This is a genomic window from Vagococcus fluvialis bH819 (assembly GCF_900163795.1).
GTDB classification, from domain to species: Bacteria; Bacillota; Bacilli; order Lactobacillales; family Vagococcaceae; genus Vagococcus; species Vagococcus fluvialis_A.
The window spans coordinates 1-57,671 of record NZ_FWFD01000003.1 but is presented as its reverse complement, the minus strand read 5'-3'; the positions used below and the strand labels follow the sequence as shown (position 1 = coordinate 57,671).

Here is a 57,671-nt window from a genome sequence, read left to right as displayed (position 1 = left end):
GATGACGCGGTGAATCGTATTCAAATGATTATGGAAGAGATGGAACTAAAGAAAGAAGATCGACGTCCAGTTATTCCAGCAAGAGAGTATGCCTCACTTGTTAAAAAGAAAGAGACAACTGATGAATTAACGATTGCTCCAGTTTCAGTGGTGGCTTTTGAATTACCAGATGGCAAAATTATTACAGGGCGTTCAACCGATTTGATGGACTCTACAGCTGCAGCGATTCTTAATTCAATAAAATACTTGGCAAATATTTCAGATGAAATTTTATTACTATCACCAGTTATTTTGGAAACGATTCGTAAAATGAAGGACGTAGACTTACATAGTAAGATTACTTCTTTAAATGCAAATGAAGTCTTAATTGCTTTGTCGATTAGTGCTGTAACTAATCCAACTGCTCAAATCGCTTATGAAAAATTGTCATCTTTAGAAGGAACACAAGCTCACTCAACTGTGATGCTAAATAAAGATGATGAACAAATCTTAAAACGTTTGGGAATGGATATTACAAGTGATCCAATCTTCTCGTCAGAGAATCTGTTTTATATTTAAGGATTTAAGAGCTAATCAGCAAATGGTTGGCTCTTTTTCTTAAGGAGGAATATAAGTTGGGATACTTGATCCATTCGAGATGGTGAAGGTATTGAAATATGTCAGGATATAGTTAAAAAAAAGAGAGTATGACTACCCAAAAGTAAGTCACGCTCTCTTTTAGTTTGGATGAAAAATCTGCTCCATCGGTAACTTCAGGAATGAAAATCAATTCCAAAAGCACGAATTGTTTTTCGTTTCTTCTAGCTGCTTGGAGCTAAACGCCTTTTTCATCACGTTTATTATCGGGAATAAAAAATCTGCTCCTTCGATAACTTCAAGAATAATCAATAATCCAAAAAGCGTGGATTATTGGTTATTCCTTCCAGTTACTTAGAGCAAAACAATTTTTTATTCACCTTATTGATAAATAGCCTTAATAGGGTCCATTTTAGCTGCATTAATCGCTGGAATTACCCCGAAGATTAATCCGATTCCAGCTGAAATACCCGCTGACATAAAGGCCATTTTGGGGCTAACAATAGCTTCGATATCAGGAACAACATTTGAAATTAAATTAGCGATTCCTGAGCCAAGAAGAACACCGAGAATACCACCAATTAAAGTAATAAAGGCAGCTTCAAGCAAGAATTGAATCAAGATATTAGAAGGTTTCGCACCGATAGCTCGTCTAATACCAATTTCTCGTTTACGCTCAGAAACAGAGACATACATGATATTCATAACCCCAATCCCACCAACAAGAAGTGAAATAGCCGTAATGAATAATAGCCCCATCACAACCCCTTGTAACATTTGTTCCATTTCCTGTCTGAATTTTTCGTTACTACGATCTTCTTCAAAATTACCAACTAATTCAGGATGATAGTCTTTTAGAAGTTTATTAGCTTCTTCAACAACTGTCATCCGGTCGGTTCCTTCTTTAGCTTTTAATTTAATGGCATTAATAGGTTTATTTTTGGCTAAACTATTATATGCTTTTTTAGGGACAGTATTCGTAAAAATTGAAGAGTCTGTAATCATTTCATTCTCACCAATTTTTTTCTTTACTCCAACTACTTGGAATTTTTCACCTTCAACATCAATTGCTTTTCCAATGATATCTTTAGGTTTTTTGATATTTAGTTGACTTTGCATCGTATCATAAGACAAGACAATTTTATTTTTATCAAAATCAGTATCTTTAAAGTCAGAACCATACATAACATTTTTATCTGGTTTAGAATAAGATTGAACCATACCACCAGCTTTAGTATCAAAGTAAGCCATTTGTACATCAATACCTTCAAAACCGCCAAATCCCATACTATAGTCAGCGCTAATATTATCAACACCGTCTAATTTTCTAAGCATTTTTAAGTCAGACATATTAAAAGCGAATTGATCAAATGACTGACTAGCAACAGCTGAATCATCCTCTTGATCCACTTTATAAATTAAGCGAATACTATTGGCATCTGCTGATTCCATCATTTTTAAACTTTTTTGTTTCATTCCTTCACCAATTGCAGAAACTGTTACAACTGCAGTGATTCCGATGATAATCCCAACCATAGTTAGAAAAACACGTAATTTATGGGCTTTTAAGCTGAGGAGGGTACTTAATAATAGGTTTTTAAGCATTAGTAAATTCCTCCTCGTTTAAGAAAATCCCATCTTTCATATAAACAACACGAGAGGCATATTTCTTCATATCATTATCATGAGTAACCATAACAATTGTTTTACCTTCTTTGTTGAGCTCAGTTAAAATATTCATGATGTCTTTACTAGTCTCACTATCAAGAGCGCCAGTGGGTTCATCTGCCATTATAAGTAATGGTTCGTTAACCAAAGCGCGAGCGATTGCAACACGTTGTTGTTGTCCACCAGATAATTCGGTTGTTTTAGAGTTCTCTTTCCCCTCTAAGCCGACTAAATGTAGATAATGTTCAGCAATTTTTTTCCTCTCAGCTTCTTTTTTGGTTCCCTCATAGACCATAGGTAATTCAACATTTTGAGAGACATTCAATGATTGAATTAAGAAAAATTGTTGAAAAATAAAGCCAATATATTTGTTTCTTAAATCTGATTTTTGATTTTCAGTTAGTTTCGATACGTCTTGCTCATCGAAGATATAAGTACCATCAGATGACTGATCTAAAAAGCCAATAATATTCATTAAAGTTGTTTTTCCACTACCAGATTTCCCCATGATCATTAAAAATTCACCACGTTCAATGGTTAAATTTAATTCTTTAAGAACATGAAGTTGTTCTTTTCCAACTGGATAGTATTTATTAAGTTCAGTCATTTCAATGAGAGAAGAAGAGGAAACAGATAATTCACTGTTTAATTGTTCAGTCATCTATTTCATCTCCCCTGAATTTTCCGTATTTGGTTCACCGATTAATTCACCACTTTTAAGTTTTTTGTCAGATTTAACAATAACCTTGTCTAATCCTTCTAGACCACTATTTATGATAACTTTTCCTTTGTCAGCACCTTTATCAGCTATTTCAATATCTTTTCTTAAAACTGTTCCAAAATCATCAACGAATACATATTTCTTTTTATCTTTATCATCTGTATGGATAGCTTCTTCAGGAATTTGGATTTTTTTGTCATCTAGTTTAATAGAAGCTTGCACGTGGAATCCTTTACGAACCTTTTTAGCATCTTTTAATGACAATTTAACAGTGTAAGTTGATAGAGCACCACTTCCACCAGCGTTACCCCCACCCATTCCACCAGCAGCGCCAGCTTGAGTTTGTGCTGTAGTAGGAGAATTTGAAATATGGATAATTTCACCTTTATAAACATTATTATCTGCAATTGTTCTTACTTCAGCTGGTTGTTTTTCTTTAATTTTTTCTAAGTCACGCTCATTCACTTCACCCTCAACGTAGAAATCATTAGAAGTTAAAGTCATAATAGCACTGTCACGATTTTGGTCTTGAGGAATTGTAATCTGACCATTAAAGGGTGCTGTTACTTGATTCACTTGTTTGGCATTTAATGTATCAATTTGACTTTGTTGTTGATTCATTTTGATATCAAAACCATTCAAATCATATTTTAAACGAATATTCTCTTCAGAAGAAGTAGGAGCTCCAGCTTCTTTGGCAGCTTTATTAGCATTTGCTAATTCGTTAATTTCAAGTTGCATTTGTCTAGCTGCTTTATCTTTTTCTGCCTGAGTTGACTCCATTTGGAATTTCAATTCAGTAATTTGGTTATCAGTCGTTTCATCTACATATTGATATAAAATAGTGCCTTTTTCTACCATGTCGCCATTTTTAACATTTAAATCGCCTAATTTACCCAAAGTCGCATCTTTAGTAAACTCTTTTGATTCTGTGGGCGTAACAATTCCATTGATAAATACTTGAGGGACATCTTCAACAGTAAAGTAATCAATATTAGGCATATCTGTTGCTACTTCTTGTTTAGAACCTCCAAGTAAGAATTTTGCCCCGATTAAAACAATAATAACACCAACCGTAACACCGATAATAATCTTTTTCTTTTTAGACATTTTCTAAGTCTCCTTTTTATTTATGTTATGCTAATTATTTTACAGGAGTAAAGTTGTAATTTATATAGGACGAAAGACGTAGATTTTATATTCAATACATAATTGACTAAAATAGAAAAAATAACTGAATATATATAATTATTTGATAAAAAAGCATAATTACTTACTTAATTAAAAGTAAAAGTCTTCGTATACTATGTTTGTGAAGTGTAATTTAAAAAGAAAGGAGAAAATTTTTTAAACATAAATGTAAGCGTTTTTAAAAGAAAGGGAGTATAAAATGAAAAAAAACACTAAAATTTCCAGTGTTAAATGGTTAGGTCTTTCTTTGGTTTGTGGAGCAATTTTAGTTTCAAATGGTGTTGTGGGAAATGCAGGCGATACTTGGCCAGCAAAAGACGAGTCAAAAATTGGCAAAGCACAACCTCATTTTAGTGGCTATCGTGTGAGAGATATCGAAAAGTGGGACGCTCAAACAGATCCCTATTCTGAATTTATGAAGGCAGAAATTCCGCTTCAAGAAAAAAATAAAGCTTTTAGAGAAACGCAAGCAAATCCAGAGTTAACAGCGCCAGTTGAAACGATGTTAATGCAAGGTGATTATGGAAATTCCTTTATGGAAAGTACCATTTATAATAATGATTTTGGAAATTTAGCTTTTAATTTTTGGCAATATACTGATCTATTTAGCCCATGGCATGGTGCGGCAACGATTGGTACACCATCATCACTTTATGATCCAGCAACAAGTGATTGGCGGGCAAGAGGATTTGAATTTGGAATTGTGAATATTCCTAACCAAGCATATATTAATGCGGCACATAAAAATGGAGTAAAAGCAATTGCATGTGTTTATTTTGACCCTTATTTTAGACCAGGACAAACAAAAAAAGAAATGTTTGAAAAAGATGCTAATGGTGAATACATTATTGCTAAAAAGCTGATTGAATTAGCCGATTATTATGGGATAGATGGCTTTTTCTTAAATGATGAAGAATCAGGTCCAGATGAGTTTAAAGAATTAATGATTTACTTAACTAAAAATGGTTTATATACGCAATTTTATAATACAAATAGTTTCTTTGATGAAAGTAAACAATCTTATTTAAAAGATAGTAATGGCAATCAAATTCATAACTCGGTTTTTGTAAACTATGGTTGGCCAAGTGCACCAGATCGTTTATTATCTCAAATTGAAGCTTCTAAAACAAAAGGTTATGACCCTTACAAAGAAGCGTTTATCGGTGTAGAAGCCTTACAGGCCGGATTTAAAGGTGGTCATCCAACCTCAGCTGTAGAAAAACTTTATTTGAAAGATAGTAAAAACCCAATGGCAAGTATTGCTTTATTCACACCAAGTGATTATTACCAAAGAGAATTAGATACTGATCTTAAAAAAGATGGTGATGATGGCAAATTCCCATTACATCAACAAAAAGAATACCAATGGATGATAGCTAACCGTGAACGCATGTACTTCTCGGGTGTTAAAGATAATCCAAGAGAAACAGGACGAGCAACAGGTGCTAAACGTAGTGAAGTAGGTGTAAATGATGCTTCTAAATGGGCAGGAGTTGCTGATTTTAAAGCAGAAAATTCGGTTATTAGAGGCAAGAAATTCTATTCTAATTTTAATATTGGAAAAGGAATGGCTTATTACACCAATGGAAAAGTCTCTAGCAATGAAGAGTGGTCAAATCTTAATGATCAAGATATTTTACCAACATGGCAATGGTGGCTTGATAGTGACAAAGACAAACTGAGTGTTGATTTTGACTTTGGTAAAAATGAAGAACGAAAAGATGTTAATCGTGAAAAAATGACCACTGATTATGCACAACAAGGTGCGTATCAAGGTGGTAACTCACTTGTGACTTATGGATCGATTACTTCAGAAAATACCTTACGTTTATTTAAAACGTCTCTAGATGTGGTGAAAGAAACAACGGTTAGTGTGACAGCTAAAACAAATAAAGATTCTGAAGTGAGCACATCAATTGGGTTAATTTTTGAAGATCAACCAGAAAAAATTGAAAAAGTAGCTTTAAAAGGAAATAAATCAACTAATTGGGAAGCACAAACTATTTCTTTAGAAAAATTTGCAGGTAGAAAAGTCGCAATGATTGCTTTAATTTTTGATGGCGATGAAAAAGATTTCCAATATAATTTAGGTGAAATCAGCTTTAGTGATGACAATCAAAAACCAAGTGCACCAAAAGACGTTAAGATTGATCAATTGTTTAATACAAAAGAAGCGAATATTAGTTGGACACCTGATTCTTATGAGACAGTGGATAAATACCGTATTTACTCATTGGATAACGAAGGAAATCGTCAAGCTCTAGGTGGTATTTATGGTAGCAATTACTACATTAAAGACACTAAAATGGCAGATGAAAAACTTACTCTAGAAGTCGTTGCTGTTGGTAAAAATGGTCTTGAAAGTGAACCAACAAAAGTAACTCAAGATGTAAATAAAATGATTTCAGATGTTAAAGTGGCAGAAGCTCCAACAAAAACTAACCTTTATAACCAAGCTGCTAATTTAGGAAAAGTAGAAGTTTCTTGGCAAGCACCAAAAGAGTTTACGCCAGAAAGTTTTGAAATTTTTGTTCAACCAATAAATGTAGAGGGTGAACAAAGTAAAGGTTGGCGTACAAAGGTAAGTGGTAATGAAACGCAAGCTGTTGTTGAAACTGGCAAAACAGAAGGTATGGATTATAACGTGACTGTTCAAGCTGTTAAGGAAGGACAAAGTCTACCTGGTGTTACTTATCGTGGAAAACTACATGATGATATCGCTAAAAATTTAACAGTATCTGATATTAAAGTGGCAAATAAAGGCACAGGTATTATCCTGAAATCACCGTTAACTCAAGATTGGCGTTATGTTAGAGTCTTTTCAAAAGATAAAGAAGTTAGAAAACTTGAACGTGGAGTTACTACTAATTATGATAACGCTATCAAATTTGAAAATGACAATGGTAAAAATGTACCATTAAGAATTCAGTTAGAGGACTATGCAGGAAATATTTCAGAAGATCTAGTGATTAGTACAAATAGTCAACAAGAAATTGTTGCTTTAAAAGCTGTAAAAGATTCTGAATTAGAGAAAAAATTAAAAGAAGCAGAAACTTTATTACAAGCAGGTGGCTACACAGAAGAAAGCCTTAATCAGTTAAGAGAACAAGTAGAGCAATTAAAAGAAGCAACAAAATTTGGTTACTTAAGTGAAGAAGATATGGCAGTAGGTATTGAACAGTTAGCTCAAATGATCGCTCAACTGGAACAAGAAATCTTACCTGAAAAAGTATCAACAGATTTAAAAGGCTTAACAGTGATGAAAAAAGGTGATGAAAAAGACTTTAAATTAATATTCACACCAGAATCAGCTAATGTCACTAAAATTGACTATAAATTTGAAAACGAAGGTGTTGTTACAGTTGAAAATCAAAAATTAGCCGCTAAAAAAATTGGAATGACCAGAGTAACTGGAACAACTAAAAATGGTAAAACAATGACATTTACAGTGAGAGTGACACCGTAATTTGAAGAAAGGAGACTAAGATGAAAATTAAATATCCTATTTTTTTAGCTTTAGTCTCCTGTTTTATTTTATTTTCATTTAAAACAATCACAAAAGGAATGACACCTTATTTTGTTCAAGAGGTTCATATTGAATTTGATGAGTTTATGATGAAAACAGAAGAAACACAAGAGATGGAGAAAAAAGATAAAAAAGAAGTAGTAGAAAAATTAGATCAAGAGACAGAAAGTAAAACAACTGAAAAAGATACCAAACTTGATGAACATGAACTTGAGGCTTCTAAATTAGAGGATAAGAAGGAAAGGACAGATGACAGTGATGCAGTTGAATAAGGAAACTCCCATAGTAAAGTCAAAAAATTACTTATCTGCTTTTTTCTGGGGAGTGGTGCTGTTTATTATCTTATCTTCGGTTCTGATGCGATTAAATGTTCTTCAGTCGATAGTAGGCTTTAATTTTTGGGTAGTTCGAACAGAAAGTATGACGCCAAAAATCAATGCTGGGGATCTTATTGTTTCCTACAAGTCTTCCAGTGATTCTTATAAGGAAGGGGATGTCATTGTTTTTGATTCTTTAGATAAAACAATAGTGACTCACCGAATTATTGATTCATCACAAGCAGGTTATGTTACTAAAGGAGATGCCAATGAAGAAAGAGATGAACAACAAGTCGCTCCAAGTCAAGTTCATGGGAAATTCGTTTTTAGAATACCTTTCTTAGGAAAGATCTTTTTAATGATTCAAACATTAAGTGGCAAAATCTTATTAGTTATCTTGATTATGATTGGATTTATTTTAAAAAAATTACAACAATTACTAACAAAAGAAAAAGAGGAGGGATACCATGAAGGAAAAAACATGGTTGAATAAAAAAAGTAAAATTATTATGGCGGTGGCAGCATTAGTCTTATTAGTCGTTGGTGGAACATACGCTTGGTGGGTAGCTAATAAAAAGGTAGAACAAACGGTTTCAATGGGAAAACTTGATTTTACTGCAGAGTTTCCTAAGCTTGTTCTAGATGAGTATTATGAACCGGGACTTTCAATTGATTTTGCTGGTAAGATTAAAAATACTGGTAATTTATCGATTGCTATAAAAATAGACAATGATTCAGATATTAAATTTGTGTATTCAGATGATCAACAAACACCAATTGAAGCTTCTAAACAACAATTTGTGAAAGATACTGACAATTTAATTGAGTTAAGCTTTGAACCAAAAGATGGTGATTATTTTGGTAACCCAAATGCTTATTGGTTTACTGATGAAACAAATTCAGATGTCAGAATTTTAATGTTAGAACCAAAGGCTGAAATTGAAGTAACTAATCAAGCAGTTTTATCAGGAGAAATGGGAAATAAATATCAAGAAGCAACGGTTAAAGTTGGAGCTAATCTAAAAGGAACGCAAGTTTTAGGCGGTGCTCTATTAGCTGAGTTGGGAGTGGATGAAGCTAACATGATCCCTCTTGAAAACAAATCAAGTAATAGAGGGATTCAAGCAAGATCAATGATGAGTACTCCTTCTCAAAATGCTCAAAAAGCAGATCAAAAATTACGTGAATTATTAAAACGTGGAAAATAATAAACTAAAAGGTTTTGTTTTATTTTCATTTATAGTCTGCCTATTTTTATCAATCACTTCAGAAGCTGCTCAAACACAAGAGCTAATAATTACTAGAGAAAAACAAGTTAATATTATTAAGGGAGATACAGCAGCTCCAGATCTTAATCCCGTAGAACCTGGTAGACAGTATCGTGCTAATCAAGTAACTATCAAAAATGAGTTACAAAAAACGGTTAATGTCACTCTTAATTATGATTTTATTAATATGGAAGAAATAAAGCCTTATGTTATTGGCTATCTTAATGAAGGAAAAATTAATGATCAAAAAGGAAAAAGCTTTACTTTAAACGCCAATGAATCCAAAACAATGGATTTATTTCTAGCTTTTGAAGGACTACCTATAAAAAATGATAATCAAGAAAAAGAATGGGAAATTGAGTGGGTTTTTAAAGTTGAAGGAAGTAGAAGTCAAGAGAATGAAAAAATACTACCTAAAACATCTGAAAAAATCAATCGCATAGAAAGATATGCTCTAATTTTTATCGTTATTTTATTATTAGTTATTTTAAAAATAAAATTTGGAAGAGCGTATGATGACACAGTTGGTTAGAATAAATAGTAAAGATCACAAAAATTGAAAAATTTTTGTGGTTTTTACTTTATTTTAAGCTAACTAATGATGTAATACTAATTGTTTATAATTGAAGTTCTTTCATCTTTTTCCTAATAAAAATAATTTTACCTATAATCTGTAGATAAAAAACCATGTTTTATGAGTTTCTGAAAAAGCGTTTTCTTTCTATAATAAGACTATAGTTATTATTAAAAAGGAGGAGTGAGATGAAGCGATTAAAAAGACTGAAAAATAATCGAACCTTACTTTTAATGTCTTTACCCGGAATGTTATGGTTAATTGTTTTTTTCTATATTCCAGTATTTGGGAATGTAGTAGCATTTAAAAACTTTAAGATTTCAGAAGGTGGATTTATTAAAAGTTTAATGGACAGTCCATGGGTTGGGTTAAAAAACTTTGAATTTTTATTTAGTACATCGAACGCTTATATTATTACAAGAAATACAGTACTTTATAATGTAGCATTTATTATTCTAAACTTAATAATGGCAGTCTTTTTTGCTGTAATACTAAGTCAACTAAGATCAAAAAGAAGTATAAAAATAATACAAACATCAATGTTGTTACCTTATTTCCTATCGTGGGTAATTATTAGTCATTTCCTATATTCATTTTTAAGTCCAGAAAAAGGGCTGTTTAATGCAATGATTATGTCTAATGGCGGTGAAGGAATTAGTTGGTACAATGAACCGAAATACTGGCCTGGAATCATTCTTTTCATGGGAGTTTGGAAAGGAATTGGCTACAATAGTATCATTTATTTTGCTTCTATCATGGGAATTGACATGACGTATTACGAAGCAGCGGAAGTAGATGGAGCAAGTAAATGGCAGCAAATTATTCATGTCACGATTCCACAATTAATACCACTAATGATGGTGTTAACAATTCTAGCTGTGGGAAATATATTTAAAGCTGATTTTGGTTTGTTCTATCAACTGCCAAAAGACTCAGGAACACTTTATGATGTAACAAACGTTTTAGATACCTATGTTTACCGTGGCTTAACAAGTAGTGGGGACATTGGTATGGCAGCAGCCGCTGGTCTTTATCAATCAGTTGTTGGTTGTATACTTTTAGTTGGAACAAACTTAATTGCTAGAAAATACGATGAGAGTTCAGCATTATTTTAGGAAAGGGGAATATCATGAAAAAAAAATCTAAAATTGATACAGTGAATCTCAAAGGATTTAGTAAAAAATCGAATATCTTTTTTACAGTTTTGATGAGTCTTGTAGCAATCGCGTGTGTCTTCCCTTTTGTCTTTGTTATTATTATTTCATTTACAAGTGAGCAGGCTATTAGTTTAAATGGGTATCGCTTGATTCCATCAGAATGGAGTTTAGCAGGTTATCAGTATTTGTTTGAGATGAAAGAGGAAATTTTGCAGTCTCTTTTTATTACGGTGTTTGTAACAGTTGTAGGTACAATTGTGAATGTAACGTTCACTTCAACCTATGCTTACGCTATTTCTAGAAACAACTTTGCTTATAAGAAGTTCTTTACGATGTTTGCTTTAGCATCCATGCTATTTAGTGCTGGAATGGTACCAAGCTATATTGTGATGAACAATATGCTAGGACTTAAAGACACGGTTTGGGCATTGATTTTACCAATGGCATTATCACCCTTTAATATCATCGTGATGCGAACGTTCTACAGGCGTTCAGTGCCAGATGCAATTATTGAAGCAGCAAAAATTGATGGAGCCAGTGATTTAAGAACCTTCATTCAAATTGTGTTACCATTATCTGTTCCAGGAATTGCAACCATTAGTTTGTTTGCTGCTCTTGCCTATTGGAATGATTGGTTTAACGCACTACTTTATATTCAAAGTGATAATTTAGTACCACTTCAATATTTACTTATGAAAATTCAAGCAAATATTGATTTTATGATGCAAAATACTTCCTTGGGTGCCCAAGTTACTGGAAACATGGTTATACCAAAAGAAGCAACAAGGATGGCAATGGTTGTTATTGCCACAGTTCCAATCGCTGCAACATATCCATTCTTCCAAAAATATTTTGTGGGTGGATTAACAATTGGTGGCGTGAAAGAATAGTGATGTTATTAAGCCAAGGTGTCTTTTTTAAAAGGCATCTTGGAATAAATAAAAAATATGTTGGAGGGAAAAAAAAGTGAAAAATACACTTAAGAAAGTTTTGTTAGCAAGTACTGTTTTAGCTGTTTCAGCTGGAGTCTTGGCAGGTTGTGGTAACCTATCAGGAGATAAGCAAAAGTCAAAAAGTAAAGAAAAAGATGGTGCAACTACACTTTTAATGTATCGTGTGGGAGAAAAACCAACGAACTACGACGAATTAATGACTGAAATCAACAAAACGATGAAGGAAAAAATTGGCGCTGAGTTGAATGTTCAATACATTGGTTGGGGAGATTATCAAAAGAAAATGTCAGTCATAACGTCATCTGGTGAAGACTATGATATCGCTTTTGCTGATAGTTACGTGAATACAGCTCAAAAAGGAGCTTATAAAGATTTAACTGAATTAGCACCAAAATACGCAAAAGAAACATATGAAAATTTAGATCCAACCTATATTGAAGGAAATAAAGTAGATGGCAAACTTTACGCTATACCAGTAAATGCAAACGTTTACGCACAACAAATGATGACATTTGATAAAGAGTTGTTAGATAAATATAAATTAGACATTTCAGGTATTAAAACATTAGCAGATGCAGAACCTTTATTAGAAGTTATTAAAGAAAAAGAACCTAACGTTGTTCCTTTCCCAGCTTTTAAAGATATTCGTTTAGGTGATTTTGATTATGTTTACGATGTGAATGTGCCTCTTGGTATTGATATTAAGGGTGATCAAAAGAAAATTGTTAACCCATATGCTGATTCAGATCGTATGATTCAAGATTTAAAAGATATGCACTTACTATATTCTAAAAAATACATTCATCAAGATGCTGCAACAAGTGATGAAATCTATCGTTTAGATGACAAGACATGGTTTGCTAGAACTGAAACACAAGGACCTTTTGATTACGGTGATACTATTTTAACTCGTGCAGCTGGACGTGAATTAGTTTCTGTGCCACTAACAACACCGTTAAAAAACAATGCTCAAATGTTCGTTGCTAACTGGGTTGTTTCTAATACAAGTAAAAATGCTGAAAAAGCATTAGAAGCGATTAACTTAATCAATACTGATAAAGATTTAATGACAACGATGGTTTTTGGTCTTGAAGGTAAGGGTTGGGAAAAAGTTGGCGAAGACCGTATGAAGACTCTTAAAGGTTATGATGCTAGTGCAAAAGTTATTGGTGGTGCTTGGATGACAGGGGATAACAATAACTTATACTTAGATGAAAAAATTACTGATGAGATGGTTAAAGAACGTGATGAAAATATTGAAAAAGCTGAACGTTCACCATTATTAGGCTTCAACTTTAATGCTGAAAGCGTGAAAACAGAAATTTCTAACATTAGTAATGTGACAGCTCAATACAAATCAGGTTTAAGTACAGGAACACTGAATCCAGATGAAAAATTACCAGAATTCAATAAAAAATTAGAAGAAGCAGGACTTAAAAAAGTTCAAGAAGAAATGCAAAAACAATTTGACGAATTCATCAAAGGTAAATAAGAGTTATCTTTAAAGCGTTTAGCTTCAAGAGGTAAGAAGTAACTCACAAAAATTGCTTTTCAAATTTTAGTGAGTTTCAGCTTAACTTCGAAGAAGCTGCTTAAAAGATACGGATTAAATAAGAGTTATCTTTAAAGCGTTTAGCTTCAAGAGATAAGAAGAAAATGATAAAAAAATAAGGAGCTGTGAACAAGTTTTTAAAGCTTGTGTCACAGTTCCTTGTTCCATTTTTTATATTTGGTCGAAATCATGATAAGATAAGAATAGAAGGTGCGAAGATGATTGAAAAAGGTTTAGTTGAGGGAATGAATAAGATTTATTTTTTATTGAAGCTGAGTCTCTATTTTTGGATAATTGCGTTAATGGGCGGATTTGTTTTAGGGGTAGGTCCAGCCTTAATTGCGGCCATAGAGATAATTAGTGAAGCAGATTGGGACTTTAAAGAAATTTCTTTTAAGAAGATGACATTGCTTTTTAAAGAGAATTTCAAGAGAGGCAATCAAATATTTTATACTTTTGGTCTGATTTGTTTGTTTTTATTTTTAAGTTTGTACACATCAAGTCAAATGACAGGCATGCTGTTTTTAGTGATTGATTTCTTATTAGTCTTGTTACTAATTATTGTCGCTATTTCAGGCTTGTTTAGTTACTCAGTTGTTTCTACTTATGAAATTTCTTTTAAAAATTTAGTCAAATTATCTTTGATTTTATTTTTTAAAGAAGTAAAAGGAAGTGTTTCAATTGTGATATTTGTCCTTATACTAAGCATAGTAGCGGTTAAGTTTCCGGCAATTGCCTTTTTTATGGGCAGTGGTCTATTAGCATATTTCTTATATCGTCTAGGTGAAAAGATAAATCAAAACCTTCGTATTAATTAAAGATAAAAGGAATGAAAGCGTTATGAATATTAAAGGGAATTTGATGTATCGCTTGTTGAAAATCTATTCGATAGCATTAATTGTAATTATCACATTATTTTCTTTTGGAATCAGTATGATTGTCAATCAAGAAAAATCTAATCGTGCTGAAAGATTAAGTCAGAATGGGTTAACTAGAATGAGTTATTTTGTTGAAGAAAAACAAGCAAAAGTAGATGATTTAGCTAATAGTATTGCCAGAAGTGAACAATATTATCAAGGCCTTACTAGTTATTTTTCGATGAATGATTCGGAATTTTTAGCATACACATTAAAAAATAATTATGTAATCAGTAACTTTACAAATTATATTGAGCAAATAACTTTAACAGATAAAGACGTTGAATTTATCGCAATAGATACACAATTTTCTAAAGAACGCTATTTATCCGATGCTAAAAGTTTATATGGTAGAAAAGTTAAAACGATTGAAAAAGGGAATACACTTATGTTAGATTCTACAATAAAACCAGCTGGATGGAACTTTATAGGGAATGCTTATTTAGGAATTAATCGGATTCCCATTGATGATATGCTAGACCAACTTTCTGTAGAATTCGATACCAATATTTTTTTAATTTCTGATCGTGGTCAGATGGTGTACACAAATACGAAGAATAAAGAGCTCGAACAAAATATTACAGAGAAACTAAAAAAAGGAGTCTCTTTCTCAAGTGAATCTTTTAGTAATCGTTACTTTGTTCAAGAAGCGCAAATTACGAATAAACAATACCGGTTAATTTCTTTAGTTGATAAAAAAGAAGTATCTAAAAATTCCAGATTATTTTTTCTCTTAATGACGTTAGCAAGCCTCTTAATTAGTGTTGTTTTGCTATTGTTATTGTATCGTTTATTTAATGGCTACGTTTTTCAAATTAATGATATTTTAAAAACGATAAAAGATGTGTCAGAAGGTAAGAGAAATGTTCGAATAAGCCAAGAAGATAAAAAATCTGAACTACTGGATATTACAATCGGGATCAATCAAATGCTAGAAAGTTTGAATACGTTTATTAGAGAAAATTATGAACTTGAATTGAGACAAAAAGAAGCTGAATTTAGTGCATTACAAGCTCAGATAAACCCGCATTTTATGTATAACACGTTAGAGTATATAAGGATGTCTGCTTTAAGTGAAGGAATGGAAGATTTATCTGAAGTAGTATTTGCCTTTGCTTCTATTTTGAGAAATAATATCTCGCAAAGTAAAGTTATAACTCTTGAAAACGAGCTAAAATTTTTAGAACAGTATGTTTATCTTTATCAAATGCGGTATCCTAAAAATATTGGTTACTCATTTAAAATAGAGGAAAAATTAAAAAAACAAGAAATACCTAAATTTAGTTTACAGCCATTAATTGAAAATTATTTTGCTCATGGAGTTGATTTTAGACGAATTAATAATGCGATTAGTGTGAATGTTTATCAACATAATGAGACAATAATGATTGAAATTAAAGATAATGGTAAAGGAATGACGTCGGATAAACTAACAGAAATTAATGATTATTTAGTAGGAAAAAGGGAGTTTACTTCTGAATCTATTGGAATAAAAAATGTGAATGAGCGATTAAAAATTATTTTTGACGATAAATATCGAATGTTATTTAAAGAAACTAAAGGTGGCGGAGTGACAATTTTAATTTCAATTGAATTAAAGTAAGGGGAGATGGTTTGATGTTTAATGTTTTGTTGGTAGATGATGAATAGATGATAATCAGTGGATTAAAATATTTAATTCCCTGGGAAGAAAAAGGCTTGAATTTAGTTGGAACCGCATTTAATGGGGAAGAAGCTTTAGAAGTCTTAAAAAAAGAAAAGATTGATATAGTTATTTCAGATGTAACGATGCCAATCATGTCTGGGATTGATTTTATAAGAGAAGCACGTGAACAAGAATATCATTTTCAAACAATTTTTTTATCAGGTTATCAAGAATTCGAATATGCTAAGGAAGGCATGGCATTAGGAGCCATTAATTATTTACTTAAACCAGTTGACCGAGTAGAGTTATTTGCTTCCCTAGATAAAGCTATAAAAAAAATAAAAGAAAAGAATGACATCAGAAAAATTATTCAATTTAAAGAAAAGAATAAAGTGAAGCAGTGGTTAGAAAAAGGCATTGCTGAGGAGACAAATACAGAGTCTGAGATGGGTAAAGCAACGTCGTATAATGTTTTTGTTGGTAGTTTTTTAGATGCTTCTTTTTTAGAAGATTTAGATAAAGATCCGAGTATATTTTATTATGTAGAAGAAGATAGAATATCAGGGATTATTATTAATCAAAGTAAAGAAGCACTAAAAGAATATTATATTAAGTTAGCACAAAAATACCCTGAAAATGTTTTTCTGTTCTCAGGTCCTGTTGTAACTGACTCAGAAAAAATAAGTGAAAGCTATAAGGTGGCGGTTAGCTTAGAAGATAGTTACTATTTTTATGATTTAGTTCAAGAAGGCTGTATTTGGATTGAATTAAATAATCATTTGGAAGAGATTTATTACAATAATAACGAAGAGCTGCCACTATTATCCCATTTTTCAAAACAAAATAGTTTAGAAGATGGGATCAATAATATTTTAACTTTCTTTAATAAAACACCGATTCCTCCAAATCATGTCAGATATTTTACACTATTATTATTATCCGACGCGAGAACATACTATGACTTGAAACACTCGAAAAGTTATCAAGAAGAAGTAGATGATATTAGAAGTTTAAAAAATATTAGCGAAGTAGAAGCTGTTTTTAAAAATCTAGAGATTGAAATCAAAGACTGGTTGAATAAGCGTTCTTATAGCGATTTGACCAATAGAGTGATTGAAGTAATTCATCAAGATTTTGGTCAAGATATTCGTTTAAAAGAAGTGGCAGAGGATTTATTTGTCAATGCTATGTATCTAGGACAAATTTTTAAAAGAGACACAAACCAAACTTTTTCTCAATTTTTGAATACTTATCGGATGAAAAAATCAGAAGAATTATTACTTAAGACAATGAAAAATGTGAATGAAATTGCCTTAGAGGTGGGATATTCAAGTTCAGGGTATTTCTACAAAAACTTCAAAGATGCTTACGGTACAACACCAAGAGATTTCAGAGAACAATATTTGAGTATGTGATATAGCGTGGATAAAAAAATCGGATGACCTCAACAGGCATCCGATTTTTTTAACTTCTAATTTTCTCTAACAATTCTTTAGCCACCATCGAATTCATTTTTGCTTCTTTTCTAAGTAGTTTTGTAAGGATAGCTATTTCTTCATCTTTAGCCCCAACTTGAATGGCCAGAGAAGAGGCGTGTAAATTCATATGTCCTTTTTGAATGCCGACTGTGACTAATGCTTTAAGAGCGGCAAAATTTTGAGCAAGGCCCACACACATAACCACACGGGCTAATTCTTCTGAACTTGAAACATTCAGCATATCTAGACTTACTTTTGCCATTGGTAAGACTGAAATAGCACCACCTACAGATCCCACAGCCATTGGAAGGGTCAACTCTCCAATTAAGCAGTCTTTACTAATTTCCCAGTTAGTCATCGCTTCGTATTGCCCGTGACGACTAGCGTAGGCATGGGCACCAGCTTCAACAGCTCGGGGATCATTTCCAGTCGCAATTACGACTGAATCAATACCGTTCATAATTCCTTTATTATGTGTTGCCGCCCGATATGGATCAAGTTTAGCATAAGTATTCGCTTCGACAATTTTTTTTGCAATATCATACCCACTAAAGTCTGATGTTGTTAGTTCACTAAATGGAACGCAGCATGTTGCTGTTACTAGGCACTCTGTGTTGTAGTTACTCAATATAGACATGAGGGAAGCACCTGTTGTTAACTCTAAAATAAAGGGTGTGACACCTTCTAAAATAGTGTTAATAATATTAGCTCCCATTGCGTCCTTAACATCGACCATTAAATGAATCGTTAAGAATGAATGAGACAAATGAGTTTGTTCAATTAAGCGAACAGAGATATCTTTTAACCCGCCACCACGAGAAACAATAGAAGGGTGACTTTCTTCAGCTAATTTAAAAATAGTTTCCCGCTGATCTAAAATTGCTTGTTTCGCTATTTCTAAGTCGGGAATTTCTTTTAAAATAATTTGTCCAATCATCTCACGTTTTTTTATATTTGTACTAAATCCTTTAGTTTTCATAATTTTTGCGGCATTACTACAAGCTGCAATAACAGAAGGTTCTTCAACGACCATGGGAATAGTCATTTTTTGTCCATCTATTTTAAAATTACGTGCCACACCAAGTGGAAGAGGAAATTGAGTGACTTGATTTTCAATCAGTGAATTAGCGACAGCATCATCTAATAAAGGGTTATCTATAAATAATTCAGCCTGTTTTTCATTTAAAAAGCCTTCTTGAATTAATGTTTGAATTCGTTCAATACGGGTTTGCTTGTAAAATTTAGGTTCCAAAGTAACGACGACTCCTTATTGACGTTTTGAGTAATGTCTCTGATGATTAGTAATACTTGATAAGTAGAAAAGACTATTATCAAATTTTGCCTCACTTAAAGGATGAATGCCATCTTCTTTAGGTAATACTTTATTAAAAATAGTTTCATACTCATCGATAGAAAGTGCGTAACGATTTTCAAGGGATGTTTGATGTTCTTTTTTTAATAAATGATTTTCAAATCCTTTAACTAGACGACCGTAGAATAATTCACCTACAGCACCAGAACCATAACTAAATAGCCCAATTAAATCATTGTCCTTTAATGAATGAGCATCACTATCAAGAAGTGACATTAAACTAAGATATAGAGAGCCTGTATAGATATTACCGATATCTCTTGTATATGTAGTTGATAAATTATAATGATGAAGAATTAATTCTTTGATTTCATCTGATTCATTTTCAAGAAGAGGTAACAATGCTTTTTTACCCATTTTTGTATAAGGGAGATGGAAGCAAAAAGCTTTAAAATCTTCAAAAGAAAGTTCTGTTTGCTTTGAAAATTCATGCCAAATCGTTTTAAAGAAATTGATGTAAGCTTCATTTGAAAATTTACCATCAACAATGGCTGTATCTGAGTAATTTGGACGCCAAAAATCGAAAATACTTTCAGTCATGGAAACACTTGTATCTTCTAAAGCTAGAATACGAGGATTTTCTGAGACTAACATCGCAATCGCTCCAGCACCTTGTGTTACTTCACCAGACGTTTTCAAACCGTATCTTGAGATATCTGAGCCAATGACTAAAGCTTTTCTACCAGGATGTGCTTTAATGAAATCTTGCGCCATCATTAATCCAGCAGTAGCACCGTAACATGCTTGTTTGATTTCTATTGCTTTAGCAAATGGGTGGATATTTAGTAGTTGATGAATAAATGAAGCCGCTGATTTTGATTCATCAATCCCAGTTTCAGTTCCAACAACAACCAAATCAATTTTATTTAAATCTTCTTTATCTAAAATTGGAAAAGCAGCATTAGCTCCCATTGAAACAGTATCTTGGGTGATTGTTGGGACAGCCATCTTGGCTTGACCGATACCGATTGTAAATTTATCTGGATCAATCCCACGATGTTTTGCTAAAGTCACTAAGTCAATGTATGTATTTGGTGTAAAGAAATTTATTTTATCTATTCCGATCAAATTTGAACACTCCTAATTATAATAATTAAACCTCCATCATTTTATCATAGATTAAGAAAAGTCTATAGTAAGGGGAATAAGTTTAAACGTTGCTTAATGAATTTTCAGAAAAAAAGGTGAAAAAGTAAAGAAAAAAGGATGACGTTTTAAGGTCATCCTTTTGTGTTATTAATATTATTCAGCTGATTTGTCGTTGATAACTTCTGGATCACTTGCTTCGCCAGAAATTTCTTCCTCTGTTTGAGCAGATACCTCAGTAACCGCACAGATTTGTTCTTCAGCGTCTGTAACAATAGTGAAGTCAGCGTGTTTTGGAATATCACCAATAACAAGAGATTCACCGATTGCTAAGTTTGTGATGTCTACTTCCACACGTTCAGGTAATTTATCAGGTGTAGCTGATACCATAACAGTGTAAAGGTTTTGTTCTAATGCACCACCTGATTTAACACCAGTAGAAGTTCCTACTAATACTAATTCAGCTTCTACTTCAGTTTCTTGTGTCATATCAACTGCTAAAAATTGGGCATGTATCCATGCTTTAGTAAAAGTATCTAATTGATAATCTTTTAGTAAAGTACTGATTTTTTTACCATTTAAATCTAGAGTATAAACAGCATTCAAACCATGTTCACGAATTGATTTATCAAGTTCAAGGGCATCTACTGAAAATGAAATATTATCAATATTGTGTCCATGAACAGAACTAGGAACTCTTCCTTCTTCTCTTAATTTTCTACGGATAGAACGAGGTCTAACCGCTCTTTCTTCTGCTTTTAATACTACTGACATAAATAATCTTCCTCCTTTAGAATAAAATCTTAATTCAGTTCGTTATTTAGTTCTGCAGTTTTAATCGAGAATTGAGCACATCGATTAGCTTGCACTTAAAAAATGAATGTCAGCACTTTTTAAGGACGAACCATAAACTTAAAAAAATAGTGATATAGGCGATTTTAATCGAATAGAAAGAAGCTACTCAAAATTAAAAAGACGAAACAAAACTTAAGTCCTTCGTCAGTTACCTGCTCATCGTGGTTCAAAAAACCACACTATAATATAAGCTTATGTACTAACCATACATGTTATTCGATTAAAGGTCAAGTGAAGAGGTTACATATAAACTTTTAATAAAAAAATGAACGATTGTGTTTTATGATAATTCACTAAACAAATATTTAGAAACTAGTTGTTCAGTAGCGTCAATAGACTCTTGATGAGTCCGTTCAAAGGCATGACTGGCTTCAATTCCAGCGCCAATCAAACCATGTTTTACATCAGCACCAGCTCGCATAGCAGCAGAAGCATCACTTCCATAGAATGGGTAAATATCCAGCTTGTATGCTATTTTATTTGTTTCACACAGATTAACAAAATGATTTCTCAGACCTAAATGATAGGGTCCGCTAGCATCTTTCACACAAATAGAAACCGTGTATTCATCAGTTTGTTGATCATCTCCCATTGCTCCCATATCAACAGCCAAGTATTCGATTACTTTTTCATCAATATTTGAGTTTCCACCGTAACCAATTTCTTCGTTGTTAGAGAAGAAGAAGTGTGTTGTATAAGGTAGTGTTTCATTATTTTTCTTAAGGTTGATTAAAAAATTAATTAAAATCGCCGCACTTACTTTATCATCTAAATGACGAGATTTAATAAAACCGCTTGGTGTAATTTCAGTTCGAGAATCAAAGCTAATAAAATCTCCTACTTGGATGCCTAGTTTTTTAGTATCATCTTCTGAGAATGATTTTTCATCAATTCTAACTTCCATATTTGCTTGATTTCGTTCCGCAGAACCAGCATCTTTATAAACGTGGACACTTGTTTGATGCATCAAAATAGTTCCAGTGTACTCTTTACCAGATTGAGTATGAATCTTACAATATTCTCCTTCAATTGAGTTGTACTTAAAGCCACCAATTAAATCTAATTTTAAGCGTCCGTCTGGTTTAATTCCACGAACCATAGCGCCTAATGTATCGATGTGAGCAGTAATAAAACGATGGTTTTCTGCGTCTTTTCCAGGAACAGTGATGATTAAACTTCCTTTGCGGTTAATGATGCCTTGATAACCATTATTTTGTAGCTCTTGATCAATAAAGTTAATGATTTTAGTTGTATCTCCTGTTGGTGAGGGAATATTCGTTAGTGTTTTGACTAGTTCAATTGTAGATTGTGACATGTTAATACCTTCTTTCATTTTTTTGTTTTTATAAGATAAGATTAATCCAAATAGTAAGGTGAAGCAAGAGAAAAAACATCTTTACCAAAGTTCCTCTAGGTATAAATAGAGAGGGGAATTTTAGTAGAGATGTTTTTGATTAAGCTGTTATTTCTTCTGTGTCTGTTTCGTCTTGATCAAGTCCAATACTAAATTTTAAAAGTAGGGGAGAGATCAAAGTTGTAATTATGATAGAAGCAATCACAGCAGTAAAAAATTCGTTTGAAATATAACCTGCTTCTTGTCCGATTTTGGCAACAATTAAAGCCATCTCACCACGAGAAACCATGCCAGAACCAACTACGAAGGCCGATTTTTTATTGATTTTCATTAGCCTAGAAGCGATATATCCACCAACAAGTTTTGTAACAACTGCGGCAATTGATAAAATTAATATTAAGCCAAATTGAGAGAAGAGAGCTTCAATACTGATACCAAGTCCGATGGAAACAAAAAATACTGGGATGAAAAGACTATTTCCAATCGTATCGACATCTTTTTCAATTGAGTGAGCTGATTCATGGCCAGATAACATCATTCCAATGAAGAAAGCACCAATGATATCACTTAATCCCATTTCTTCTGCAAAAATTGTAAATGCAAAACAGAGGACCAAAGCCATAGCAGTTTTTGCTTTAACTGCAACTAATTTTGAAGCTAAACTCATAGCGGGAGTAATCAGATATTTTGCGACTAGGTACATCATGGCGAAAAAGAGGATTTTTTTACCTATTAATTCCCAGGCCATAGGTGCTGTAAACCCTACGCTAGAATCAAAAGTAATTGCAGCTGTGAAAATACTGATAAGGAGAACGACAAGTGTGTCATCTAAGATAGCAGCCCCTAATGTGATGGAACCTGCTTCATTATCGAGATAATTATATTCTTTTAAGACTTGAACGGTAATACTTAATGAGGTGGCACTGAAAATAATGCCAAGAAAGAATGATTCTGTGGTTCCCATTCCAATGAATTGGCCGAGAATAGAGATGAAGATAAAGGGAACAAAAACGCCAAATAAAGCAACTGTGATGGCTGGTTTTAAGTATCTCTTTAGAAGATCAAGATCACTTTCTAATCCAACTAAAAACATAAGGAGGATAATCCCGATTTCTGAAAACATAGCAATTCCATCTGTTTCTAAAACTAGATTAAGAATAGCTGGGCCTAGGATTAACCCTAGTAGTAATTCACCGAATACAACAGGTAAGTTAAACCTGTTACATAAGTGTCCTGCAATTTTTGTGCCTAATAAGATAAAAATGACCATTTTTAATAATTCTAAAGTCAAATGCATCCACTCCTTTTATATTTTATTTTAGGTACACTTTTATACTAAGTTATTTATAAAACTGATGCAAATATTTTGTTTTTTTATTATAGATAAAAACTATGTTTAAGAATTATAATAAACAATTTGTTTTTGTAATTATTTTTATTTAATATATTTTTAATCAAAAAAATGTATAATTATAAAAAATAAAGAATAAAAAAACCGATAGAAATCTATCGGCTGTTTCGGTACATGTATTGTTGTTTTTCTTTTATATAGCGTTCGTGTTGCTTGCTTTTATAACTTTTTTCGTCCCATACCATGAGCCAAATCATAACTAGGGGAGTCAAAACGACTAAGGCAGCCTGCCAACCTAAAGTTCCTAACACGACACCTAGCACTAAAACAATTAACAAAACTGTATACCTTCTGATTGCTTCCATTTTGATCACTCCTAAATATAATTAGAACAAATGTTCGTATTTTTATTATACAAACGTTTGTTCGTTTTGTAAAGAAAAAAATAAAGCATTTAAGCTTTATTTTTTAAATATGGTTTCGGTACAATCCAACAACTTTTCCTAAGATAGAAACGTTGTCTAAAATGATAGGTTCTAAACTGTCGTTTTCGGGTTGTAATCGAATGTAGGTGGTTTCTTTGAAGAATCGTTTACACGTCGCTTCGTTTTCGTCGGTCATAGCAATCACGACGTCCCCATTATTAGCTGCGGATTGTTTTCTAACGATAACATGATCACCATCAAAAATCCCAGCATTGATCATACTTTCGCCACGAATTGTTAGCATGAATAAACTGTTTTCTTCATATTTTAAGTCAGGTGGTAAAGGAAAGAAATCAGACGCATCCTCAACAGCTAAAATCGGTTCTCCAGCAGTAACCACTCCTAGCATTGGGATCGTTGTTGGTTTAACTCCGATTAAATCTAATCCTTCAGATGTTAATTCGATAGCTCTTGGTTTTGTTGGGTCACGATGAATCAATCCTTTTTTTTCTAATCTAGATAAATGTCCATGAACAGTAGAAGTAGAGGAAAGGTTAACGGCTTCTCCAATTTCTCTTACTGTAGGTGGGTAACCACGTGATTCAACTTGTTCGTATATAAAACGCAAGACATCTACTTGTCTTGAAGACTGCTTTTTAGTCATAAGTCGGCCTCTTTTCTTTTTTTTTGAGTGTAACATATTTTGAAAGCTAAATCAAACGGGTGTTCGCTTTTTTTGTAGCTTAATTAATTGAAATATTAACAGAATTAGGCTAAAATTAAAGAAGTTTGTAAAGGAGGTTTATCGATGTTATCAAAAGAAAAATTAGCAAGAATTAATGAATTAGCAAAAAAAGCAAAAACTGAAATTGGTTTAACTGATAATGAAAAAAAAGAACAAGCTGAATTACGAGAAGAATATCTGCACCGTTTTAGAGGTGGCATGCGTAATCATATCGAGGGCATGAAAGTTGTTGATACTGAAGGCAATGATGTTACACCAGATAAATTAAAAGAAATTCAAAAAGATAAGGGACTACACGGAAGATAGTCGTCCCTTATCTTTTTGTGTTAAAAACTGGAAAGCCTTGCAAAATATTAGTTAACGAGTTAAAATAAAAAGTGATAAAGGTAAAATAAACCTAAATAGGAGGATATTTTTTATGAAGTTCGATCAAACAGATCAATTAGGTGTTAATGCAATTCGTACATTAAGTTTAGATATGATTCAAAAAGCTAACTCAGGTCACCCTGGTTTACCAATGGGTGCAGCTCCAATGGCTTATACATTATGGACAAAACATTTAAACGTTAATCCAACAACATCAAGAAACTGGGCAGACCGTGACCGTTTTATTTTATCAGCAGGACATGGTTCAGCAATGTTATACAGCTTACTTCATTTATCTGGCTACAACTTACCAATGTCAGAAATTAAAAATTTCCGTCAATGGGATAGTTTAACACCAGGACATCCTGAAGTTCACCACACAGATGGTATTGAAGCAACAACAGGACCTCTAGGACAAGGGATTGCAATGAGTGTTGGTTTTGCTATGGCAGAAGCTCATTTAGCAGCAACTTATAATAAAGATAACTTTAAAGTAGTAGATCACTATACATATGCTTTATGTGGCGATGGCGACTTAATGGAAGGTATCTCACAAGAAGCAGCCAGTTTAGCTGGTCACTTAAAATTAGATAAATTAATCGTTCTTTATGATTCAAATGATATCTCTCTAGATGGACCATTAGATAAATCATTTAGCGAAAGTGTTAAAGGCCGTTTTGAAGCAACTGGTTGGCAACATATCTTAGTGAAAGATGGCAATGATTTAGAAGCTATTTCAAATGCAATCGAAGAAGCTAAGAAAGAAACAAGCAAACCTACAATTATCGAAGTTAAAACAATTATCGGATTTGGTGCTGAATTACAAGGAACAAACAAAGTTCACGGTGCTCCATTAGGCGCTGAAGGCCTTGCAGTAGCTAAAAAAGCTTACGGATGGGATTACCCAGAATTCACAGTTCCTGAAGAAGTAACAGCACGCTTTAAAGAAGATATGATTGTTAAAGGTCAAAAAGCTGAAGCTGAGTGGAATGAATTATTTGCTTCATACAAAGCTGAATATCCAGAACTTGCTACTCAATTTGTAGATGCCTTTAAAGGTGAAGTGACAGTTGATTTAGAAAAAGCATTACCTGTTTATGAAGTAGGAGATTCGTCTGCAAGTCGTATTACAAGTAAAGAAGCGATTCAAGAATTAGCCAAAGCAATGCCTGAATTATGGGGTGGATCAGCCGATCTTTCTTCATCAAACAATACAATGATTGCTGGGGAAAAAGATTTTGAACCAGGTCAATACGAAGGACGCAACATTTGGTATGGTGTGCGTGAATTTGGTATGGCAGCAGCAATGAACGGTATTGCACTACACGGTGGAACTCGCGTTTACGGTGCGACATTCTTCGTATTTGTGGATTATTTACGCCCAGCTGTTAGATTATCAGCTATCCAAAAAGCACCAGTAACTTATGTATTAACACATGATTCAATCGCTGTAGGTGAAGATGGCCCAACTCATGAGCCAATTGAACAATTATCAAGCTTACGCAGTATTCCAAACGTTAACTTAATTCGTCCAGCTGATGGAAATGAAGTAGCCGCTGCATGGAAAGTTGCTGCAACATCTATGGAAACACCAACAGTTTTAGCTTTATCTCGTCAAAACTTACCAGTTCTTGAAGGAACGAAGGAAAAAGCATATGAAGGTGTTGCCCGTGGTGGCTATGTATTGTCAGCACAAGAAGGTAATACACCAGCAGGAATCATCATTGCAACAGGTTCAGAAGTCAACTTAGCAATGGAAGCTCAAAAAGAATTACGCAAAGAAGGCATCGATGTATCAGTTGTTTCAATGCCATCGACAGCTTCATTTGACGCACAAGATGCTGCATATAAGGAATCTGTCTTACCACTTTCAGTAAGAAAACGCGTATCAATCGAAATGGGAGCTTCATTAGGTTGGGAACGTTACGTAGGATTTGAAGGTAAAGTAATGGGAATTGATAAATTCGGAGCAAGCGCACCAGGAAACACAGTCATCGAAAAATACGGCTTCACAGTAGAAAATGTTGTAAAAACATATAAGAGTTTGTAATTTAGAGTGTTTCAAAAGGCGTTTAGCCCCGAGCAACTGGAGGAACCAATAATTAATCCCTGCTTTTGGGATTAATTATTGGTTGTGAATTTGCCGTGGGGGCTGCCTTTAGAAACCGGACTACACCAGAGTGGTGAAACAAGCGCTTAGCTCCGAGCGACTGGAAGGAATAAAAAAAAATTCGTGTTTTTTTGAATTGGTTTTTATTCCTGAAGTTGTTGAAGGAGTTGCTTGTTGACCCCGGACTATAAAATAATGCTATAATTAAATAAACTGACAAAAAGAGTTGCCTTAGTGGTGGCTCTTTTTTTAGATAGGAGATCACTATGGAAATTAGAATAGCAGTAGAACAAGATATCACAGTACTTACTAAATATGATCATCATATAAGTAAAGATGAATTATTAAACAGTATCAGATTGAATCGTGTTTACATTGGTGAAATGGATGGTAAATTTATCGGCTGGTTAAGATTTAATTTGTTTTGGGATAATACCCCGTTTATGAATATGTTGTTTCTTTTAGACGATTACCGAGGTTCTGGTTTTGGTAAAGAACTAGTTAATTATTGGGAAGAAAAAATGAAAAAATTAAACCATGAAGTAGTGATGACATCTACAGCATCAGACGAGTATGCCCAGCATTTTTATGTTAAGAAAGGTTATCAAACAGTGGGTGGCTTTAATTTTTTAGAAGCCCCTTATGAAATTATTATGATGAAGAAACTCTAATGTTTAGCGTTATATTTGTGTTCTTAAAGACTAGCTAATATGTTACACTTTAACTAAGAAATTTAATTAAAGGAGAGTCTGATATGTACCATAAATGGATTAAAGAATATGGAAAAAGCACACGATTTTTATCAGCTTATAATGGTGTGACAGGTGTTCCTTATATAGAAATAGATGATGAATCAAAATTATCACAAGATGATTTTTTACAAATTCTAGAGGATTTTAGAGTATTAGTATTAAAGCATTTTGGTGCAGATATTGAGTCATGGAGTATCGGACCCTTACAGGATGGAATAATTGATTCAATGCCTAAGTTTATAGAGATAGATAATGCTGTAATTCTAGAATTCCAAGTGATTCTCAATAATTTTTTAATGTTTTTAGAAGAGCGCTTCTATGTACCAAATGCTAAAAAATTAATTATTACTGTCGCTGAGTCTATTCCTCGATGTTTAGAGTTGAATCTAGATGTAGAATTTTGGTCACCTTTCAAGCGAAAAAATATTGAATCATATATGGAGTATATGGATGAACAAATGGAAGCAATCAACGATCTTTTAGATGATTTAGAAGGAAATATGATGAAGAATGAGTTGTTTCCACCTAAGATGAATCAAAAACATCAAGATAATGTGATTCCAATGATTCCTCAAAATAAAATTTTACCGAGTGGAGGAAATAAACAGGCAGACAATAAAATTTATCAACTAAGAATAGATATCGCAGGAGCGAAACCACCTATTTGGCGTCGCATTTTAGTGCCATCAGAAATGACATTTGAAGATTTGCATGAAGTTATTCAAACAGCATTTGAATGGGACACAGCTCATTTGTATCAATTTAACGTGGGAAATACTCTTTTAACTGATTTTGAAGCAGAAAAATTACTTGGAGATACGTCTGATTTTTATTTTGCTTCCCAAGTAAAAAAAGACATGGCTAAAGTAAAGCTGAATCAGTTAGTTTCTGAAGGGGATAAATTTAATTATATTTATGATTATGGTGATTCTTGGGAGCATAAAATTGTTGTAGAAGAAATCTTAGAGCGTGATCCATCAATTCCTTTTTATCCTTATTGTACGAAAGGAAAGAGAACTGCACCTTTTGAGGATTTCGGAGGTATTGAAAGATTTGATGATTTTGTAGCGGATTTTAAGAAAAACGCGAATCGAAAATCAGTTCAAGATGTTTTAGAGTGGTATATGCATGGAGAAAGTGAAAGATTCTATCCTGATTATGTAGATATTGATGAGATCAATGAAGCTTTTGAGCTGATGTGGTAGGAAAAAAAGGAGTGATGTAAATGATGTATGGACCAAATCCTAATGATATTTATCCAAATGAACAGGTTAAAAATTTCTGTTTTATTAAGAATACTGTCACTAATCCCAATATCATAATCGGTGATTACACCTATTATGATAGCGGTGTTGATGGGTTAGATCACTTTGAAGAGCATGTGTCGCATCATTATGATTTTATAGGTGATAAACTAATTATTGGTAAATTTTGTGCGATTGCTAAAGGTGTTGAATTTATAATGAATGGTGCCAATCATCGCATGAATAGTGTTACAACCTATCCTTTTAATGTCTTTGGTAATGGGTGGGAGAACAGCGCACCAAGCTTAGAAGAATTACCATTCAAAGGTGATACAGTGATTGGCAATGATGTGTGGATTGGGCAAAATGTAACGATTATGCCAGGTGTTCAGATAGGTGACGGTGCTATTATTGCAGCGAATACTGTCGTTACATCTAATGTAGAAGCCTATCAAATATACGGTGGCAATCCAGCTCGTTTAATTAAACAACGTTTTGATGATGACTTAATCCACCATTTGCTCGATATAAAATGGTGGGCTTGGGATGCTGAAAAGATATTTAATAATCTTGAAACGTTGTGTAGTGCAGATTTGGATTTGATCAAGGAGATATAAAGTAGAGTAAAACGATTATCTAGAAATGGGTAGTCGTTTTTTCGTTAGATTTAAAACTTTATTATTGTTGATTCATGGTAACAATGATAAAGTAATTGCTACTATAGTTACTATCTAAACAGCTAGTTACTAACCTTTTTTAAGTAAAGTAATAAAACTTCCACATTAATGTAGAAGTAAGGTTTGATTTACTAGAGGGAGATAATGACTTAATGTGTAGATAAGGAAAGCGCTTCCTGGAGGGTGAGTTAAATGCTTAGTAAGAGGGAAAGGAAATTACTTAAATTATTATTGAATCAAGAAGATTATCAGTCGGCTAATTTTTTTAGAGATTCATTAAAAGTATCAACGAAAACAATCTATAAAGATTTGGAAGAAATACAATCAGAGCTGCAGCCTCTTGATATCAAAATTAATAAAGTGCCAAGAAAAGGAATTAAATTAGAGTATCAAGAAAAGCAACGTGAACAAATAAAGTTATTGTTTCTTTATGAAACAACAAGTCAGGAGAAGTTTACCCCCGAGTATCGACAATTAATTATTTTAGAGAAGGAATTATTTTCAAAAGAGACTCTGACCTATCAAGAGTATGCAAATTTATTTTATGTAACACCTCAAACCGTAAAAAACGATCGAGATGAAGTGTCAAATTTTTTTGAAAAATACAACGTAGATTTTTCAAAAATTAAACAGCATGTTTATGAAGAATCATTGATTCAAAAGATTCTTCACGATTATATTCAAAATCAAAAAATAAAAACAAAACAAGATTTGCACTTTTTATTTGATAAAACGTTAATTGAAAAGACTGAAAATTATGTCGATGAAATGATCGAGAATGCTCAACTGAATTTAAGTAACTATATGAAACAGTCTTTATTTCATAAATTACTTATATTTTTTACAAGGACTGGGATTGGAAATCATATTGAAATCGAACGCAAGATGATGTTTTTAGAGATCCAAAATATGGAATTATATATGAGTAGTATGTCATTATCGGAAAAAATAAATAAAGATTTAGGGATTGTTTTTACGACTTCAGATATTCAGTATCTAAGTTCTTGTCTGTTCTCTCATGGTATTCAACCTTTTGTGATGGATATAAATATGGATGAATATTTTGAACATGAAGTGTTAAAAATGATTAGCCAAATGAGTCTGCTGTTAGATGTTAATTTTTCCGATGATCGTGAACTGCCAAAGTTTTTACTATCTCATATTATTCCAATGGTACATCGATTAAATACGGGAATACATGTAAGAAACCCATTACTTAATAGTATAAAAAAGCAGTATTCAACCATGTTTAGTTTAGTTAGATTAGTTATATCAGGTCTTGAGGAAAGTTTTGGAATTATTCTACCTGATGATGAAATTGGCTTTTTAACCATTCATTTTCAATTAGCTTTTGAAAAAATAGAAGTGACTAAGCATGTATTGATTGTTTGCTCCTACGGTATAGTGACCTCTGAGCTGATTTTAAATCGAATTGAAAGAAATATTTCTAAAAATATTATTATAGAAATTTCAGATGAAAAAACGTTGAATAAAGTAGATATATCATCAGTTGATTTAATTATTTCAACAGTACCATTAGAAATAGAAGAAAAATTAACACCAGTTATCTATGTATCTCCATTACCATCAAATGAAGAAATATCTAAAATATCGTCTGTGATATCTGAAATGGATCAGTTTGGACAAAATTTTTCTTCAGAAAAAAATATCAAAAATGACCTTATTATTAATTATTTAGATCCTCGGTTACTTTTTTTTGAAAGAAAATTTGATAATAAAGAAGATGTTTTATCTTTTATTTCCCAAGAAATGAAAGCTCTTTCTTTTGTGGAACCATCATTTGAACAACAGTTGTTGAAGAGAGAAGAGATGGGAAGCACAGGTTTAGATATTGGTGTGGCGTTTCCTCACGGTGATCCAAAAACAGTTGTTGAAACAAAACTAGCTATTGTTTGCTTAGAGGAACCAATTTTATGGGGTGAAGTTCAAGTTAAAGTCATTTGTTTAGTTGCTATAGCTGAAAAAAATATGTCTGAAGCAAAAGATATTATTGCAACTCTTTATGATTTGTTTAACAAAAAGAATTATATAGATAAACTAGCACAAACCAAAACAACAAAAGATTTAATCAGTTTAATTATTTCGAAAGGAGACATATAGCTATGTACTTTGATGATAAAATTATTATTTTAAATTCAAAAGCAACAACAAAAGAAGAGGCATTAACTGAAATTGGAAACCTCATGAGAGAAAAAAATAGTGTAAAACAAAACTTTTTAGAGAATGTCTTAAAAAGAGAAGAAGTTTATCCTACGGGTCTTTCTGTAAATGGTATTGGTATTGCTATTCCTCATACTGATAGTGAATATGTTAATAAATCACAACTAGGGTTCATGTCATTAGAAAATCCAGTGGTGTTTAATGAGATGGGCACTTTAGATAAGGAAGTAAAAGTTAATTTGATTTTTATGCTCGCTTTAAAAGAAGCCCATGAACAATTAAACATGCTGCAGCAATTAGTTGAGATGTTTCAAAATAAAGAAGTGATAACAGCACTTTTTGAAGTAAAAACAGAACAAGAATTTATTGATTTAATTAGTACACAAAATTTGGATTAAAAAGGGGAGAAAATCATGTTAGATGCACTACAATGGTTTGTTGATTTAGGTTCTATTGTGGTATTACCAATTTTAATATTTGTTTTTGGATTAGTTTTAGGAACAAAACCAGGAAAAGCTTTTACATCTGCTTTAATGGTAGGTGTGGGATTTGTTGGATTGAATTTAGTGATTGATTTACTTGGTGGAAGCTTAGGACCTGCAGCTCAGCAAATGGTTGAGCGATTTGGTTTGAATCTGACAACCATTGATATTGGTTGGCCAGCAGCAGCAGCTATTTCTTACGGAACTGTTTTAGGTAGTTTAGCGATTCCAATCGGCGTTGGTTTAAATATTTTACTAATTATTTTAGGTTTAACGAAAACATTAAATGTTGATATTTGGAATATTTGGCACGCAGCATTTATTTCTTCTTTAGTGTATGCGCTAACAAATAACTTTGCGATGGGAATTTTTGCAACGGTTGTTTACCTAATGATGATCTTGTTAATGGGTGATATTTTAGGTCCAGTCATTAAGAAATTTTATGGATTTCCTAATATCACTTTTCCACATGGAACAGCAGCACCAGGTTTTATCTTTGCAATCCCACTAAATTGGTTATTTGATAGAACACCAGGACTAAAAAATTGGAAAGCAGACCCAGAAACAATTCAGAAAAAGTTTGGCGTTTTTGGAGACTCAACTGTAATGGGCTTCATGATTGGTTTAGTAATGGGAATTTTAGCTGGTTACGATGTAGCGGGTACAGGTCAATTGGCTGTCAAAACTGCAGCAGTAATGGTTTTAATGCCTAAAATGGTTGCTCTACTAATGGAAGGGTTAACTCCAATTTCAGAATCTGCCAATCAATTTGTCCAAAAAAAATTCCCTGGAAGAGAGTTATATATTGGGATGGATGCCGCATTATCAGTAGGACATCCAGCAGTTTTATCATCATCACTATTATTAGTACCAATTACTATTTTACTAGCAGTTATTTTACCTGGTAATACAACTTTACCATTTGGAGATTTAGCAACTATTCCGTTTCTTGTTTGTTTAATGGCAGCCGTTTTTGGCGGAAATATTATTCGAACAGTTATTGGTGGTTCTATTTATATGGTAACTATTCTTTATGTAACATCTTGGGTGGCGCCATTAGTAACGGCATCAGCCAAAGCAGCAAACTTCGATTTACAAGGTAATTCAATGATTACAGCCTTAGCAGAAGGTGGTTTATGGACAACGTGGATGTATGTTGGCTTAACTAAGTTATTAAGTTGGGGTGGATTAGCTATTATCGGGGCTGTTGTATTAGTCGGATTAATTTATGTTAATAAAATACTACCTAAAAAGAAAGGCGAGATGATTTAAAATGAAAAAATTACTAATTATGTGTGGTACAGGAGTGGCTACTTCAACGATTGTAACAAGTAAAGTAAAACAATGGTTAAAAGATAAAGGATTGGAGCAAGAGGTTCATTTATATCAGTCTAAAATTGCTGATGAAATGAATAAAATCGACGATTACGACATTATTGTGAGTACAACGGTTGTACCAGATAATATAAAAGATAAAGTGATTATGGGAATTCCGTTATTAACAGGTATCGGTATGGATGCTATGTTTGAGGAAATTGAAGAAAAAATAAGAAATTAAGAGGAGATTATTATGTTAGTTAGTTCAAAAGAACTGTTTCAATTAGCACAAAAAAATAGTTTTGCCATTCCAGCAACTAATTTTATTGATCTTGATTCAGCAAGAACGTATGTTGAAACAGCAGAAAAATGTCGTAAACCAATTATTTTAGCTTTTGCTGAGTCTCATATGGATTTGATTTCCTTAGAGGAAGCAGCGTTAATCGGAAAATACTTAGCACAAAAAAGTACAACTCCTGTCGTTTTACATTTAGATCACGGAGAAACTGAAGAAGTTATAAAAAAAGCGATTGAATTAGGTTTTTCATCTGTTATGATTGACGCTTCAAAAGATAGTATTGAGGAAAATATCCGAAAAACCAAACGAATAGTTGAGTATGCACATGCTAGAAATGTTGTCGTTGAAGCTGAAATTGGGCATGTTGGTTCTGGTGTTAATTACGAAACACCAGAGGAAACGGATAGTATTTATACAGAAGTCGCTGATGCCATTCGTTTTGTTGAAGAAACAAGTGTAGATTCATTAGCGGTTTCTATAGGGACTGCTCATGGCTTTTATAAAGGGGTTCCTAAAATCAATTTTGAACGATTAGAGGAAATTAGATCATCTGTATCAGTCCCTCTCGTATTACATGGAGGTTCATCATCTGGAGATGAAAACTTAGAAAAATGTGCTGTAAGCGGAATTTGTAAAATCAATATTTTTACAGACTTCTTAACTTCTGGAATGAAACAGATTGAATCAGGAAAACCAGAAGATTATATTCAACTAAAAGCATTAGTTAATCAAGGAATGAAAGAAACATTAGTCCATTATTTTGATGTTTTTCATACTGAAGAGGTGACAAATTAATGAAAAGAGAATTAAGAACACCCTTTTTTGTGGTCAATCCTAAAGCCTATTTATATGGAGAGAAATCCTTAGAATTAGCCTTACAGGCGGATGCTCTTTCTGAAAAATACGATGTGGATATCTTATTTACAGTTCAACATGCTGACGCTTATCGAATTAGTCAACAAACAAAACATTTAATAATAACCGTTCAACATATGGATAGCTTAGTGCCAGGTCGAGGAATGGGTTATATTTTACCTGAAGGACTTGTTGAAAATGGGGTTGCAGCGACATTTCTGAATCATGCAGAACATCCAGTTCAAGTATCTGAGTTAGTTCAAGTAATGAAGCGAGCCGATGAATTAGATCTATTAACGATTGTTTGTGCAGATTCCATTGCTGAAGCTAAAGCGATTGCGTCACTTAATCCAGATATTATGATTTGTGAACCAACAGAATTAATTGGAACAGGACAATCTAGTGACATTGAATATATGCGAAATACCAATGAAAGTGTGAATTCTGTTAACCCAGACATACTTGTTTTACAAGCAGCAGGAATCAGCTCACCAGAAGACGTCAGAAAAGCATTAATGTCAGGAGCGGATGCAACGGGAGGTACAAGTGGTATTATTGCTGCTGATAATCCTGTTGAGATGCTAGAAGAGATGTTAAAAGAGCTAGTTAGGTTTAGGGAGGAACAAACTGAATGAAAACATACACAGATACGTTAACACTTACATCAAATGGTAGTCGAGTGACCTATCATAATATTACAGAACAGATTCGTGCTATAGTGAAAAAATCAGGGGTGACAACAGGTACTTGTTTAGTACAATCACCTCACACAACATGTTCCGTGATTTTTGAGGAATTTGTTCACGATAAGGATTTTAATGGGGATGAGTATCTTCAAGTAGATTTAAATAATATCTTGGACAGAATCATTCCAAGAGAATTGAGTGAAAATACGAATTATCGTTATCCTGGTCCAGAACATTTAGATTTTTTAATGGGACTGAACGATCCAAATTATCCAAGCGATCCAGGAACTATTTTAAATGGAGATGCGCACATTAGAGCGTCGCTATTTGGTGCAAGTGAAAACTTTATTATTAAAGACAGTACACCTCAAATTGGAACAGTAGGCTATATCTATTTTGTAGATTTTGATCAAAATAGAGTTCGAGATAGAAAATGCCATGTTTTAGTAATGGGAGAATAAGAGGAAATAGAGGAGACAAAATCGGTAATGATTTTGTCTTTTTTTGCGTTATTCCGCTTATTTTCCAGGAATTCTATCCAAATATTCAAGAATATAGTAAGATGGTAGATGGTCAACAAAAAACTGAGATTAAGATAATACAAATGTATGGAAAGAAGGATTATATAGATGGCACTATCAAGTGAGCAACAAACAAAAATGTGGAACATGCTGAATAAAACTCGTGGAAAGATTGGGTTAACAGCTTATAAAGATTATATTTTCGGAATTTTATTTTATAAATACTTATCAGAAAAAGCAACAACATGGTTAGATAAAGTTTTGCGTGGAGAAACATGGGAGAATGTTTACAATCAAGACAATAAAAAAGCCATGGATTATATGAAACAAAATCTTGGTTATGCCATTCAACCGGGAGACTTTTTTAGTGATTGGCAAGCAGCAATTAATAGTGATCGTTTTAATATTGGTTTAATGAGTGATACATTTGGTCGATTTAATCAACAAGTAGCCTTTGAGGCAAAAGCTGATTTTGAAGGTATTTTTGACGGGATGCGTTTTGATAGTGCTGATTTAGGCTCTAATGCTCAATCTCGTTCAGGAGTGATGATTTCAATGATTGAATTATTATCAACCCCTGAATTTGATTTATCTGGAGATGGTGATACAGTTTCAGATATTTATGAATATTTAGTGGCTCAATTTGCGACAGTTTTAGCTTCTGATATGGGGCAATACTATACGCCAAAAGAAATCTCAAATGTCATGGCAAGAATTTTAACTCATGGACATGAAGAAAAAGAAAGCTTCTCAATTTATGATCCAACAGTTGGTTCGGGTTCGTTATTATTAACAACAGCGAGTTACATGAAAAATTCTCATAAACGTGGGATGATCAAATATTTCGGACAAGAAAGTGATGCAACGCCTTACCGATTAGCACGTATGAACTTAATGATGCACGGTGTGGAGTACAACGATATTAATATTAATCACGCTGATACCCTAGAGAGTGATTGGCCAGATGGAGTAGTAGATGGAAAAGACAACCCTAGGATGTTTGATGCTGTTATGGCAAATCCACCATACTCTGCTGATTGGAACAATAAGGACCGAGAAGATGATCCTCGTTGGCGAGAATATGGTGTGGCACCAAAAACAAAAGGTGATTATGCCTTCCTTTTACATTGCTTGTATCACTTAGAAGATAGTGGACGTATGGCGATTGTATTACCTCACGGCGTTTTATTTAGAGGAGCGGCAGAAGGTAGAATTCGTAAAGCATTGATTGATAAACACCAGATTGAAGCGGTGATTGGCTTTCCAGATAAATTATTCTTAAACACAGGAATTCCTGTCTGTGTATTGATTCTTCAAAAAAATCGTATGGACTCAGATATTTTATTCATTGATGCTAGTAAAGAATTTGGCAAGCAAAAAAGTCAAAATCATTTAAGACCAGAAGATGTGGATAAAATTGTTGAGACAGTCATTAATAGAGAAACAATAGAAAAATATTCTTATGTGGCAAGTTTGGATGAAATTAAAGAAAATGACTATAATTTGAATATTCCACGTTATGTGGATACGTTTGAAGAAGAAGAACCAGTCGATATGGAATCCGTAGCAGATCAGTTAATCGAAGTGGAAGAACAGTTAAATAATAGTACGCAAAAACTAATGACGATGTTCCAAGAATTAGTCGGAACAACCCCAGAATCCCAAACAGAATTAGAAATAACAAGAGAGAAAATGACTAAAATCTGGCAAAACGAGAAAGGGATTGAATAAAATGAAAGATCAATTAATCCCTGATATACGGTTTGAAGGGTATACGGAAGATTGGGAACAGCGTAAGTTGGGGGAGTTAGGAATAGTAACTACTGGAAAGGCATTTAGTAGTACAGAATTTGATAAAAATGGAAAGTATCTGGTTATTACTAACAAAGATATTTCAGATAGTTCAAGATCTAAAAATACTGAAACTGACAAAATTACTCCTAGAGACAAAAATATTATTGAAAAATTTAATTTAAGTGGAAAAAATATTTTAGTAACTATGGATGGTGTTAATTTAGGAAAAACGGCTTTATATAGTAATGAAGATGCTTTACTTGCACAACGAGTTGGGCGAATACAATCATCATGTTTAGACTTTATATTTCAATTGACGATAAATAGAACATTCCTAATAAAAATGCAAACACTGTCAGTTGGAAATGCAATTAAACATATTTCATTGAGTCAAATTTCTAATTATTCAGCTATGGTTCCTAAAACAGATGAAGAACAAATCAAAATCGGTAACTTTTTCAAACAACTAGACGAAACTATTACTCTTCAAGAGCGTAAGTTAAATTTGTTAAAAGAACAGAAAAAAGGTTATTTACAGAAAATGTTTCCGAAAAAAAATGAAAAATTTCCAGAGCTTAGATTTGAAGGATTTACTGGCGATTGGGAACAGCGTAAGTTGGGGGAGTTAGCTAGATTCTCTAAAGGAAATGGTTATACCAAAAGCGACTTAATTGATTCTGGTACACCTATAATTTTATATGGAAGTTTATACACTAATTATCAATCAAGTATATCCAAAGTGAAAACCTATGTAGAATTGAAAGAAAAATCGGTTATTAGTAAGGGGAATGAGGTTATTGTCCCTTCTTCTGGAGAAAGTTCAGAAGATATTTCAAGAGCATCGGTAGTTGATACTGCGGGAATTATACTTGGTGGAGATTTAAATATTATCAAAGTTACTGATTTAATTAATCCATTATTTTTAGCATTAACAATCTCTAATGGTACCCAACAAAAAGAATTGAGTAAAAGAGCTCAAGGAAAATCTGTAGTTCATTTAAATAATTCTGATTTAAAATCAGTTAACTTAATATTTCCTAAGACTGAAGAACAAACCAAAATCGGTAACTTCTTCAAACAACTCGATGAAACTATTACTCTTCAAGAGCAACAGTTAGAAAAAATGAAAGAAATGAAAAAAGGTTTTCTGCAAAAATTATTTATTTAGATTTTTTTGTGTCAAAATGAAAATATAGGGGTAAAAAAATGGGAAGTAAAATAAAATTATCTTGGAGGTTGTTTAGACAAACTCCTCTTAAAAAGAACTTAATTAATTGGTTTGGGGTAACAATGAGTTTGATTGGTATTGGTTTAACAATAAAAGAAATTATCGATTTTGGTGGTGGTAAGTCCCCTTTTGTACGAAAAGATAGTGTTTGGTTAGTCGTAATTTCTATATTTATTGGATTAATTATAGTAATCCTAAAAAATATTAATCTATTAAATAAAACATTTGAATGGAAACATGGCTATGAAGTTACCGTTGTTGTAGGAGATTATTTTGATGTTTTAGATAAATTTCCAGAAGGTACCGCTGTTAGTGGAATGAGTACAACAATAAAAACTAAACATGCTAAAATAGATTCAGTTTATTATGGAATATATGAAAAGTTCTTTCAAACAAAGAAAGAAAATTTAACTGATGAGATGGCAGATCGATTTGATGAGATTGTGGAAATTGGTTTAAAAAGGAGAGTTAACAATCATAAGTGTGATTATGGAGAAATCTCTCAAATTGTTTATCCAGAATATAGTAATTCAAAGAAGACAGCATTTTTAATTGCTAATTCAACTAAAGAAATTGGACGACATGAATTTCATGGAAATAGTGAAACATTAAGTCACTTATGTAAACTATGGAATAAAATTTATGAAGGAGACGTGTTTCCTGATCCTATAGTGATGCCTATGTTAGGTACCGGTCATTCAGGTGATAACTCTGAAATGAGTGCAGCAATTGGGATTGTAGAGAGTTATTTTGAACTTTGCTATATTAATCCTAAAGGCAAAAAAAATAATAAAACTTTGGTTAAGTCGTTAGTTTTATCTGTTCCAAGTTCTTTTGTTGCTGAGGAAAAAATAATTTTAAGTGATTTACATGATTACATTAGTTTAAAAAATAATCTTTTAGATATTTTATATGTTAATAAAGGAAAATATGAGAAGGTTATAGATTCAGAATGTTTTAAAGCTGACAGAAAGAACATGAATAGAAAATATAAAAGTAAAGGGTAGTACTAAAAGCACTTCTCGTTGAATTCACGTAAAATGAATGTAACGGAGGTGCTTTTATCATGAAAAATAAAGATATTTTGTTTCATGAATACTTTAGTGAGTGGATTCAATTGTATAAGGTTGGTGCAGTTCGTGATGTTACTCTTGCCAAATATAAAATGTCACTTAATCATTTGAAAAAAATTGCTCCAGATATTAAAGTCTCTGAAATTGACAGAAGGAAGTACCAACAAATTTTAAATACCTATGCGTTGACACATGAAAAACAAACGACAACGGATTTCCACCATCAATTAAAAGGAGCAATCATTGATGCTGTAGATGAAAGGTTAATTTTAGTTGATCCAACAAGGAAGGTTGTAATAAAAGGGCGACCACCAACTAGAAAGAAAACCAAATTTATTAGTCAGTTCGATTTACAAAAGTTGTTGAATGGTTTGAAATTAGAGGATGAAATAAATTTTGACTGGTTAATCTTGCTAATTGCAAAAACTGGCTTACGTTTTTCAGAAGCTTTAGCCCTAACAAAAGAAGATTTTAACTTTGCGTACCAGACTATATCAGTCACAAAAACATGGAATTACAAAAATCACAGCGGTGGCTTCCAAGAGACTAAAAATTTTTCTTCGAAAAGGGTGGTTCAACTTGATTGGAAAACGAACATGCAGTTTGCTCAATTGTTAGAGAATTTTCCAGAAGACCAACTAATCTTTGTCAAAGGACGTATTTTTAATTCAACAGTCAACAATCGCTTGAAAAGACACTGTCAAAAAGTTGATATACCAGTGATTTCAATCCATGGGTTAAGACATACTCATGCGTCTTTGTTGTTATTTGCTGGTGTATCAATCGCAAGTGTTGCCAGAAGATTAGGTCATGCCAATATGAGTACCACTCAGCAAATTTATTTACACATTATTCAAGAGTTGGAAAACCAAGATAATGACAAAATAATGAGGTATTTATCAAGCATTTAAGCAAACGCTCTTGAAGAGTAATAGTTTCGTCGAGTCGTTTGAAGAAGTTACCGATTTTAGTTTGTTCATTGATTTTAGGAATAACAATTGGCATTTTTGCCATCTGTTTACCTGATACCTCGACAAAAGTTGAGCCTGCACCTGTTATTTCACCATATTTTTTCAATTCGCTTGTTCTTGAATAAATAAAATACGATTCAAGTTGATTTACTTTTGGAATAATTGATTGAAATCCTTGGTTTGTTGCACCGTCTTTAGAGAGTATAGCAGTGTTTCCAATACCTGCGCGAGAAGTAAAAAGAACAGTTCCGATTGGCAAAACTTTTGCAGAACTTTTTCCAAGACCTAATTTAGTTATTTTTCTTTTACTGCTGTTAACAAAAATATCGTTACCTATTTCAGCAGGCGCATACCAATCTATTTCTCCATCCCAATACTCGCTAACGCTAGTACTAGGAGTTCCACCACCAATTACATCCGCAACTTCCCCTAACTTACGCTGTTCCCAAGCGTAATATTCTATCAAAACAGTTTTTTATAACCTAATTCATCTAAAAACTAGCCTATTTTTATCAAAATTATTAAACTAGCAAAAATAATATACGACAAATTTTCATATTTCATGACAAAGGTAGCATAAATTTTTAAATTTATCGTATAATGAAAACAGAATATTAATAAACTTTGAAAATAGATAACAGATAATGAAAAAGAAAAGGTCAAGAGGAGTGTAGGGGAGTGGCAGAAGCAAAGTTCGAACAAGCGTTAATAAAAAAGCTTGAAAGTGAAGGTTGGACATATCGAAAGGATTTGTCTGGTGTTAGTACAAAGGTTTTAGAGGAACATTGGAGAGATGTTTTAAATCAAACGAATGCTCATAAATTAAATGGCGATAAATTATCAGATATTGAATTTGGCTTAATTATGCAAGAATTACAAAGAATCCGTACCCCTTATGATGCCCAATTATTATTAGTGGGTGCTGGAGGAGTTGGCTCGATTCCAATTACTCGTGATGATGGTTCGAACTTAGAAGTTGAAATTTTCTATGAAGATGACGTGGCTGGCGGTCGTTCTAGGTATGAGATAGTGAATCAAATTAATTTTACGGAATTACCTAAAGCACTAACAACTAAGCGGATTATTGATGTGATGTTACTAATAAACGGTTTGCCAGTTGCTCACATTGAATTAAAAGATGAACACTTGCAAAATCAGTGGACGGCGTTTGAGCAATTAAAAGGCTATCATGGTGATGGGATGTATACAGGGTTATTCTCTTTTGTTCAGGTTCAATTTATTCTAAGCCAACATTCGGCTTATTATTTAGCGAGACCTAATGCTTTTGAACACTACAATAAAACTTTTGTCTTTGGTTGGCGTGATGATCGTGGACAAGATGTGACAGATGCTTTTGAATTTTCTCATCAAGTAATGGGAATCCCTGCTCTTCATCGTTTAGTGACCGTTAATATGATTCCTGATGCTTCTAATGATAATTTGATGGTGATGCGCAGTTATCAAATACAGGCAACACGGGCAATCTTACAACGCATGAAAGATATGGAACAAAGTGGTATGATTCAAAAAGAGGGAGGTTATATCTGGCATACAACAGGGTCAGGTAAGACGGTAACTTCTTTTAAAGTTGCACAACTTTTAGCGGCTGCCCCAAGAATAAAGAATGTTTTATTCATTGTCGACCGGGTTGATTTAATCGATCAGACCATGGAAAATTTTAAAGATTTTGCCTATACTCATTTTAAAAATCGTATCAAAAAAGTGAATGGTAGAGAGCTTAAAAAAGAACTAAAACATAAGGGTGCGTCACAAATCCTATTGATTTCAGTTCAGGGGTTAACTAAAGCTGTTAAAAATGGTTTGAAAAATGATGAGTGGAACGTCATTATTATGGATGAGGCTCATCGTTCAGCAAGTGGTGAGTCTGTCGAACTAATTAAAGAAGCATTTAGTAAAACAACGTGGTTTGGTTTCACTGGAACACCTAATTTTTATAGTGACACTTTAAACGAAGTAACAACAACTCGTGATATTTCAACTCATGATATTTTTGGTAAACGTCTACACAGTTATACCATCAAAGACGCGATTGGAGACGGGAATGTTCTTGGTTTTGATGTGACATATTACCGTCCAAGCTACACAGTAACAAATAAAGTAGAAGAATTTTCAGATAAAGATTATGAAAAAGAAGTTTATGGTAGTATGCTTTATAGAACCCAAGTAGTAGAGGATATTATAGAGAATTGGGAAAAGAATTCTGGTGGAGAAGTGATTGGTGGTATTCGTGAGAAAAATGTTTTTCAAGCCATGTTAGCTGTGTCTGGAAAACAAGCGGTGGTGGCGTACTATAATCTTTTCAAAGAAATGGCGCCAGATTTAAAAGTTACCATGACATTTTCTCGAGATGAAACCAATGACCGAGGAACTAAAGAGCAAAATGAAAGCTTAAAAAAGGCAATATTGACATATACTGAGATGTATCAAACACCAAGTATCTTGAATGCTAAAGAACCTGAACGTGCTTTTATTACAGATATAACGAAACGATTAGCACGAAAGAAACCTTATAATCAAGGCAAGGAAGAAGACCGATTAGATTTAGTGATTGTCTCAGATCAACTTCTAACAGGTTTTGATTCTAAGTATATTAATATGATTTACATGGATAAGATGCTAAAAGAAGGTATGTTAATTCAAGCAATGTCTCGTACTAATCGAACCCTTGATCGAAATAGTAAGCCTTACGGAAAGGTTCGTTTTTATCGCAAGGGTGATGATATGCAAGAATACGTTGAAAATGCCTTACGTATTTATACAAAAGGTGGCAATGATACGTTAACTGAAGCTGAAAAGGAAAGTAAGCAACTGAAAGAAAAAGACTTAGAAGATGATGGGATTTTTGCAGCACCTCAAAGTGATCAGATTAAAGAATTAGAACCAGCGATTGAACGACTAAAAGAACTTTCTGGAGATATTTTTAGTCAAATCCCACGTTCAGAAACCGAACAAGAAGAATTTGCTAAACTTGCGGCTAGAACCCAAGATAAGATTCAACGCTTACTTAGACAAGGATACGAATTAGGTTCAGAAATCAATGAATTAGATGTTTTAGGTCAAGAAACTGGTCATAAGATTACTTTGGATATTAAAGATTCTGAAACATTAGGCGCACTACAAGCGAGAATGAATGATGTTGTGGAATTACTACCACCTGAAAAAAGACCCGATATTACAGAAATACGAGTGGCTTTAGAGAAGTATTCAGAAGAGATTATCGACTACGATAAATTAGTTGAATTGATGAATAACTTTATTGATGAGACGACAGAGGTGAATAAAGTAGCCATCGAAGAGCATATTATTCCGATGGATGAAGACAGTCGTCAAGAGATAAATGCGATTGTAACTGATATTGAAGAAGGTCGAATCACGCAACACTTTACAACAGAGTCACTTGTAACGACTAGAAAAAAATATCGAACAGAGCAACAAGAATTAAAAATTCGACGTTGGGCGGCAGACCAAGATGTTAACAGTAATCGAATCATGGAAGCTTACGCCGTTTATTTACCAGGACATTCTCTGATAGATAATCCTAACCTTGCAGATGTGGTTCATAAAATTGAAGACGAAGAAAATATTGGATTCTTTGGTGCTTCTGAGTTTGAAGATTCACTCATGAACTTTTTTGAAGGAATGTAGAAATAGAAGAGTTACCTTTGTGGTGACTCTTTTTATCTATTAAAAACAACATCAACACCTTTCAACGTATCTTTTTAAAAAGGTTTCTCTAACCAGTAAAAGCCACAATAAAAAGGAAGATACCAATGAAAAAGAAAATAGCTATATCGCTAATAATTATAGTAATCACAATCCTCAGCATTGGCTACACCAATCAATCAAAAAATAAAAATGAAATCAAGGGAAAAATAATTGAAATTTCAAAAGATTCATTAATCATTGAAGATGACAAAAATGGACATTACATTATAAATAAAGAGGACTATCCATTCTCTGAAACTGAGGTTAAACAAGGCAGCAAAGTTGTTATAACCTATAAAGATGAAATCTTTGAAACATCACCAGCACGATTCAAGAAAATCATAGCAATCAAAAAAGACTGACATTTTCGTCAGTCTTTTTGCATATAATTCATTAATAACTTAAAGCTAAACGACTTTTTACCTTTTTTATTGTAATCCAGGTTCAAAAGGCAGCTTCTGCGACAATTTCAGGAATAGCAATCAATCCGAAAAGCACGAATTGTTTGCAATTCCTTCCAATTGCTTAAAGCTAAACACCTTTTTACCCTTTTTTAGTCCATCTCAACGTCTGAATCTTAGCCGGCTTAATCACCGTCTCAAACTCCGTATCTTCTTTAATTTCTTCAATCATATTTGCTTCGTGAGCAGTATATTGATCAATCGAAGAAGTCACGTCACAGCTTTCAGTGTTTGATAGGTTAAAGCCACGAGTGATGATGTCTTCGCCGTGTTCTTTACGTTTAATCGCTGTTAAGGCGTATTGGTTACTATCAATATTTAAGAATTGATGAGTTGCAGCTAAACTTCCTGTGTGATGATCTGCTTTAGCAACGATCATTGGTACTTGGAATTGTTTGGCTTCGATGAATGATTGATACATATCATCTGTTCCGTGGAAGCCAATTGCAAATTCCACCGATTGTTCACCTAAACATTGTGCTTCTGGTGTTGGGAAGTAGCCCCAGTCACCAAGCTCCCCAACGGCTCTCAAGATTGTTAAGGCAATGGTACTGTTTTCTGATAATAATTCATATTCATTTAAACCAAAGTTAGCTACTGTCATTCCCACTTTTTCATCATGAACATTCACGAATGCTTGTTGATGTTGTGGGTTTGTTGGGTTCTCCCAAGTTGCTTCATTGACTTTGTTTGGTCTTTCAACGACTTCAAAGATACTTTCAGCAAAGTGAGTGGTTGTTTCTAGTCCAGAAGGGAAGAGCACACGCAAGCGGTGATCTTTCATTTGGTTGTTGAAAGCAGTCTTGAATGTGACTTGACGGCTGTCTTTTTCTAGTCGAACGATTGTTTTGATTTCAAATGGCACTAATTTATCGTTACGGTTTGCTTTTCTTTCACGCATTTCGTAAACGGCACGCATCTCTAAATCAAGTAATTCTTCGGCTGCTTCTGGAATCATCATCGTTTGAGTGATTAAGATTTCAGCAACAAAAGGACTGTTTGTGATAACTTCTCTTGTTGTTGGGTAGTCATGAGCATAAAGTGCTTTATCTTCCCAAGGTTGTTTGAAGATATATTCATTCCCAACGTCACCAACGTTTTCATAAATCAAGCCACTTGGATAGGTGTGGTTTCTTAATTTATCTGTAAAGTTGATTAACCCATTTTCTAAAACTTCTGCTTTAACAAACTCGTTTTTTAAAATCATTGACGCTTCATCAACTAAAGTTGTGCTTTCTAAAGTTTGTTTTCCTTCAGCAAGGGCAAAAGTTGTCCATGACATACCAGGCATTGCTGTTAAGTTTAAGCGAATTGTTACGTAAATCGCCATGTATGGAATACGGAAGCGATCTGTTGGTAAGTCATAATCAAAAGCCACATCTGTTTTGATGATTTCAGCAGGAACGGCTTGTCCATTTTCATCAACCACGTGGAAGTCTATCAGTTCTTTTGCTTCTTTTTCTAACTTGTGGAACAATTCAAGTGGCACACCTTCAGCGAATGTATGACGTTTCCATTCGATGGTTGTTTCGATCACTTGATTTTTAGAGTGACCTGATGTGTTGAAAATGACAAAAGGTTTCGTTGCTTCAGAGAAGTTAGAGGTATCAATGGTACCTGTTAGGGCAGCTAACGCTTCGTCTGCTAGGAATTTACCAACTTCTTCTGATTTTTGGTAACGAGTCATCATCTCTTGGTGTACTTCATCCACACTACAGCCACAAATACTGTCATGAGGGTGGTTTTGCATTAAAGTTTTCCATGCATAACGCAATTCGTCATGAGGGTATGTTCCTGTGACTTCGTAAGCCATTGTCGCTAAAGGCTCAGTGATATTTTCTAATTGACGTTCAACCGTTGTATTTTTTTGTTTTAAGTAAATACGGGCAGAAGAGGTATTCGCTAATGTATACCAACCGTCAGTTTCTTGAGACGTTAATTCTCCTTCAACGGTACTTAAGTTTTCTGGTAAGTCGTTCATCACAGCTTCTAAATAATCATCAAAGTTACTATGGATGAATTCATAATCAGGATATAATTCGTTAGCTAATTTAATCGCCGTTGTAACATCACTTTGAACAGGTTGGTGATCCACACCGTTCATCATTAGTAAGTGATCGGTTGAAGCGTATTGTTCAGCGTCTGGTAATTTTTGTTCCCAAAAGGCGATCGCTTCGTCTTTTTCAGTTGGGATTTCATTTCCGTTACTGTACCAGTTAGCGAAAAGAAGGGCAAAGACGTTTGATTTGTCTGGACCTTCCCACCACATTTCAGAGAATTGTGAGGCATATTTTTCATCGTTAATAACGGCATTGTTAAAGCCTGTTGGTTTCACACCACGACCAAAGGCAGCTGCTTTAATGCCAGCTTCTTCCATCATTTGTGGGGTTTGTCCCATGTTACCAAACGTATCTGGGAAGTAACCTAACATCGTAGGATTTCCCCATTTACGTGATTCTTCTAAACCAATTAAGGTATTACGAGCGTTGGCTTCACTACTGATCAAGAAATCATCTTGTAAAATGTAGAAAGGACCGATTTTTAATTTTCCATTATCAATCGCTGTCTGAACTTCTTCACGTTTTTCAGGACGAACTTGTAAATAGTCATCTAAAATAATCGTTTGTCCATCAAGGTGGAAGCTGTTAAAATTTGGATCAGTTTTGAATAATTCTAATAATTCATCCATTAAACGGATTAATCTCATGTGATGTTGCTCATAAGGCATGTACCATTCACGGTCCCAATGACTATGAGAGATAATATAAACTTTTTTCTTTGACATATTAGTTACGCTCCTTAGTTGTAGTGTGCATCAATGCGAATATCGTAGAAATCCATAACAAGTTCACAGAACATCATGTTAGCCCATGAGAACCAGTCACGTGTAAATTGATTTGGATCGTTCACGTCAAAGCCTTCGTGCATTAAGTTTGTTCCACCGTCACAATCAACAAGTAAGTTTAAAATACGTTCTTTTTCAGACTTGTCATTTGTTGTTAACCCTTCAATTGAAAGGGCAATTGGCCAAACATAGTTTTCAGGTGTATGTGAGCTACCGATTCCTTTAGCGAATTTTCCTTCATAGAAATATGGATTTTCTTTACTTAATAATGTTTTTCTTGTGGCTAAGTAAGTTGGGTCTTCTTTGTCACAGTAACCTAAGTAAGGGGCTGCCATTAAACTTGGGACGTTTGAATCGTCCATGATTGAGTAACCACCAAGTCCGTCCACTTCGTAAGCAAAAACATCTTCACTTGCTTTATTAGGAACAACAGCGAATTTTTTAATGCCAGTTTCGATTTGGGCTTTTAATTCTTTCGCTTGAGTCACGATATCAGCATCATCAAAGAGTGTTGAATATAACTCAGCAATGTAACCTAAAACAACTGTCGCAAACATGTTAGAAGGGACTAAGTAACCATAGATACAGGCGTCATCACTTGGTCTAAATCCTGACCATGTCATACCAGTTTCAGCAACAGGTGTTCCTTTTCCACTGTGAGTTAATGTATCTTCCTTACGCCAAGTTTCACGCTCAAAGTTATAAGGTGAGTTGTCATGATTTTGTTCCACTTTCCAAAGGTGTAAAATTTTCTTCACGCCTTCGTGGAAGTCTTCGTTAAACTGACTTGTGTCACCTGTTTGTTTATATAGAAGGTAAGACAGTTGAACTGGGTAGCATAGTGAGTCAATCTCATATTTTCTTTCCCATGTCCATGGTGTCATTTCTGTATCATCTGTTTGGTGTCCTTTTCCGTTAGCTTCTTCATTGAAAGCGTTGGCATAGGGATCCATGTTGATATATCTAAATTGACGCTTGACCAAACCACTAATCATTGAGCGGATATCTTCGTCTTCTTTAGCAATCACTAAGTAAGGGCGGAATTGAGCCGTTGAATCTCTTAACCACATGGCTGGAATGTCACCAGTTAATAAGAAAGTTGTGCCGTCATCATAGCGACGAACCGTTGTTAGTAATGTGTTAGCGAATCCTGCTTTAAAGTTTTCAGCCCATCTTGGGTGATCTTTCTCGCAAAGTGCGCTCATTTTATTCATAAATTCTTGAACTGATGCTGGAACTTCTGTATATGCCATAATTAATTTCCTCCAATTAAATGATATATCAAATATTTACAATTCGAATTATATGATATATCATTATAGATGTCTAGTAATAAATTAATGTTTTTTATGAAAAAATTATATGATATGATATATCATGAGAAAAGAAGAGAACTGGATGGATGAAAAATGAAAAATCAACCTTTATATAAAAAGATATACCAAGACTTAAAAAAACAAATTTTCACAGGTGAATTAGTAGAAGATGCCCAACTGCCGACAGAATTAGAATTATCTGAGATGTACGAGGTCAGTCGGATTACGTCAAAACGAGCTTTAGTTGAATTAGAGACAGAAGGACTAATTTACCGAGTGCGTGGGAAGGGCAGTTTTGTTAAAAAACGTGAATTTGTCCCAACGACTAACCAAAATGACACGGTTCTATTTATTATGCCATTTGCCCAAAATGAAGGCTTTGGTAATTATGCAGAAGGTATTTTAGAAAGTTTTAAAGATACTGATTTTAGGCTGCAAATGCAACCTCATGAATGGTTAAATTCAGGAAATGACTACACATTGAAACAGGATTATGCAGGAATTATTTATTATCCGATTAACACGCAAGTCAGTTTGGATTTCCTTTATAAATGCCAAGTTCAAGGAATTCCTGTAGTGATTTTAGATAAATCTATTGAAAAGATTGAGTACGATTCAGTGGTAGCAGACAATCATTCTGGTGGTAAGATTTCAGCGGAGTATTTCATCGAACAAGACATTGAAGATATCTTCTTCATCAGTGCCAATCGTTTGGCAGATGTGTCTTCTGTTCGTGATCGTTACTTAGGTTATTTATCAACGATGTACAAACACCAACAAGAACCCTTACATTTAGTTAATGATGGGGGCAAAGAATTAGAAGACTTTTTTGGTGATATTTTAGAAAAAGTCAAAGCAAAACAAACGGCTAAAAACAGTGTGGGGTTAGTGGTTGAAAACGATGTGATTGCCATTCGTTTAATGACTTACTTAAAACAGCATAATTTAAAAGTGCCAGAAGATGTGGGGATTATTGGCTTTGATAATATTCAAGCGGCTAGTTTAATGGACCCACCACTGACAACGATTGCTCAAAACTTTTACAAAATGGGCAAAGTTGCGGGGGATTTACTGGTGAAACAAATTAATTTTCCAACGAAAGATTTTTCAGAACACATACTACCAGTTAAATTAATTGAGCGAGAAAGTGGAAAAATAAGATAGGGGATGTTTTTGGATGTTGTATTATGATGAAGTAATGATAGATAGAGAGTATTCTTATGTAGAAAAGGAAAAAATAGTGATTCGTTTTGAAGGCTATTTTTTCCGATTTGAAACCTATCAAGCCGTGATTGATGAGGAATTATTTAGTGACTATGTGACATGGCAAAATAATGACGTTGACACAGCCTTCGATTTCACCTTGAAACATGTTTATGATCGAGAATTAACTCATGATAGCTTTAGTTTGAAAATTGGTTCAGATAAAGTGATTACCATTGCTACAAAAACAAGACGTGGCTTTGATTACGCTCAAAAAGCTCTAGTTGAGATGCTGGTAAAAAAAGAAAAGGGTATTTTAGTGAAACATGGTCAAATCACTCACACTCCGTCATTTGAAATGCGTGGAATTATTGAAGGTTTTTACGGAGTGCCTTGGACGTGGGAGAATCGTCAAGATTGTATCCAATTACTAGCTGAAAATCAAATGAATACATACATGTATGCCCCAAAAGATGATGAGTATCAACGTAAATTATGGCGTGAATTATATCCAGAAAATTATTTGAATGAATTTAAAAATTTACTTAAAACAGCAGAAGAGAAAAAAATCGATTTTTGGTACATGATTAGCCCAGGAAACGATATTGATTACTTGAAACAGTCAGAACTAGAAGTCTTATTTACTAAATTACGTCAGATGATTGACTTAGGAATTAATCATTTCGGGTTGCTTCTAGATGATATCGATTACATTTTAAAAGGACAAGCGAAAATAAAATTTGGAACAAGTGCCAAAGCTCATGCCTATATTGTGAATCAAGTGGATGAATTCTTACGTGGGGAACTGGCTAACTATCAGTTGGTGGCTTGTCCAACAGAATATGACAATCATCATGATGCAGAGTATTTGGAAATACTGAATGCCAATCTAAAACCACATATCCCATTATTCTGGACAGGTCCAAGTACATTAGCTGCTAGAATTAGTCATGAGGATATTCAAAAAATGGCAGCAGTTTATCAACGTGAAATCATTATTTGGGACAATGTGCCAGTGAATGATTTTGAAAAAGATGATGAGCGCCTATTTTTAAGTCCTTATTCTAATCGTTCTAAGTTTTTAGCAGACGAAAAATATCACGTTAGAGGAATTGTTTTAAATCCAATGGCACAGTGGGAATGGTCTAAAATCACGATCAATCACTCTGCTCGTTACTTATGGCAAGTCAGCTCTTTCAATCAAGCAACAGTCTGGTTAGAAAGTTTGAAGCAGTCATTTGATGAAGAATATTTAGAAGCTGTACAAGTTTTCTTGAAGCATAACCATAACCGACATACCCTTAATGTGTGCAGTTTTGAGATGGAACAAGCTCTTGAGATGAAAGATAAAAATAAACTATCTGAGTGGTTGATTGAGTTAAATGTCGCAATTGAGAAATTATTGGAATTAGAGAATCATCCAATGATTAAGGAAGGTGCTCCTTGGTTTGAACGAGCAAAACTAGACTTTGAGTTATGGCAAGCTGTATTGGCCTCTGATAAGGTGAAAGTAGAAGAATTAAAAGAAGTGTGCCAACAATCAAATTACCGAATTGGAACAGATTTGGTGATGGGGTATTTGGGATAAAATAAAAGAGAGGTTGTAACAGAAGTGTTCAGCTTCAAGAAATAAGAAGGAAATCACGAAAATTGCTTTTCAAATTTTTGTGATTTTCGGCCTATTTCCGAAGAAGCTACTTTTGTGACACCGTTTAGTTTGTAAAGGGACTGTGACGCACTTATGTCACAGTCCCATCTTTTTATTTATTCTTTTTTATCTTTATCCTTATCAACCCAAAATGAAAGTATTTGATCAATATTTGAAGCGTTCCATAGGTAAAGGCCAAAACCGACTACAGCAATTAAAATTAATAGTAAAGTCATAGTGGTCACATCCTTTTCTTTTATTGATTTAATTATATCATGGGTTGATGAAAAGTGTATAATTTACATAGACGGGGGATAAAAAGTCTGCTCCCACGGCAACTGGAGGCAAAACGACTTTTTTCCCACCTTATTTCACAACTTCTCTTTTCCCTGCTTTCAAACCTACAAATAATAAAACGACTGTAAATCCAAGTAACAAGTACAAAGGAACGTGCCAATTATTTGTCGTGTCATGAAGTAGTCCAAAGAGGAAAGGACCTGTTGCGGCTAACAAGTAACCCACAGATTGAGCCATGCCAGATAATTCGGACGCTTCACCAGCACTTGATGTTCTAAGATTAAAGAACATCATGGAAAGACTAAAGGCAACCCCACCAGCGATGCCGATACCAATAACAGAGGCACCGATAATCAGAGTTTGAGTAAACATTAAGCCGCCAATTCCTAAAAAGAATAACACAAAAGATAAAACCGCAAGTGAGCGTTGATTGTCTCTTTTTTCAATCACCATTGGCATAATAAAGGACACGGGAAGGAGTGTTACTTGTAATAATGAAAGCATGCCGCCTGCTTTTCCAGTAGGCATGCCTTGACTGATTAACATGGTGGGTAGCCATGCCACTAAAACGTAAAAAATTAAGGATTGAATCCCCATAAATAGTGTAACTGACCAAGCAAGAGGAGATTTCCAAAGATTTACTTCCGTTTCAGTGTGTTGGGTCGTAGCGATCACTTGTTTTTTCTTCACTTGTGGTAACCAACCTAGAAAAGCCACGCAAGCTAAAAGTGCCCATAAACTTAAAGCTTGGTTCCAACTTAAACCAAAATTGTTCACCAAAGGAATACTAACGCCAGAAGCAATTGCCCCACTTAAACTCATACTGACAGAGTAAAGACCGGTGACCAGTCCACCTTGTTGATAAAATTCCTTTTTAACCAGTCCAGGAAGTAAGACGTTAGACACCGCAATGGCGCATCCTAGTACCATGGTTCCTAAAAATAAAGTTGGGATTGAGGGAACATAACGAATACTCATTCCAATAATTAATAAAATTAAAGAAGCAAAAATCGTCCTCTCCATTCCGAATCGTTTCGCAAATTTTGGTGCCAAAGGAGAAATCAAAGCAAAGGATAGTAAGGGAATCGTTGTAATAAGTCCAGCTTGCGCTCCTGATAGAGATAGTTCCTTTGAAATTAGACCAGATAAAGGGCCAACTGAGGTAATGGGTGCCCTTAAATTAGTTGCCACCAAAATAATTCCTAATAATAATATATAATCAATTTTCTTTTTCATAAAAATCCTTTCTAAAAAAACATATAATATAATATGGACAAACCATATTATATTATATGTTTTTATATTTTACAACTACATTGATAAAAAGATCTTCGTCAGTATCATTGATATATTCATGAGAACAATCAGCATCAAAGTTAATACTATCGAAAGTCTCTAGGTAATAGGTTTTTTTGCCAACGATTAATGTCAGTTTACCATTCATAACAGTAATGATTTCAGTTGAATCTTTGGATTGATATTCTTGTTTCTTAGCAGAGTGAGCTTTTATGCAGACTCTGAAAATATCTACATTGTCTTCTTGAAACAAAGGTTGAACAACCCAACCTTTCTCTAAATCATTGACGAAGTAAGCATTAGATGATTTAGAGATTGTATTTGTTTCATTGGAGTAGCCTAAAATAGTTGTTAAGGGAATATTTAGAGCTTCGGTTAACTTCCAAAGAATATTTAAAGTTGGGTTAGAGCGACCATTTTCAATATTACTAATGGTAATACCGCTAACTTCTGACTGTTGAGCGAGTTGCTCAATCGTTAATTGTTGTTCTTTTCTTAGTTTGCGAATCTGTTTGCCCACCTGATCAATGGAAGGCATCGTCGAATCTTCTTTCATCAATCTTTCACGTCTCCTGTATTAATCACAGGTTGTGTGCCTTTATCTGTAATAATTGAAACGAGTAAGTTGTTGATTAATTGAACCCGACGATCATCTGTAAATTGAATGTCTTGTCCATTTTCGATTTGTTCTAAAGCCATTTGTGTCATAGAAACAGCCCCTTCAACAATGGTTTGACGGGCAGAAAGAATCGCTCTAGCTTGTTGACGTTGCAGCATGGCACTCGCAATTTCAGTGGCATAAGCTAAGTGATTTAAGCGTGTTTCAATGACTTCCACTCCAGCAATTTCCAAACGTTCTTCTAGTTCTATTTTTAATTTTTCAGAAACTTCTGAAGTATTTCCACGTAACGTAATATCTTGATCTTCAAAGGTGTCATATGGGTATTGAGAGGCGATATGTCTTAAAGCAGTTTCACTTTGAATGGCCACAAAATCACGGTAGTTATCTACTGCAAATAAAGCTTTAGATGAATCAACCACTTTAAACACCACAACGGCAGAAATCTCAATCGGGTTTCCATCTGAATCATTTACTTTCAACAAAGCAGTATTAAAGTTGCGCACTCTTAAAGAAAGAGAAATTTTTTGTGTTAATGGTGTTGTGATGAATAAACCATTTTCTTTAATGGTACCTAAGTATTTACCGAAAAAGAGAATCGCTTTGGCTTCATTAGGGCTAACAATCGTTAGAGAGCTAATAAATAAGCCTGAGATAATCCAAATGATAGAGCCAAAAATAGCGGTGCTAATTGTTTCATTGATGACTGTTAGATAAAATAAATACCCACCAGCAAGAATCATTGCTAATAAAATTAATAAACCAAGATACCCGTTAATATGAAATGGTTTTTTTTCCTTCATTTTTAATCACGTCCTTTATGAAGCTTAGTATAATACAAGATGGAGGAAAAGGGTAGGAGGAAGAAGTAAATAGACAATTTTATGTATAGTGAATATAAAAAGAGAGAAGTGTTATAATAAAGAAAAAGACTTAGGGTAAGAAAGGAGAATAGAAATGAAAAAATTTGTCTTATGTTTAGTGTTGTTATTTACTTTAACTGGTTGTGTCTATATGAGTAAGTTTGTTGGTAGTAGTCAAGGTGGAGAAGACTATTTTAAATTATCATATGAAGTTTTAAATATGTCGGATTCCAGGGATTTAACCTTGGAAAAAGGGGATGTTGTTCGTTGCAAAGTCAATAACACTCGAGGAAAAATAATGATTAAAGTAACATCAAAAAAAGATAAAGAAGAAGTTTTTAGTAAAGAGTACAAAAAAGAAAAAGATGAGTTTGATTTTAAAGCAGATAAAGCGGGTGAATACACGTTTGCAGTAGCGGGTAAACGGGCAGTGGGGGAAGTTGATTTTAAATTAGAGTGAGATAGTGTACACTTAAATTAACAAGTGATAAGTGGGTGTGAAAATGAAACTATATTTTATCGAACCAAATCCAGAATTAAATCAGCCAATTCTTTTAAATCTAGATTATCTCACAGAAGGTGCTTATGGTTATTTTCTTGATGATGAAGTTGAAGTGAAAAGAACTGGTGATTTCAAAGATATTAAAGAACTTAAAAATTATTTAGAAAAAGCCGATGTGATTTATTTAATGGGAGAATTGGATCAGTCTAGCTATTTTGAAATGGGCGTGTGTCAAGGTTTAGGTAAAACAATTCGGATTGCAGATGATAGCTTGAATTTTAACAGTCAAATGTTAAATCTTAACATGGAACTAGATTTAGATGTGGTAACAATCTCAAATTTTTTTAATTAAAGCAAAAAAGGCCTGTGATTAAAGTTATCACAGGCTTTTTTGGTTATATCTCCAACTCTCTAATCTCACTAAAATATCCACGTCCACCAACAAAAACTTTCTCCACTTGATGTTCCGTATTTGCCTCAATTCGAACCAAAATTTCAGAAGGAGAATCCAGAGCATAGCCTTGTTCAAAGACGTAATTGTCATGGCGTAAAAAATCATACTCATACAAATAAGAAGCCAATGCCGCATTAGAAGTCCCAGTTGCAGATTCTTCGTCGATATCATAAAGTGGGGCAAAATTACGACAGATAATCCGGTCGTCTTCCAGCATAAAGAGATGAGTGCCAACTACATCATAGGTTTCACTAATTTTTTTGATTTGGTCAAAATCAGGAGCTAATTCATGGAGAGCGTTATTACTTTTAATCGGAATTAAAATATCTTTTAGCCCAGTCGAAACAATTTGAATAGGGTAATCATTATTGATTGCTTCTAAATCAAAACAAGCATCAAAATCTTGTGGCTCAATTTTTTCGTAAAAACTAGGCTTGTTTTGTTCCATAAAAATTTCATCATTTTTAATAGTAATTGAAAGAACACCGCTTTTGGTTTCGATAGTGTAGTTATTTTTGGTTAGTTGATTAAGGTGCATCAGAATCGCAAATGAACCAATTGTGGCATGTCCACATAAATCAACTTCCTCTTTTGGCGTAAAATATTCTATTTTAAAATCAGCTTGGCTAGATTCTGTGATAAAAGCTGTTTCAGCATAACCAAGTTGTTTAGCAATTGCCATTTTTTGAGTGGTGGTTAAGTTATCTTGGTTTAACACTACACCGGCCTTATTACCACCTTGGTTGTTTTTACTGAAGGCACTTGCGACATAAACAGATAATGTCATGGAAAACATCCTTTCTTTAATCATAATGGCATTGTAGCATAGTTTGAATAAAAATAAAGAGGATGACTTCGATTAAAAGTCATCCTTCAGTTGCTTGGAGCAAAACGATTTTTTCATCACGCTGTGTAGTCTGGAATAAAAAATCTGCTCTTTCGGTAACTTCAAAAACCAGAATCAATCCGAAAAGCATGGATTGTTTCTGGTTTCCTCCAGTTACTCAGAGCAAAACGATTTTTTATTCACTCTAATGTAGTCTGGATTCAAAAGACAGCTCCTACGGCAACTTCGCAAATACTAATCAATCCGAAAAGCATGGATTGTTTAGTATTCACTCCAGTTGCTTGGAGCTAAACGCCTTTTTCATCACT

General features: G+C 33.7%; 50 protein-coding genes and 2 pseudogenes (1 of these 52 running past the window's edge). 35 read left to right on the top strand and 17 right to left on the bottom strand.

Translation table 11 applies throughout. The features are described from left to right. Positions 1-558, top strand: partial view of a DUF1846 domain-containing protein gene (locus FM121_RS00640; protein WP_086950230.1) — the end only. 963 nt of this gene lie to the left of the window's left edge; 558 of the gene's 1,521 nt are visible here — the last part of the coding sequence; its start codon lies off the left edge, out of view; its stop codon occupies positions 556-558. Between the two features lie 399 nt (positions 559-957). Here FM121_RS00640 and FM121_RS00635 read toward each other — a convergent pair whose 3' ends face one another. From FM121_RS00635 to FM121_RS00625, 3 genes are read right to left on the bottom strand one after another with little or no spacing between them, the layout of a single operon-like run. Then, positions 958-2,181 (bottom strand): ABC transporter permease, encoded by a 1,224-nt coding sequence (locus tag FM121_RS00635; protein ID WP_086950229.1) that lies wholly within the window; start codon positions 2,179-2,181, stop codon positions 958-960. After that, positions 2,174-2,905, bottom strand: a complete 732-nt coding sequence (locus FM121_RS00630; protein WP_086950228.1) for an ABC transporter ATP-binding protein — start codon at positions 2,903-2,905, stop codon at positions 2,174-2,176. The genes FM121_RS00635 and FM121_RS00630 overlap by 8 nt, the downstream gene beginning before the upstream one ends. Continuing rightward, a complete protein-coding gene (locus tag FM121_RS00625) occupies positions 2,906-4,075 on the bottom strand; it encodes an efflux RND transporter periplasmic adaptor subunit (RefSeq protein WP_086950227.1) in 1,170 nt (389 codons plus the stop codon). Positions 4,076-4,355: 280 nt separating this feature from the next. On the opposite strand from FM121_RS00625, the gene FM121_RS00620 reads away from it, so the two are divergent. From FM121_RS00620 to FM121_RS00570, 11 genes are all read left to right on the top strand, one after another. Next, on the top strand, positions 4,356-7,622 hold the full coding sequence (locus FM121_RS00620; RefSeq protein ID WP_086950226.1) for an endo-beta-N-acetylglucosaminidase: 3,267 nt from the start codon (positions 4,356-4,358) through the stop codon (positions 7,620-7,622). A gap of 20 nt (positions 7,623-7,642) precedes the next feature. Then, positions 7,643-7,954 carry a hypothetical protein gene (locus FM121_RS00615; RefSeq protein ID WP_086950225.1) on the top strand — a complete coding sequence of 104 codons (312 nt, stop codon included), beginning with the start codon at positions 7,643-7,645 and terminating at the stop codon, positions 7,952-7,954. After that, positions 7,932-8,492 (top strand): signal peptidase I, encoded by a 561-nt coding sequence (locus tag FM121_RS00610; RefSeq protein ID WP_086950224.1) that lies wholly within the window; start codon positions 7,932-7,934, stop codon positions 8,490-8,492. Before FM121_RS00615 ends, FM121_RS00610 begins: the two co-directional genes overlap by 23 nt. Continuing rightward, complete coding sequence (locus FM121_RS00605) at positions 8,467-9,207, top strand: TasA family protein (protein ID WP_086950223.1); 741 nt, start codon at positions 8,467-8,469, stop codon at positions 9,205-9,207. The genes FM121_RS00610 and FM121_RS00605 overlap by 26 nt, the downstream gene beginning before the upstream one ends. Beyond that, on the top strand, positions 9,197-9,799 hold the full coding sequence (locus FM121_RS00600; RefSeq protein WP_086950222.1) for a hypothetical protein: 603 nt from the start codon (positions 9,197-9,199) through the stop codon (positions 9,797-9,799). The genes FM121_RS00605 and FM121_RS00600 overlap by 11 nt, the downstream gene beginning before the upstream one ends. A 230-nt stretch (positions 9,800-10,029) precedes the next feature. Beyond that, positions 10,030-10,956 carry an ABC transporter permease gene (locus FM121_RS00595; protein WP_218778604.1) on the top strand — a complete coding sequence of 309 codons (927 nt, stop codon included), beginning with the start codon at positions 10,030-10,032 and terminating at the stop codon, positions 10,954-10,956. A 14-nt stretch (positions 10,957-10,970) separates the two neighbouring features. Then, positions 10,971-11,888 (top strand): carbohydrate ABC transporter permease, encoded by a 918-nt coding sequence (locus FM121_RS00590; RefSeq protein WP_086950221.1) that lies wholly within the window; start codon positions 10,971-10,973, stop codon positions 11,886-11,888. 76 nt (positions 11,889-11,964) lie between these two features. Beyond that, complete coding sequence (locus FM121_RS00585; protein WP_086950220.1) at positions 11,965-13,443, top strand: ABC transporter substrate-binding protein; 1,479 nt, start codon at positions 11,965-11,967, stop codon at positions 13,441-13,443. A gap of 278 nt (positions 13,444-13,721) precedes the next feature. Next, the gene (locus FM121_RS00580; protein ID WP_086950219.1) at positions 13,722-14,321 is read left to right on the top strand and encodes a DUF624 domain-containing protein; all 600 of its coding nucleotides are present in this window, start codon (positions 13,722-13,724) and stop codon (positions 14,319-14,321) included. 22 nt (positions 14,322-14,343) lie between these two features. After that, entirely contained in the window at positions 14,344-16,023 is a 1,680-nt protein-coding gene (locus FM121_RS00575) for a sensor histidine kinase (protein WP_086950218.1), read from the top strand. Between the two features lie 47 nt (positions 16,024-16,070). Beyond that, positions 16,071-17,480, top strand: a complete 1,410-nt coding sequence (locus tag FM121_RS00570) for a response regulator transcription factor (RefSeq protein ID WP_086950217.1) — start codon at positions 16,071-16,073, stop codon at positions 17,478-17,480. Positions 17,481-17,529: 49 nt separating this feature from the next. Here the strand turns inward: FM121_RS00570 and FM121_RS00565 are convergent, their stop codons facing one another. The 7 genes from FM121_RS00565 to lexA form a co-directional block, all read right to left on the bottom strand. Continuing rightward, positions 17,530-18,795 carry a hydroxymethylglutaryl-CoA reductase, degradative gene (locus FM121_RS00565; RefSeq protein WP_086950216.1) on the bottom strand — a complete coding sequence of 422 codons (1,266 nt, stop codon included), beginning with the start codon at positions 18,793-18,795 and terminating at the stop codon, positions 17,530-17,532. Positions 18,796-18,810: 15 nt separating this feature from the next. Further along, positions 18,811-19,983, bottom strand: a complete 1,173-nt coding sequence (locus FM121_RS00560) for a hydroxymethylglutaryl-CoA synthase (RefSeq protein ID WP_086950215.1) — start codon at positions 19,981-19,983, stop codon at positions 18,811-18,813. Between the two features lie 174 nt (positions 19,984-20,157). Beyond that, positions 20,158-20,775 (bottom strand): 50S ribosomal protein L25/general stress protein Ctc, encoded by a 618-nt coding sequence (locus tag FM121_RS00555; RefSeq protein ID WP_086950214.1) that lies wholly within the window; start codon positions 20,773-20,775, stop codon positions 20,158-20,160. A gap of 361 nt (positions 20,776-21,136) precedes the next feature. Beyond that, positions 21,137-22,171: a M42 family metallopeptidase gene (locus tag FM121_RS00550; RefSeq protein WP_086950213.1), complete on the bottom strand. Its 1,035-nt coding sequence runs from the start codon at positions 22,169-22,171 to the stop codon at positions 21,137-21,139. Between the two features lie 139 nt (positions 22,172-22,310). Continuing rightward, positions 22,311-23,501, bottom strand: coding sequence for a cation:proton antiporter (locus FM121_RS00545; RefSeq protein ID WP_179203756.1), 1,191 nt, complete (start codon positions 23,499-23,501; stop codon positions 22,311-22,313). A gap of 215 nt (positions 23,502-23,716) precedes the next feature. Continuing rightward, complete coding sequence (locus tag FM121_RS00540; protein WP_086950211.1) at positions 23,717-23,926, bottom strand: hypothetical protein; 210 nt, start codon at positions 23,924-23,926, stop codon at positions 23,717-23,719. Between the two features lie 103 nt (positions 23,927-24,029). Then, complete coding sequence (gene lexA, locus FM121_RS00535; RefSeq protein WP_086950210.1) at positions 24,030-24,650, bottom strand: transcriptional repressor LexA; 621 nt, start codon at positions 24,648-24,650, stop codon at positions 24,030-24,032. A gap of 144 nt (positions 24,651-24,794) precedes the next feature. Here lexA and FM121_RS00530 point away from each other — a divergent pair, with 144 nt between their 5' ends. The 16 genes from FM121_RS00530 (at position 24,795) to FM121_RS00450 (ending at position 41,226) form a co-directional block, all read left to right on the top strand. Beyond that, positions 24,795-25,037 (top strand): DUF896 family protein, encoded by a 243-nt coding sequence (locus FM121_RS00530; RefSeq protein WP_086950209.1) that lies wholly within the window; start codon positions 24,795-24,797, stop codon positions 25,035-25,037. Positions 25,038-25,149: 112 nt separating this feature from the next. Next, the gene (gene tkt / locus FM121_RS00525; protein WP_086950208.1) at positions 25,150-27,147 is read left to right on the top strand and encodes a transketolase; all 1,998 of its coding nucleotides are present in this window, start codon (positions 25,150-25,152) and stop codon (positions 27,145-27,147) included. A gap of 326 nt (positions 27,148-27,473) precedes the next feature. Then, the gene (locus tag FM121_RS00520) at positions 27,474-27,878 is read left to right on the top strand and encodes a GNAT family N-acetyltransferase (RefSeq protein ID WP_086950207.1); all 405 of its coding nucleotides are present in this window, start codon (positions 27,474-27,476) and stop codon (positions 27,876-27,878) included. A gap of 83 nt (positions 27,879-27,961) precedes the next feature. Beyond that, positions 27,962-29,164 (top strand): plasmid pRiA4b ORF-3 family protein, encoded by a 1,203-nt coding sequence (locus FM121_RS00515; protein ID WP_086950206.1) that lies wholly within the window; start codon positions 27,962-27,964, stop codon positions 29,162-29,164. A 20-nt stretch (positions 29,165-29,184) separates the two neighbouring features. After that, entirely contained in the window at positions 29,185-29,820 is a 636-nt protein-coding gene (locus FM121_RS00510) for a Vat family streptogramin A O-acetyltransferase (RefSeq protein ID WP_086950205.1), read from the top strand. 252 nt (positions 29,821-30,072) lie between these two features. Beyond that, the gene (locus FM121_RS00505; protein ID WP_086950204.1) at positions 30,073-32,001 is read left to right on the top strand and encodes a BglG family transcription antiterminator; all 1,929 of its coding nucleotides are present in this window, start codon (positions 30,073-30,075) and stop codon (positions 31,999-32,001) included. A gap of 2 nt (positions 32,002-32,003) precedes the next feature. Further along, complete coding sequence (locus FM121_RS00500) at positions 32,004-32,459, top strand: PTS sugar transporter subunit IIA (RefSeq protein WP_086950203.1); 456 nt, start codon at positions 32,004-32,006, stop codon at positions 32,457-32,459. A gap of 15 nt (positions 32,460-32,474) precedes the next feature. After that, positions 32,475-33,815, top strand: coding sequence for a PTS galactitol transporter subunit IIC (locus FM121_RS00495; RefSeq protein ID WP_086950202.1), 1,341 nt, complete (start codon positions 32,475-32,477; stop codon positions 33,813-33,815). Position 33,816: 1 nt separating this feature from the next. Continuing rightward, positions 33,817-34,101, top strand: coding sequence for a PTS sugar transporter subunit IIB (locus FM121_RS00490; RefSeq protein ID WP_086950201.1), 285 nt, complete (start codon positions 33,817-33,819; stop codon positions 34,099-34,101). A gap of 12 nt (positions 34,102-34,113) precedes the next feature. Then, positions 34,114-34,953, top strand: coding sequence for a class II fructose-bisphosphate aldolase (locus FM121_RS00485; protein WP_086950200.1), 840 nt, complete (start codon positions 34,114-34,116; stop codon positions 34,951-34,953). Beyond that, on the top strand, positions 34,953-35,648 hold the full coding sequence (locus FM121_RS00480; protein WP_086950199.1) for a triose-phosphate isomerase: 696 nt from the start codon (positions 34,953-34,955) through the stop codon (positions 35,646-35,648). Before FM121_RS00485 ends, FM121_RS00480 begins: the two co-directional genes overlap by 1 nt. Next, a complete protein-coding gene (locus FM121_RS00475) occupies positions 35,645-36,160 on the top strand; it encodes a YjbQ family protein (protein WP_086950198.1) in 516 nt (171 codons plus the stop codon). Before FM121_RS00480 ends, FM121_RS00475 begins: the two co-directional genes overlap by 4 nt. Before the next feature lie 168 nt (positions 36,161-36,328). Continuing rightward, entirely contained in the window at positions 36,329-37,951 is a 1,623-nt protein-coding gene (locus tag FM121_RS00465) for a type I restriction-modification system subunit M (protein ID WP_086950196.1), read from the top strand. 1 nt (position 37,952) lies between these two features. Then, positions 37,953-39,182 carry a restriction endonuclease subunit S gene (locus tag FM121_RS00460; RefSeq protein ID WP_086950195.1) on the top strand — a complete coding sequence of 410 codons (1,230 nt, stop codon included), beginning with the start codon at positions 37,953-37,955 and terminating at the stop codon, positions 39,180-39,182. A 38-nt stretch (positions 39,183-39,220) separates the two neighbouring features. Continuing rightward, positions 39,221-40,249: a hypothetical protein gene (locus tag FM121_RS00455; protein ID WP_086950194.1), complete on the top strand. Its 1,029-nt coding sequence runs from the start codon at positions 39,221-39,223 to the stop codon at positions 40,247-40,249. Positions 40,250-40,308: 59 nt separating this feature from the next. Continuing rightward, on the top strand, positions 40,309-41,226 hold the full coding sequence (locus FM121_RS00450; RefSeq protein ID WP_086950193.1) for a site-specific integrase: 918 nt from the start codon (positions 40,309-40,311) through the stop codon (positions 41,224-41,226). Here the strand turns inward: FM121_RS00450 and FM121_RS00445 are convergent. Then, positions 41,216-41,752, bottom strand: a pseudogene (locus FM121_RS00445) (restriction endonuclease subunit S); the annotation flags it as partial. The gene FM121_RS00450 and the pseudogene FM121_RS00445 sit on opposite strands and share 11 nt — an antisense overlap. 212 nt (positions 41,753-41,964) lie before the next feature. On the opposite strand from FM121_RS00445, the gene FM121_RS00440 reads away from it, so the two are divergent. Together FM121_RS00440 and FM121_RS00435 are read left to right on the top strand one after the other, a co-directional pair. Next, positions 41,965-44,952 (top strand): type I restriction endonuclease subunit R, encoded by a 2,988-nt coding sequence (locus tag FM121_RS00440; protein ID WP_086950191.1) that lies wholly within the window; start codon positions 41,965-41,967, stop codon positions 44,950-44,952. A gap of 125 nt (positions 44,953-45,077) precedes the next feature. After that, the gene (locus tag FM121_RS00435; protein ID WP_086950190.1) at positions 45,078-45,374 is read left to right on the top strand and encodes a hypothetical protein; all 297 of its coding nucleotides are present in this window, start codon (positions 45,078-45,080) and stop codon (positions 45,372-45,374) included. A 181-nt stretch (positions 45,375-45,555) separates the two neighbouring features. Here FM121_RS00435 and FM121_RS00430 read toward each other — a convergent pair whose 3' ends face one another. Together FM121_RS00430 and FM121_RS00425 are read right to left on the bottom strand one after the other, a co-directional pair. Then, on the bottom strand, positions 45,556-48,258 hold the full coding sequence (locus FM121_RS00430; protein WP_086950189.1) for an alpha-mannosidase: 2,703 nt from the start codon (positions 48,256-48,258) through the stop codon (positions 45,556-45,558). A gap of 14 nt (positions 48,259-48,272) precedes the next feature. Next, positions 48,273-49,571, bottom strand: a complete 1,299-nt coding sequence (locus FM121_RS00425; protein WP_086950188.1) for a glycoside hydrolase family 125 protein — start codon at positions 49,569-49,571, stop codon at positions 48,273-48,275. A 156-nt stretch (positions 49,572-49,727) separates the two neighbouring features. Here FM121_RS00425 and FM121_RS00420 point away from each other — a divergent pair, with 156 nt between their 5' ends. From FM121_RS00420 to FM121_RS14735, 3 genes and pseudogenes are all read left to right on the top strand, one after another. Beyond that, positions 49,728-50,798, top strand: coding sequence for a GntR family transcriptional regulator (locus FM121_RS00420; RefSeq protein WP_086950187.1), 1,071 nt, complete (start codon positions 49,728-49,730; stop codon positions 50,796-50,798). 13 nt (positions 50,799-50,811) lie between these two features. After that, entirely contained in the window at positions 50,812-52,425 is a 1,614-nt protein-coding gene (locus FM121_RS00415; RefSeq protein ID WP_086950186.1) for a protein O-GlcNAcase, read from the top strand. A gap of 19 nt (positions 52,426-52,444) precedes the next feature. After that, positions 52,445-52,543 (top strand): annotated as a pseudogene (locus FM121_RS14735) (DUF3788 family protein); the annotation flags it as partial. A 308-nt stretch (positions 52,544-52,851) separates the two neighbouring features. On the opposite strand, the gene FM121_RS00410 reads toward FM121_RS14735, so the two are convergent. The 3 genes from FM121_RS00410 to FM121_RS00400 are packed head-to-tail and all read right to left on the bottom strand — an operon-like array spanning position 52,852 to position 55,500. Further along, positions 52,852-54,018, bottom strand: a complete 1,167-nt coding sequence (locus tag FM121_RS00410; protein WP_086950185.1) for a CynX/NimT family MFS transporter — start codon at positions 54,016-54,018, stop codon at positions 52,852-52,854. Positions 54,019-54,070: 52 nt separating this feature from the next. Continuing rightward, the gene (locus FM121_RS00405; protein ID WP_086950184.1) at positions 54,071-54,634 is read right to left on the bottom strand and encodes a helix-turn-helix domain-containing protein; all 564 of its coding nucleotides are present in this window, start codon (positions 54,632-54,634) and stop codon (positions 54,071-54,073) included. After that, on the bottom strand, positions 54,634-55,500 hold the full coding sequence (locus FM121_RS00400; protein ID WP_086950183.1) for an SPFH domain-containing protein: 867 nt from the start codon (positions 55,498-55,500) through the stop codon (positions 54,634-54,636). Before FM121_RS00400 ends, FM121_RS00405 begins: the two co-directional genes overlap by 1 nt. A gap of 154 nt (positions 55,501-55,654) precedes the next feature. Between FM121_RS00400 and FM121_RS00395 the strand changes: the two genes are divergently transcribed. Further along, entirely contained in the window at positions 55,655-56,020 is a 366-nt protein-coding gene (locus FM121_RS00395) for a hypothetical protein (RefSeq protein ID WP_086950182.1), read from the top strand. Positions 56,021-56,063: 43 nt separating this feature from the next. Further along, positions 56,064-56,414, top strand: a complete 351-nt coding sequence (locus FM121_RS00390) for a hypothetical protein (protein ID WP_086950181.1) — start codon at positions 56,064-56,066, stop codon at positions 56,412-56,414. Positions 56,415-56,457: 43 nt separating this feature from the next. On the opposite strand, the gene FM121_RS00385 is transcribed toward FM121_RS00390, so the two are convergent. Continuing rightward, entirely contained in the window at positions 56,458-57,303 is an 846-nt protein-coding gene (locus FM121_RS00385) for a PhzF family phenazine biosynthesis protein (protein ID WP_086950180.1), read from the bottom strand. Positions 57,304-57,671 lie beyond the last annotated feature (368 nt).

Bases quoted from the DNA above. Each gene is read 5' to 3' on its own strand.
- FM121_RS00635 (WP_086950229.1), bottom strand. From the start codon at position 2,181: ATGCTTAAAAACCTATTATTAAGTACCCTCCTCAGCTTAAAAGCCCAT.
- FM121_RS00630 (WP_086950228.1), bottom strand. From the start codon at position 2,905: ATGACTGAACAATTAAACAGTGAATTATCTGTTTCCTCTTCTTCTCTC.
- FM121_RS00625 (WP_086950227.1), bottom strand. From the start codon at position 4,075: ATGTCTAAAAAGAAAAAGATTATTATCGGTGTTACGGTTGGTGTTATT.
- FM121_RS00620 (WP_086950226.1), top strand. From the start codon at position 4,356: ATGAAAAAAAACACTAAAATTTCCAGTGTTAAATGGTTAGGTCTTTCT.
- FM121_RS00615 (WP_086950225.1), top strand. From the start codon at position 7,643: ATGAAAATTAAATATCCTATTTTTTTAGCTTTAGTCTCCTGTTTTATT.
- FM121_RS00610 (WP_086950224.1), top strand. From the start codon at position 7,932: ATGACAGTGATGCAGTTGAATAAGGAAACTCCCATAGTAAAGTCAAAA.
- FM121_RS00605 (WP_086950223.1), top strand. From the start codon at position 8,467: ATGAAGGAAAAAACATGGTTGAATAAAAAAAGTAAAATTATTATGGCG.
- FM121_RS00595 (WP_218778604.1), top strand. From the start codon at position 10,030: ATGAAGCGATTAAAAAGACTGAAAAATAATCGAACCTTACTTTTAATG.
- FM121_RS00590 (WP_086950221.1), top strand. From the start codon at position 10,971: ATGAAAAAAAAATCTAAAATTGATACAGTGAATCTCAAAGGATTTAGT.
- FM121_RS00580 (WP_086950219.1), top strand. From the start codon at position 13,722: ATGATTGAAAAAGGTTTAGTTGAGGGAATGAATAAGATTTATTTTTTA.
- FM121_RS00575 (WP_086950218.1), top strand. From the start codon at position 14,344: ATGAATATTAAAGGGAATTTGATGTATCGCTTGTTGAAAATCTATTCG.
- FM121_RS00570 (WP_086950217.1), top strand. From the start codon at position 16,071: ATGATAATCAGTGGATTAAAATATTTAATTCCCTGGGAAGAAAAAGGC.
- FM121_RS00555 (WP_086950214.1), bottom strand. From the start codon at position 20,775: ATGTCAGTAGTATTAAAAGCAGAAGAAAGAGCGGTTAGACCTCGTTCT.
- FM121_RS00550 (WP_086950213.1), bottom strand. From the start codon at position 22,171: ATGTCACAATCTACAATTGAACTAGTCAAAACACTAACGAATATTCCC.
- FM121_RS00540 (WP_086950211.1), bottom strand. From the start codon at position 23,926: ATGGAAGCAATCAGAAGGTATACAGTTTTGTTAATTGTTTTAGTGCTA.
- lexA (WP_086950210.1), bottom strand. From the start codon at position 24,650: ATGACTAAAAAGCAGTCTTCAAGACAAGTAGATGTCTTGCGTTTTATA.
- FM121_RS00530 (WP_086950209.1), top strand. From the start codon at position 24,795: ATGTTATCAAAAGAAAAATTAGCAAGAATTAATGAATTAGCAAAAAAA.
- tkt (WP_086950208.1), top strand. From the start codon at position 25,150: ATGAAGTTCGATCAAACAGATCAATTAGGTGTTAATGCAATTCGTACA.
- FM121_RS00520 (WP_086950207.1), top strand. From the start codon at position 27,474: ATGGAAATTAGAATAGCAGTAGAACAAGATATCACAGTACTTACTAAA.
- FM121_RS00515 (WP_086950206.1), top strand. From the start codon at position 27,962: ATGTACCATAAATGGATTAAAGAATATGGAAAAAGCACACGATTTTTA.
- FM121_RS00510 (WP_086950205.1), top strand. From the start codon at position 29,185: ATGATGTATGGACCAAATCCTAATGATATTTATCCAAATGAACAGGTT.
- FM121_RS00505 (WP_086950204.1), top strand. From the start codon at position 30,073: ATGCTTAGTAAGAGGGAAAGGAAATTACTTAAATTATTATTGAATCAA.
- FM121_RS00500 (WP_086950203.1), top strand. From the start codon at position 32,004: ATGTACTTTGATGATAAAATTATTATTTTAAATTCAAAAGCAACAACA.
- FM121_RS00495 (WP_086950202.1), top strand. From the start codon at position 32,475: ATGTTAGATGCACTACAATGGTTTGTTGATTTAGGTTCTATTGTGGTA.
- FM121_RS00490 (WP_086950201.1), top strand. From the start codon at position 33,817: ATGAAAAAATTACTAATTATGTGTGGTACAGGAGTGGCTACTTCAACG.
- FM121_RS00485 (WP_086950200.1), top strand. From the start codon at position 34,114: ATGTTAGTTAGTTCAAAAGAACTGTTTCAATTAGCACAAAAAAATAGT.
- FM121_RS00480 (WP_086950199.1), top strand. From the start codon at position 34,953: ATGAAAAGAGAATTAAGAACACCCTTTTTTGTGGTCAATCCTAAAGCC.
- FM121_RS00475 (WP_086950198.1), top strand. From the start codon at position 35,645: ATGAAAACATACACAGATACGTTAACACTTACATCAAATGGTAGTCGA.
- FM121_RS00465 (WP_086950196.1), top strand. From the start codon at position 36,329: ATGGCACTATCAAGTGAGCAACAAACAAAAATGTGGAACATGCTGAAT.
- FM121_RS00460 (WP_086950195.1), top strand. From the start codon at position 37,953: ATGAAAGATCAATTAATCCCTGATATACGGTTTGAAGGGTATACGGAA.
- FM121_RS00455 (WP_086950194.1), top strand. From the start codon at position 39,221: ATGGGAAGTAAAATAAAATTATCTTGGAGGTTGTTTAGACAAACTCCT.
- FM121_RS00450 (WP_086950193.1), top strand. From the start codon at position 40,309: ATGAAAAATAAAGATATTTTGTTTCATGAATACTTTAGTGAGTGGATT.
- FM121_RS00435 (WP_086950190.1), top strand. From the start codon at position 45,078: ATGAAAAAGAAAATAGCTATATCGCTAATAATTATAGTAATCACAATC.
- FM121_RS00430 (WP_086950189.1), bottom strand. From the start codon at position 48,258: ATGTCAAAGAAAAAAGTTTATATTATCTCTCATAGTCATTGGGACCGT.
- FM121_RS00425 (WP_086950188.1), bottom strand. From the start codon at position 49,571: ATGGCATATACAGAAGTTCCAGCATCAGTTCAAGAATTTATGAATAAA.
- FM121_RS00420 (WP_086950187.1), top strand. From the start codon at position 49,728: ATGAAAAATCAACCTTTATATAAAAAGATATACCAAGACTTAAAAAAA.
- FM121_RS00415 (WP_086950186.1), top strand. From the start codon at position 50,812: ATGTTGTATTATGATGAAGTAATGATAGATAGAGAGTATTCTTATGTA.
- FM121_RS00410 (WP_086950185.1), bottom strand. From the start codon at position 54,018: ATGAAAAAGAAAATTGATTATATATTATTATTAGGAATTATTTTGGTG.
- FM121_RS00405 (WP_086950184.1), bottom strand. From the start codon at position 54,634: ATGAAAGAAGATTCGACGATGCCTTCCATTGATCAGGTGGGCAAACAG.
- FM121_RS00400 (WP_086950183.1), bottom strand. From the start codon at position 55,500: ATGAAGGAAAAAAAACCATTTCATATTAACGGGTATCTTGGTTTATTA.
- FM121_RS00395 (WP_086950182.1), top strand. From the start codon at position 55,655: ATGAAAAAATTTGTCTTATGTTTAGTGTTGTTATTTACTTTAACTGGT.
- FM121_RS00390 (WP_086950181.1), top strand. From the start codon at position 56,064: ATGAAACTATATTTTATCGAACCAAATCCAGAATTAAATCAGCCAATT.
- FM121_RS00385 (WP_086950180.1), bottom strand. From the start codon at position 57,303: ATGACATTATCTGTTTATGTCGCAAGTGCCTTCAGTAAAAACAACCAA.